The organism is Vibrio pacinii DSM 19139 (genome assembly GCF_000711795.1).
GTDB classification, from domain to species: Bacteria; Pseudomonadota; Gammaproteobacteria; order Enterobacterales; family Vibrionaceae; genus Vibrio; species Vibrio pacinii.
On sequence record NZ_JONH01000013.1, the window covers coordinates 57308 to 114978 of the forward strand.

A 57671-nucleotide genomic window follows, 5' to 3' on the forward strand; every position below is an offset into this window, starting at 1 on the left:
CCGAAAGCATAAGTTACATGTGCTGCATTTGAATTTAAAGAAGCACAATATTTCAATTTCTAATAAATTAAAACCACAACTCAACATTTAATAAAAAGATCAACTTCATCAAGTTTGCAATTACATGGGTGTGTTTTTCCAATTTATTGCTCGCTAGGCTCTGTCTAATCAACTAGCAATGATGAATATGACTCGGTCGACGGTAAATTCTTGTCGGCCTCCCCACCTTGCCGTGAGCCAAGAATGCTTCAAGAGTGTTGTTATCAACAGCCTGATCTAAATAACGTCTAGCGGTACTTTTACTGATAGCAAAACGTTCTGCGATGGTGCTGACACTCAACTCAACATTAGCGTGGTTAAATTGGTCGACAATCTGCTTTAGTGTATAGGCATCGGTACAATTATGCTTACGTGTCGTGTCACCATGTTGAAACAACGCGTCCAACTCGCCTTGAGCCAAACTCTGACCATGGGTGAGTGTATGCTGGATCAAACAATATTTGTCTAAACTGTGTGCTAAGCGCTGATAATCGAGTGGCTTAACTAAATAATCAAACGCGCCATAACGCAACGCTTTTTGCACGGTTTCAACATCATTTGCCGCCGTCACTAGAATGCTTTCTGGGCGGTGAGCCAGTGCGTTTAACTCAGGCAAAAAATTGATCCCCAAGCCATCGGGTAAATAGTTGTCAACAATCACTAAATCAAACGCTGTCTGTGCTAAGAGCCCCCTTGCCTGCGCAAGATGCCCAGCCGTACCGAGAACCTGAAATCGTTTGTCACGAATAATAAATTGACGATGCAATGCGGCAATATTCGGATCATCTTCAATCACTAAAACGTTATACATGACTTTCCTCCGGAAAATAGATTGTAAACAGCGTTTCATCCTGATCACTGTCTAGCTCAGCATAGCCATTCGCCGCTTCAACAATTGACTGAACTAGGTGCATACCAATACCACGTTCATGAAAATCGCCTTTCGTAGTAAAACCGAGCTGACAAAGTGCGTCTAAACTGACATTGATGATCGGTCCATTGTTAGCCACCGCGAGGACTCTTTCAGAGCTTGTCTGGTACATCACGACTCGAATCCTTGCTTGGTCAATGCCCTCTAGCGCTTCTATGCTATTACTAATTAGATTACCTAATAATGAGCTTAAGGCTTGTTCATCAAGTTTTTTCGGTAAGTCACGCCAACCATTTAATTCGCTTAAATCGACCTGAATATTTTTTTCTGCTGCTTTGCCTAAATGCGCCAGCAATAATCCGGAGATAAGCGGCAATGACTGCAACTGAGCGACACTGTCCATATTGGCTTGATTCTCCTGTGCTTGCGTCAAGAGTACCCCGAGTGCTTGTTCAACATTGCCTAATTGCAACAGCCCAGTAACGGTAGAGAGTTTATTTTGATACTCATGTCGAGTAACACGGATAGATTCTAAATAGCTGCTAACCTGGCTAATTTTGTTCGACAATAGCTGTAGCTCTTTTTGCGCTCTGAGGCTAAACACCGCTCCACGTTGCGTGTCGGGAGTCGCGGTCAATGTCACACGAGTTAGCACTAAGTTTCGGCCACTGATGCGCACTAAGCGATCGATAAAGTCTTCGCCTTGTAAAGAGAAGTGGTGTGACTCGCTGAATAAGGTTTGCAGTGGCTGAGGTAAATCTTCTTTGGCTTCGATACCCAATAAGGCATGAGCCGATTCATTTAATAAATACACCTCTTGCTGAGCGTTAACGGCCATTAACCCTTCATGCGCCGCTTGCAACACACCTTGGCTAGTTTGTAACGTTTGGTGAAGTTGCCACGGTTCTAAGTGTTGCATCTTGTCGCGTACATATTCGGAAAAACGCCAAGCCACTAAACCAGACACCAACATGCTCAAAACAGCAAATAAAATCAGCGGGGATAATGTCTCATTATTGAATACGGCGATCGACTGTTTAAGATAACCCACTTTAATCATGCCGATAATGTCGCCTTGATCGTTAATTAAAGGCGAGATGTAACGCAGTGAAGGCCCTAACGAGCCAACACTGTGTGATAAATAGGATTCTCCACTGGTTAGCGCATGCTCAATATCACCACCGACCACAGGTAAACCAATACGACTGGAAACAGGATGTGCAAGACGTATTCCTTGCGCATCACTTACGGTAATAAAGTCAGCATCCGTTGCTTGCTGCAAGCGGGTAATAATCTCACTGACCTCCTGACTGTTGCGACGCTCAACGGCTGATAACAAAGTCGGGATCAGAGCCAATTGCTGAGATTGAACCTGGGCTCGCAACGCAATTTGGTCAGCCAGCACTTGGTTGAGGCGCTCCGTTGTCACCAACCACCAGCCAACCGAACCAAGCATGAGCGCACCACACAAGAGTAAAGTGAGGTGCATGGTAAAAGAACGGGGAAATATTCGCGGTGCCATGATCTTATTCATCCATTTAATTGAGAGTAAGAATACGTGGTTATAAATCGAACTTCAGCGCTAATGAGCACTAAGTTGAGAAAGATCTCGTTGATGACGTTTATTGATTTTATTAATTTAATGCAGCTTATCTCACTTTTATTGCAACGAGGATTTGCGTTGGTTTGAAGAGTAGTGCCCTGCGCTAACATGTTCAGTGAGTTTTTGATTTATAACAGGTTTATCAAAGACATTAGTCACTAAGTTAGTAAAAAACTAAAGGAGAGTTTTATGCTAACTTCAAGCAACATGCGGCTACTCATGCTCGCAATTATTGGGGTAATACTATGGTTTAGCCCCATTCCACAAGGACTGACTGAGCAAGCTTGGCAAATGATGACTGTGTTTGTCATTACCGTACTTAGCCTGATCATTGCACCATTACCACTAGGTGCGATGGCATTGATCGGCCTGACAGCCGCCACTTTACTTGATGTGCTGCCGATTAAAACCGCACTAACAGGATTCGCTCATCCAACCATATGGATGATTGCGGCCGCGTTTTTCATTTCACGCGGTTTTATTAGCACCGGATTTGGTAGTCGTGTTGGATATTGGTTTATTGCTAAGTTGGGCAATAGCTCCCTCGGACTCGCCTACGGTCTTGTTTTGACCGATCTTCTCTTTGCTCCCGCCACACCGAGTACGACAGCTCGCTGTGGTGGGATTATCTCGCCACTGTTCCGCTCAGTTGCCAATGCGTACGACTCGGATCCAGAGAAAGGAACCGAGAATAAAATCGGCGCGTTTTTGGTCCAGTGTATTTTCCAATGTAACGCCATTACTTGTGCCATGTTCCTCACCTCGATGGCAGGCAACCCACTGGCCGCTAACTTTGCGAAAGAGCAAGGGGTTGAAATTACTTGGGCAGGCTGGGCATTGGCGGCCATCGTCCCCGGCATTGTCTGCCTATTCTTAATCCCACTGGTGATGTACTTTGTCTTCCCACCCGAATTGAAAAAAACCCCTGAGATGCGGCTGATTGCACGCCAAAAACTGGCCGAGATGGGCGCGATGACACGCAATGAGTGGATGGTTTGTATTACTTTTATTGGCATGATAAGCCTTTGGGTGCTGGGGCCAACCTTAGGGGTTCATTCGACCGTCACCGCACTACTCGGTTTAGTTTTCCTACTTATCACACGCACGATTACTTGGGATGCGGTATTACAAGAGAAAGAGGCTTGGCATACCATCACCTGGTTTGCGGTATTGGTAATGATGGCAGCGCAGCTTAATAAACTCGGTTTTATCGCTTGGTTTGGTGACATGATTGGTAGCTCGTTATCCGGTTATGGCTGGCTGTCGACTTTGGCTATCTTATTGTTAGTCTATTACTACAGTCACTATTTAATGGCGAGCGCGATGGCGCATATCAGCGCGATGTACTCAGCCTTTCTTGCCATTGCAATTTCAGCCGGTGCACCACCGATGCTAGCGGCGATTGTGCTTGGTATCTTCAGTAACCTTTATATGTCAACCACTCACTACTCTTCGGGCCCCGCGCCGATTTTATTCGGTGCTGGTTTCCTCAACCTGCAAAGTTGGTGGAAGATTGGTTTTGTTTTCTCGCTGATCGTTATTCCGGTATTTTTCTTTATTGGCGGCGCTTGGTGGAAGATATTGGGGATGTGGTAATTGAGATGGCTTAATGCTTAAAAAAAAGCGCCGAGGTGAAGTCGGCGCTTTTTTGTTGTTATTCTAATCGCAGAGTTAGATTACTTCTTACGACTATTCATCATGCTCATCAAGCGTTTACGTTTACGCTCTTGAGACAATGTCATTTTGTTTGATTTACCTTCAAACGGGTTTTCGCTGCTCTGGAACTGGATGCGAATTGGCGTCCCCATAATTTCCAAAGACTTGCGGAAGTAGTTCATCAAGAAGCGCTTGTATGAATCTGGCAGCTCGTTAACCTGGTTACCATGGATAACCACGATCGGTGGGTTATAGCCCCCTGCGTGAGCATACTTCAACTTAACACGACGACCACGAACCAATGGTGGCTGGTGATCTTCGGTTGCCATCTTCATGATACGCGTTAATACCGACGTACCAACACGCGTTGTGGCGGATTTGTAAGCTTCTTGCACAGACTCAAACAAGTGGCCAACACCAGTACCGTGTAGCGCTGAAATAAAGTGGATACGCGCAAAGTCAACAAAACCAAGACGGCGATCAAGCTCTTTCTTCACATGCTCTTTGACGTCCATATCAAGACCATCCCACTTGTTTACCGCAATCACGATAGAACGACCCGCGTTCAACGCAAAACCAAGTAAGCTTAAGTCTTGATCAGAGATGTTTTCGCGTGCATCAATAACCAATAGCACAACGTTAGCGTCTTCTACGGCTTTTAGTGTCTTGACTACAGAGAACTTTTCAACCGTTTCGTTAATACGCTTACGGCGACGAACACCTGCGGTATCAATCAGCACATATTCACGACCATCACGTTCCATTGGAATATAGATCGAGTCACGCGTGGTGCCCGGCATATCGTAAACCACGACACGCTCTTCACCCAAAATACGGTTAGTTAGTGTTGATTTACCGACGTTTGGACGGCCGATAATCGCCAGCTTGATCGGCTGATCTTGCAGACGCTGAAATTCCGCTTCCGCTTCTTCTTCTGTGTAATCGAGCTTCTCTTCTTCTTGGTCTTCAAAACCAGTCAGGTCTTCGATCTCACCTTTTGCTTCTTCAATCATTTTCTCAGCAAATGGATTAAGCGCGCGATCAATAAGAGCACCAACACCACGACCATGTGCTGCCGCGATTTGGTACATCTGCTCGACACCAAGTTGCCAAAAATCCGCTGACGCAGCATCGGCATCAATACCGTCAACTTTGTTGACCACTAGCATCGAAGGCTTTTCAAGCTTACGTAAGTGGTTAGCAATCCCGATATCCGCTGGCGTAAGACCTGCACGGCCATCGACCATAAATAGCACGACATCGGCTTCATCAATCGCGGCAAGCGACTGCTGAGCCATTTTGGTTTCAACACCTTCTTCGGTGCCATCAATACCACCCGTATCGATCACGATAAACTCGTGCTCACCAAGCTTCGCCTGACCATATTTTCGGTCGCGAGTTAAGCCAGGGAAATCCGCAACCAATGCGTCACGCGTACGAGTCAATCGGTTAAACAACGTTGACTTACCAACGTTTGGACGCCCTACAAGAGCAACAACAGGTACCATAATAACCTCTACAATATTTTCTTTATGTAGTTATAGGTAATAACTCAGCACAATCCACTGTCATGAGCACTTTACCTATAACCACATCAAACTTTGGGTATCTAAAACAAACAAACGGCTCCCAACTGTTACCAGCGAGGAGCCGAATGTGAATTGTATCACACGATTAGTCGTTGATCGTTAGTTTCTTTACATCGCCATCACGAGTCACTATCACGTAACCGTCTTCAAGTGCCGTCGGTCCAACCGCAAAGCCACTTGAATCAACATGCTGCATAGAAACAAAATCACCGCTATCGCGATCAATCCAATATAAGTAGCCTTCACTGTCACCGACAACGATATAAGAATCGATAATCACTGGAGCGGTGACCAAGCGATGTTCAAGCTGTTCATTGCTCCACAGTTCAGTACCACTGCGAGCATCAACCGCGACCAGGTGATCTTTTTCAGTCACCAAATATAACCGACTGGCATCACTGGCTAAATCAGAAGCCGATGAATAGTTACGCTTCCAAGCCGGTTTGCCAGAGCGTAAATCAATCGAGGTCAGTTGACCGTTATAACCGATGATGTACAGCGAGCTGCCCAAGATAAGCGGCGATGCATCGACATCAACTAAGCGATCGATTTCTGTCGCGCCTTGCGGTTTACCAATTGGCTGTTGCCAAATCAATTGACCACGTTCCACGATCGCGGCGGCCAAGCGGCCGTTGCCCGTTCCCCAGAACACACCACCAGAGGCTGTCACTGGCGCACTATTGCCACGTAAAGTCAGGTTCGGCACTTCGCTACTGATGGTCCACTTTGACTCACCGGTAACTTGATCAAGCGCCAATAAAATACCTTTATTGGTATGCACAATGACAAAGTTGCTGTCGGTTGCTGGCGCAGCTAATACTTCACCATCAACATCGACACGCCAGTTGAGTTCGCCAGTTTCTTGATCAAAAGCGAACACTCGGCCATTTTCGCTACCGATGAATATTTGCCCGTAACCGGCGGTAATACCCCCCGATAAACGTGCAGAAACATCACCTTCTACGTCAACTTCCCATAGCGTCTTGCCATTGTCAGGATCAAGTGCTTTGACTAAGCCATCACGGCTAGCAACAAAGACTTTGTCGTAAGCGTATTCAGCCGAGAGCTTTGAGTAGTATTGTTCAACACCACCACCAATAGAGGCACTCCATAGACTTGATGGCGTGAACTCGTTATTCACCTGTGGAACCGGTGACATAATGATGATGTCTTCTTCACTTGCACAGCCAGCGAGAGCGCCAACACACAACGCCGTCGCAAGCGCTTTTTTCAGCATATTCTTCATGCAATGCCCTTACTTGGCTAGATCATCCAACTTCAGTTGAAGGGTTTGGCTTGCATCACCAGATTGCTGCGCTTCAGTATAAGCGGCATAAGCGCCTTCAGCGTCGCCTTTACGAAGCAGAATATCGCCCTTAAGCTCAGCCACACGGCTAGCCCAACTTTGATCATCAATGTTCGCAAGTTGCGCAACAGCAGCATCGAACTCGCCTTGTTCAGCTTTCACACGTGCAAGACGGTAATTGATCACCGCAGAGAGCGCAGCATCTTGAGTCGAGCTGATCGCCCACTCTAACTGAGCAATCGCTTCATCCAGATTACCGGCTTCAGCTTGCACTTTAGCCAGCTGCAGTGCCGCTAGAGTCGCGTATTCTGTCTCTTTGTTGCTGTCGATAAAAGTTTGCATATCGGCTTGAGCATCAACACCTTGCTCTGCGAGCGTTTGAACGACTTTAGTGTAGCTTTGAGAGGCTGCTTCTTGAGCCGCTGTCACAGAATCTTGGTAGTAACGCCAGCCAAATAGGCCACCTAAACCGATAACGGCACCAAAGATCACCGCTTTGCCGTTCTCTTTCCACCAATCTTTGATCGCTTCTACTTGTTGTTCTTCAGTATCGTAGAGTTCCACTTCCTGTCCTCTTAAGCCAAAGTGGTGACCTTCATCACCACTGAGATATTTGATAATTAATTAAACGAGCTCTGAGAGCTTAGCAATAACGTCGCTTTGACTGAGCGTGTCTTGACTACCACCGATAAGGTCTTTAAGTACGACAGTGCCATCAGCCACTTCGTTCTCACCCAGCACGAGGGCAACCGCCGCGCCGACTTTATCTGCGCGTTTAAACTGCTTCTTAAAGTTGCCGCCGCCGAAATGGTTCATGACTCGCAGGCCCGGCACTTGTTCACGCAATAATTCAGCCAGTTTCATCCCCGCCATCATGGTGCCTTCGCCCGCGGTGACCATGTAAACATCGACACTGCGACGTACATCGGTAAGCTCTAACGTTTCTAACATCAGAACCAAACGTTCTAAGCCCATCGCAAAGCCTACCGCAGGGGTCGCTTTGCCACCAAGCTGCTCAACTAAGCCATCATAGCGACCGCCGCCACACACGGTGCCTTGAGCCCCTAAGCTTTCCGTAATCCATTCAAAAACGGTACGGTTGTAGTAGTCCAAACCACGCACTAAACGCTCGTTAACTGTGTATTCGATGCCTGCGGCGTCAAGAAGTTCACATAAGCCCGCGAAATGTTGCTTAGAGTCATCGTCCAGATAGTCAGATAAACGCGGAGCATCACCTAAAACAGCTTGAACGTCAGGGTTTTTGGTATCCAAAACGCGCAGTGGATTGGTGTGCATACGGCGCTTACAATCTTCATCAAGAATATCGAGATGCTGTTCTAAAAATTCAATCAACGCCGTACGATAATTAGCACGTGCGTCAAGTGAACCGATAGAGTTCAGCTCTAAGCGAACATGTTGGTCGATGCCAAGCTCACGCCATAAGCGCGCAGTCATCATAATGAGTTCTGCATCAACGTCAGGCCCATTGAGGCCAAACACCTCAACACCACATTGATGGAATTGACGGTAACGCCCCTTTTGCGGACGCTCATGACGGAACATTGGTCCCATGTACCATAGACGCTGTTCTTGGTTGTACAGAAGACCGTTTTCGATCCCTGAACGCACACAGCCTGCCGTACCTTCTGGGCGCAGCGTTAAGCTGTCACCGTTACGGTCTTCGAAAGTGTACATCTCTTTCTCAACCACATCGGTGACTTCACCAATCGCACGACTAAATAGATGAGTCATCTCAACGATTGGCATGCGCACTTCGTTATAACCGTAAGCGCTCACCACATTTTTTACTGTGTTTTCTAGCTTTTGCCACAGTGGTGATTGAGTTGGGAGACAATCGTTCATGCCTCGAATTGCTTGAATTGTTTTTGCCACAATATTTACCGTAATGTTAATTACTTACCGTAATCTGGGTTGAGATTAATCTTGAACTTTAATGTCGATGCGGTTTTGCTCGTCCATCATTGCTGCTTTGGCGCGAATTCTAGCTTCTAGCTGCGTCACAAGATCGTCATTATCAAAACGCTCTTTCTGACGTTTGCCGTCTTCGTAAAACGCACTTTTTTTATTGCTTCCCGCTAAACCGAGGTGAGAGACTTCAGCTTCACCAGGGCCATTAACCACACAGCCAATAATAGATACGTCCATCGGTGTAATGATGTCTTCTAAACGCTCTTCAAGCGCATTAACTGTGCTAATTACATCGAACTCTTGACGAGAACAGCTTGGACACGCGATAAAGTTTATCCCGCGTGAGCGGATGCGCAGTGACTTGAGAATATCAAAGCCAACTTTGATCTCTTCGACAGGATTAGCCGCCAATGAGATACGTAATGTATCGCCAATACCTTCCGCAAGTAGCATACCAAGGCCAACCGCAGATTTAACCGAGCCTGCGCGTGCTCCGCCCGCCTCAGTAATACCAAGGTGCAGAGGTTGATCAATTTTCGTCGCCAGCAGGCGGTATGAGTCAACCGCAAGAAATACATCCGATGCTTTTACGCTAACTTTGAACTGGTCAAAGTTAAGGCGATCGAGAATATCGACATGGCGCATTGCTGACTCAACGAGTGCTGCCGCTGTTGGCTCACCGTATTTCATCTGGATGTCTTTCTCCAGAGAACCACCGTTAACCCCAATCCGAATCGGAATGTTGTTATCACGGGCACAATCGACAACCGATCGAATGCGCTCTTCGTTACCAATATTGCCAGGGTTGATCCGCAGGCAGTCAACGCCATACTCAGCAACTTTTAATGCAATACGGTAGTCAAAGTGGATATCGGCCACTAGCGGAATGTTGACTTGCTGCTTAATTTGCTTAAAGGCTTCTGCCGCGTCCATCGTGGGTACTGAGACACGCACAATGTCTGCGCCGACATTTTCCAACGCTCTAATCTGCGCAACAGTCGCAGCAACGTCTGTTGTTCGGGTGTTTGTCATTGACTGCACCGCTATTGGTGCACCGTCACCAATAGGCACATCGCCCACGTAAATACGAGTCGATGGGCGACGTTTGATAGGAGATTCGTGTTGCATAGTAATGTCTAAGGTAAGTTGAATCTTGCGACTTTGCCCGAAGTATACCCAGAAAGGTCGACAGGTTCACTCGCTAAAATCATTGAAACGTTTTCAGGGGCACCTAAAATCACGCTGTACGGCATTTCGCCTTCCAAACTAAGTGCTTGACCACCCTTCTTCACGCCAGTCGATAATGTTTTTCCACTGGCATCTTTAACTTGAATCCAGCAATCGTCGCTGAATGTCATTTGTAGTCGATTAGATACACTAACCGCTTGCTCGACCGGCGCGACCACAGATGGCTCGACAACCTCTACCGGTTGAGGCTCGATGACAGGTTCAGGCTCAACCGATTCGTTGATGATTTCGGTTTCCTGAGGCAATAGCTCATCGTTTTGCTGATCAGCGTCAAGCAGGCTTGGCTCAGCATCAATTGTCGTTTGTGGCTGTTCGCTCTGCTGTGGTTCTTGTTCAGCAAGCGTGGTGAAATTGAGTTCTTGATCAGCTTGCTGTTCAAGCTGCTGCTCTTGTTCGCTAATGGTGGTGAGATCTGTCATCTCTATATCTTGGTTTTGCCACCACCAGACCGACGATATCCCCAGAATAACCAGAAAGATGCCCCAGGTTAGAGTCATGATACGGCTATCGTGTTTTTCCTGTTTTGTTTGACGAGAAAAGCTTTTCATTTGTTGAGGTTGCGGTTGCGTTTCTTGACAATCGCCAAGCGCCGACAATATCAAGGCTTCATCAAGGTTGACCGCTTTGGCATAAGAACGTAAGTAACCACGAGTAAATGTCGCAACTTGCTCAAAAGAAAAATCATTGTTTTCAATATTTTGGATAATCGAAATGCGTAAACGAAGACGATCAGCAATTTGCTTTTGACTCAAACCGAGCGCTTCACGCTGGTTTTTAAGCAAAGTGCCCGCTTGTACTTGTTCTGCGTCTGCTTGTTTTACGTTCTCGTCGCTGTCTTGAATTGGTTGTTCAGCTGTCATGATTAATATAAATCTCTTCTTGAATAAGCTTGGTTTACCTGACGCTTAATTATGTATTCTTCGTAGTTTGCTCGATAACCAAGGTCTTTAAAAACGAGGAAAATTCCTCATACGATGCAAAAAATCACGCTCCACTTAATAACAGAGAATATTCCCTAAAGCGTTAACCCTTAATTCTAATAGATATCATAGATGAAACAACATAGTGAAAGTGCATAATTTACAGTCAGCTCAAGGTTTTTCACTATTTTGACCAAGAGATCGCTACAAGATGTAAGAAAAAAGCCAGAGCAATGCTCTGGCTTAGACTGAATTGAGATAAAGATTATGAAACTGCTTTAACTTCAATAGTGTCGCCTTTAGAGGCACGTAACACCGCCGTCCGTTTTGTGCGGTCGATCACATCTCCGACTAACTGCCCACATGCCGCATCAATGTCATCACCGCGAGTTTTACGCACTGTGACCGTATGTTCGTATTGCATCAAGGTTTTCTGGAAGCGATCAATACGAGAGTTACTTGGCTTCTTATACGGAGAACCTGGATACGGGTTAAAGGGAATCAAGTTAATCTTGCACGGCGTTCCTTTCATCAACGCCGCCAATTCACGTGCATGGTCCATATCATCATTGACATGGTCAAGTAGAACGTACTCGACGGTTACCTTACCACGGTTAGCGTTTGAAGACGCGATGTAACGACGTACAGAGGCTAAGAAATCTTCGATATCCCAGCGGTCATTGATTGGCATAATTTCACTGCGCAGTTTGTCGTTCGGCGCATGAAGCGAGATAGCCAAAGCTACATCGATTTTGCCAGTCATCTGGTCAAGACCTGAGACCACACCAGAAGTCGATACCGTAACACGACGTTTCGACAAACCAAAGCCTAAGTCATCGAGCATGATTTCAAGCGCTGGAATCAAGTTTTTCATGTTCAGTAGCGGCTCACCCATCCCCATCATGACCACATTGGTAATAGGACGACGACCGGTCTCTTTCTCTAGGCCAATTTCACGCGCGGCGCGCCATACCTGACCAATGATCTCGGATACTTTTAAGTTACGGTTAAAACCTTGTTGCGCTGTCGAGCAGAATTTACATTCAAGGGCACAGCCAACTTGCGATGAAACACACAAGGTCGCACGATCCTCTTCTGGGATATAGACGGTTTCAACGTCTTGATCGCCGACTTTCATCGCCCACTTAATCGTGCCATCTGAAGAGTGCTGAGCTTGCGCTACCGTAGGTGCTTTAATCTCACAGCGATGCAGAAGTTTTTCACGCAACTTTTTGTTAATGTTGGTCATGTTTTCGAAGTTATCCACACCGAAATGGTAGATCCACTTCATGACCTGATCCGCACGGAATGCCTTTTCGCCGAGCTCATCGGCAAAAAACTTACGCATACCTTGACGATCAAAGTCGAGTAGATTGATTTTTTCAGTGGTCATGTGGCCTCTCAAGCGACGGAACATTAATTAAGGGCGCGAATTGTACAGCCTTTGCGCATTCACAACAAGCGTTGTAAAGCCCTGTCTTTTCTAAGGCGTTAATATCGCAATGGTTATTTTTTAAACAAACTTTCTAGCCGCTAAAATAGCGAAAATGATGGTTGATAAGACTAGACTGCAGTGTGCTTTATTTGCTCAACAATAGCCTTAAGACCGTTGCCACGTGATGGGCTTAAATGCGCGATTAGGCCAAGTTTGTCGAAATAATCATCGACATCAAAATCTTGGATCTGTTGACTGGTTTTGCCATTGAATGCCGCCATCACTAAAGCAATTAAGCCACGCACAATGCGAGCATCAGAGTCGGCGCAAAAGAACCACTTGCCATCAATAAGTTGACTAACTAACCAAACCTGACTTTCACACCCAGCGACGATAATTTGCTCTGATTTGAACGATTCAGGCATTTGAGGCAGCTGCTTACCCCACACAATAACCTGACGATAACGGTCTTCCCAACCATGAAAACCTTGCATGATTTGAGTGATCTCTTCAGCGCAGATCTCGTGACCGAATGGCGAGTGAGGAAATGGTAACATCTTGAACTCCAAATCGTTATTAGCGGTATTTCTGAATCAGTTTTTCGACAATGCGCGACACAGCGACAAAACCGAAAGTAGCCGTCACAACCGTTGCTGCGCCAAAACCACTGGCACAATCCATCCGTTTTGGCCCTTCTGCGGTTGATTTCACACCACAGACACTACCATCGGGTTGTGGGTATTTTAACTGCTCCGTTGAGAACACGCAGTCAATGCCAAACTTACGCGCAGGATTGGTCGGGAAGTTGTGGTGACGACGCAGGGTATCTTTAATTTTCTTTGCCAGAGGGTCTTGAATAGTCTTGGTTAAATCCGCGACTTTTATCTGCGTCGGATCAACCTGTCCACCAGCACCACCCGTCGTGATCACTTTGATTTTATTACTACGGCAATAAGCCAATAGCGATGCTTTCGCTTTCACGCTATCAATCGCGTCGAGCACGTAGTCATACTCTTTGCTAAGGTATTCGTGTTGATTATCGGGCGTAATAAAGTCATCAATCAAATTGACCTGACACTCTGGATTGATCAATTTGACTCGCTCTGCCATCACTTCGATTTTGCTTTGACCAACGGTTCCTGACATCGCATGTATCTGACGGTTAATGTTGGTCACGCACACATCGTCCATATCAATCAACGTCAGTTCACCAACCCCAGTACGGGCTAATGCTTCTACTGCCCACGATCCAACGCCACCAATACCAATCACACAAACGTGTGCCCTGCGTAAAATCTCTACCTCACTATTGCCATAGAGACGACGCGTACCGCCAAAACGTTGGTTGTAGTTATCAGAAGCAGGAGTATCAAATTCACGCATATCGGTTTTCCGCTTGGTACAAAAACAAAGAGTGCGATTTATACGCACTCTTAATTAAAAAGTCTAGCTGTGAAGCACTATTGTAACTTCTCGGGTGGCAACGCCCAAGGTGCTTGCGTTGCACTGCCTTCAAGGCCCAATTTCCATACCCGACCAAAGTGTTTGTAGTGACCAGCTTCGGTGCCAGCGCGCGGTCCCATACCATGATAGAGATCGAGGTGATTCTGCTTCACTGCGCCACCGGTATCTAACACGATCAACAAGCGCAACTGGTGCGCGCCACTCCAAGTGCCATCGGGATTCAGTAACGGCACCTCGGCCAAAATCGGAGTCCCCATCGGGAAAATTGTGCGATCGCCAGCGACCGACGCCATCGCTAACAAAGGTATACCAGCCGAGCCCGTCACGGGGGCATCCGCACGTGGCTCAAAGAACACAAACGAGGGGTTTTGTTCTAACAATTCACGCACCGTTTGTTCGTCGTTAGTTAGTACCCAATCTTTAATCGCTTTCATCGACATTTTTTCGCGTGACACTAAGTCTCGCTCGATCAAAACACGGCCAATACTGACGTAGGCTTTGTTGTTCTTACCGCCATAAGCAAAGTACTCTAATGTATCGTCATCTTCAAAATGAACGAATCCACTGCCCTGCACTTCCATCAAAAATGGGTCAATCATGTTGGCAGCAAAGCCGAGCTCTAAGCCCAAACCGTCCAGTGCTCCATCGTAAATTTGCGCACGTGTTGGGCAATCCGCTTCACACTCAGGCTTGGCGTAAACGGGGTATTTAAATGTCTCGTTTGGCTCGTGGCGCAGCTCCATCACAGGCGAGAAATACCCGGTGAAGAGAACATTACCTTGTTTGTCGCCCCCGCCTAACTGCGCGGCTTGAATGCCATAGTTTGCCAACTCGGTCGGTTCACCACTTTGCAATACCCACTCATTAAGTTGCTCATACAGAGGTTGATAGATTCTGGCCATCGAAGGTGAGTTGATTACGACCTGCTCTGCTTGACGATGAAACTCGGTAAAATCGCGGGTTTTATCTGATTCAACAAGTGACGATTTATTCAAAATAGCGTTGAATTCTTGATCACCATATTGCTGCGCGCGATCGGTCGGCTGAGCACAGCCAAACAAAACGCTGGCTGCCGCGAGAGGAAGATATTTTTTAAACACTGATTAGATCCCTGATAAGCGATGTAATGAGGATGACAAACTTAAGCGTATAGCGCAATAACACAGTCGTTAATGGATGTTATCTTGATATTTTCCTGACAAACGAAAAACAGGTCGATAGTGCGGTTCAGAGACCAACTGAATTTCGGTCATTTGCTCGTTAAGAACTTTATAACGGCGAACTTTATCGCCGACATTATATTCAAGGTACGAGCCATTCCAGTCAAAGTGAGTGTCAACCACGCCACCATCGACCGCGACACCTGAAGAGCTAAGCACAAACTTATCGGTGGAATACGCCGCAACGTTCTGCTCGACCCAAATGCCGTAGATTGTCGATTTAGGGTAGGCTTTTGCCAGATAGAGATCATATAACTTGTCTGCTAGAACAACCGCCACAACAGCAAAAACCAACGCCACTATCACTATGGTTCGCTCAATGATTTTCTTGTTACTGCGGCTTATAGCGCTCATTTATCTGATACCAATGAACTTGTGAGAATCTCACCTGCTTATTGAGTAATTGTTAACTAAGATGAGCGATTACGCGAGTTTGATTTTATCTCACCAAATTGTCCCCAGCTAAATCCCCACTACAGCGCGCTATAGATAACGAAAAACACTTGCCGAACAAAGAATAAAATTGCAGTATATTCACATATAAATTCAATTAACGGTCATCAATGTGAAACTCAGAAGTACCGCGCTTGTTAAAGGCTTTAGGCAGTCGGCCCCTTATGTGAACGCTCACCGTGATAAAACCATGGTGATAATGCTAGGTGGAGAAGCGGTTGCTGATGAAAATTTTGCCAATATTATCAGTGATCTAGCATTATTACATAGCTTAGGCGTAAAAATTGTTTTGGTTCATGGCGCACGGCCACAGATAAATCATCTGTTAGATCAGCATCAGTATGCGAGCCCTTATCACAAAGGGGTTCGCGTTACCGATGAAACCTGCCTGAGTTACGTCATGCAAGCCGCAGGACGGTTACAATTAGCCATCACTGCGCAGTTATCGATGAGCCTGAGCAACACACCAATGGCAGGCACTCAACTGAATGTCGTCAGTGGCAACTTTATTATTTCACAGCCTCTTGGTATTGATGACGGCGTTGACTATTGCCACAGTGGAAAAATTAGACGTATTGATACTCAGGGTATCAATCGTATGCTCGATCAAGGCTCAATTGTGCTGCTCGGCCCCATTGCCAGCTCGGTCACTGGTGAATCGTTCAATCTTCTCTCTGAAGAGGTAGCAACTCAAGTCGCGATCAAATTAAAAGCCGATAAACTGATTGGTTTTTGTTCTGAGCAAGGGGTTATTGATCAACATGGCGACGTCTTTGCTGAACTGTTCCCTAAAGAAGCGGAAAAACTGCAAGCGGAACTTGAAAGCGAGAAAACCACCAACTGTGAAAACTCTTCTGGCACGTTACGCTTTTTACGCGCCGCGACCGCCGCCTGTCGTGCGGGAGTGCCACGTAGCCACCTAATCAGTTACAAAGTCGATGGGGCTTTAATTCAAGAGCTTTTCTCGCTTGATGGTATAGGTACACAAGTGGTGAAAGCAAGCTCAGAGCAGGTCAGAGTGGCCGAAATTGATGATATTGGTGGCATTCTTGATTTGATTGAGCCACTTGAACAACAAGGCGTATTGGTGCGCCGCTCTCGTGAACAGCTTGAACAAGAGATCCATCAGTTCACCATCATCGAAAAGGATGGCCTAATCATTGGTTGTGCCGCGCTTTATCCTTATCCCGATGAGAAAATGGCCGAGATGGCGTGTGTCGCCATTCACCCTGAATATCGTGATGGCAACCGCGGCTTGCTGTTGCTCAACCATATGCGCTTACAGTCTAAAGCTCAGGGGATTGAACAAATATTTGTTCTAACTACCCATAGCCTGCACTGGTTCAGAGAGCAGGGTTTTCATGAGATGGAGGTTGAGTCTCTTCCATCGCATAAACAGAACCTTTACAACTATCAACGTAAGTCAAAAATTCTGGCACTTGAGCTTTAGGTCAATTATTTATCTCACAAATGAGAACTGATTGCAGAAATTTTCTTAAATAGTCGCTTTATTTCATAGTTTAAATTGGTTAAAATTCGAGCTCCTCATTAAAGTGAGGAGCTAGGAATTATTTCTCGACTTAACTGTTTCAGTTAAGCTGCAAGGATTGCTTGAGGTTACTAACAACGTCACTAAGAGCAAACTCTCAATGAAAACAATTATCTGTAACTCTGTTCAGAGTTTTTGGGACATGGCAGACAACGAACTACTAGAAAATCTCGACGTACACTGCGTATTCCCTGTTACAGAAGGCTTAAAAGCGTTCATTTTGAACTATCAAGTGAAATACCGCATCCGCAGTATCTCTTTTTCCACCGCGCTTTAATCATTACCACAGACGGCCACGGAAGGTCATCTGCTACTGGTCAAACGTTGAATCAATCCACTCGCTCGCTGAGTGCGAATCTTAATCGCTCGTTTCAACCCTCGCTCATCGGCATACAAGGTCAAATGCTTTTTGGCGCGAGTAATTCCGGTGTAAATCAGCTCTCGGGTTAAAATTGGCGTAAAGTCTGGTGGCAGGATCATCAAGGTATGTTCAAACTCGCTGCCCTGCGATTTATGAATGGTCATGGCATAAGCCGTTTCATGCTCTGGTACACGACTGGGTAAAACCGCTTTGACGCTACCATCAGGCAGTTCAAAAAACACTTTAAGCTTAGACTCCTGATGTGAATCATCACGTACACACAGACCAATATCGCCGTTATACAGCCCTAACCCGTGATCATTACGCGTCACCATGACAGGGCGGCCGTGATACCAAAGCTCATCTTGAGTTTTAATCAGTTTACGTGACGCCAGCGCCCGTTCAATTCGCTGATTTAGCCCTTTAACGCCAAAATCCCCTTCTCGAATCGCACATAACAATCGACATTGGGCAAACAGGTCGAGGGCGGCTTTGGCTCGTTGTGACAAGCTTTCAGGTTGCCCTTGGCGCTGCTGTGGCTGACGAAGTCGCTGCAGATAATGCTGATATTCCGAGACTAACGTCTGGATCATCTGGTTGTAAGTTTGGCTGTCAATTGGATACTTAGCGATGTCAGGAAAATCTCGCTTCCAAACCGCGTCGACTCGGAGCCCGTCCCCCGAGTTAACCGCTTGCGACAGCTGACCTATCCCTGAGCGCGCATCAAAACGGTAACTCTTTTTCAGCATGCACAAACTATCTGCAATCGAAGGGTGGGCATTGGCACTGTGAGTCAGACTCGTAAAACCAGTCAAACGCGCAATCTGCCCTGCATGTGCCTGACTAAAACCTTGCGCATTGAAAGAACAGATATCACCAAGCACCGCCCCCGCTTCAACCGAAGCCAATTGATCTTTATCACCGAGTAAAATCAAGCGCGCCTTCTTCGGCAACGCATCAATCAATTTATACATCATCGGCAAATCAACCATGGAAGCCTCATCAACCACCAAAATATCGACGTGGAGCGGGTTATCATGATTGTGCCGAAACTCGGCACTGTTAGGAATCGCACCAAGCAGACGATGCAACGTACTGGCATCGGTTGGTATCGATTGTTTCAGTTCTGGGCTGACTGGCAGCGCAGACACCGCTTTGCCGATTGATTCCGTTAAGCGTGCCGCGGCTTTTCCAGTCGGAGCGACCAGTTTAATCGTCGGTTGTTGATCATTGGCTTGCGCTTGTTCGATTAAAGCGGCGAGCAATTTAGCCACTGTGGTGGTTTTGCCGGTACCAGGACCACCTGAGATCACCGCAAAACGGCGACTCAGTGCTACCGCAGCCGCGACTTTCTGCCAGTTGATACACGCCGCCAGTGGGACCTGCTCATCAAGTGGGGCTAATTGCTCAATACTTTTGGCCTTGAGAAGCGTTTGGTCTATGGTAGGCCAATCGAGATTATCGTCTGACACGACATCTAAATGATCACAAACCATGCGCTGACGAAGCACCGCTGTGCTAACTCCATCACTGATTGATTTTTCTATATCTTCAAATAGATAGCGGTAGTTTCTTGCAAAAAGATGATCGAGTAACTGGGCCAATTTCTGTTGCTGATCGAGCTTTAGGATCATCGGTGACCCAAAGCTGTTTAAGCGTTCAGCCACCACCACTTCGTAGTGCCAGTAACGATGTAGATACAATCGCTCACCATCGAAAATTAATGGTACAGGTTCACCATTGCGGCCAACTAAATCACTGGCGCTAAGCAGTGCCAACCAATCAATACTGAGTAGTTGTTGCGTTAATTCGCTGGCCTCCTCACCAAACAAACCTAATTTAGCCGCTAAATCTACTGGTTGTCCCTGAGCGTCGAGCAGAGGTAAACAAATATGGCCCTTAGCCAACTCATGGCTCACCACACCAGCAATAAAGGCCAATTCACTGTTTTGAGATTGGCTTTCGATAAAACGCGCAAACTGATAATCAAGCTGTCTAACTTGACCTTTGCTCGCCAGTTGCTTGAGTGTCGAAATAAGAGTATTCATCGCTACAATAACTCCATCTGGCCGGCACTGTTTTGTTTCACATCGATGGCTTGTCCATCAATCAATTTATCCATATCGCTGAGCAACTCTAGACTTGGTTTAGCAGAAAAAATACCGTGTTCGCTGGCGCCGTCCATTCCGCGTAAAAACAGGTAATAGACCCCACCAAAATGAGTATTGTAGTTATAGTTGGCCAAACGACTGCGTAAGAATCGGTGCAGGGCGAGTGCATAAATTTGATATTGCAGATCGTAGCGATGCTCGGCCATCGCCGCCTTGAGTGCATCGCCGTGGTAAAAGCTGACCTCATCGCCAAGATGGTTGGATTTCCAATCGAGGACATAGTATTTGCCTTGATGTTCAAACACTAAATCGATAAACCCCTTCAACATCCCTTGCACCGTATAAAAGCCGAGATCGCCGGCTTTCGCCGACAAAGGATCATGCCGCTGAATAACTCGGTTTAAGGCAGCAGCAGAAAGCACTTCAATCGGCAGCATAAATTCCATTTCGACCAAGCGCTGGCTTGGACTTTTCTGATTGAGTCGCAGCTGCTTTCCGTCGAGCGGGGTATCAAGCACGGTATCAATCAACTGTTGTAAAATAGCCAGCCAACTTAGGTCTAATTGTTCACTTTCAAGCAAGCGCGTGATGATGGCTGTATTCTCTTCACTGGTGGCTGACTCAGTAAACTCGACTTCTTCAAACAAGCTATGCAGAAAAGTACCTGGCCGAGCACCGCGCGGAAACGTAAAAATTGAAGCTTGCGGCTCATTTTCTTGTTGCTCGTCATGCTCTTGCGAAGAGTCAATATCAAGGTGCATTAAGTCGGTAAAATCATCACCGTGGTGAGCGCCTTGTTTAACCAGTCCAGAGTAACTGGTGATCCGCCAGTTGCGATCAATGGTTTGGCTTAACTCACTGGCGCTTAGCACTTGTTGTTCGCCTGCCTCAGTAATAAGCGGCGCATCGTAGGATTCAGGCAGAGCGGTCAGTTGCACGCACTCAAGCCGCTTCACTTGTTGTTCGATGGCAAGAGTGAGATCGTCAATACCACCAGACTGTCCATCTTGTAACAGATAGCCCATCGCGCTGTGATGAACTCCGGTGGGCTCTTTGGTTGAGCGACCATTTCGTAGCGGCGCCGCACCAATAAAACAGCCATACACGGCGCGGGTGAGTGCCACGTAGATAAGACGTAAATCTTCCGCCAAGCGCTCTTTGTCGGCCGCCGCGAGCGCAGCATCTTGTCCGGTTATATCGAGAATGGTTCGGTCTTGCTCTGCATCATAGTACTTCGCCTCGCTCGCTTGACGGTAACTCAACACAAATGGCAGAAAGACTAAATCATACTCAAGCCCTTTAGATTTATGAATAGTGACGATTTGCACCAGATTGCGCTCAGACTCCAAACGTTGGATTTCGTCATCGCTGCCACCAAGGCCATTTTCAGCGTCGCTGATCGCCTGAGCCAACCAGCGCAATAAGCCATGGTCACTATCAAGTTCAATACTGGCTTGCTGTAATAACTCACCAATATGCATTAAGTCGGTCAATTGGCGCTCACCACCCAGATCGGCCAACAAGCGCTCGGCAATGTGACGTTTACTTATCACGCTGCGTAGCATTGGCAGCACGCCACGCTCAGACCACAGCTTACGATACTCTTTAAACTCATTGATGGCCGCTTCCCACTCATTTTCATCGTTGTTGAGCTTATCGAGTGTGCCCGCATCTAACGCAAAGATCTCTGAGGCCAAACAGGCACGCAGGGCGCGATCATTTTCAGGTGTCAGCACCGCTTGCAGCAAGCGTTGCACGTCTTGCGCGACCGATGAGGTAAAAACACTATCACGATTAGAGAGATAGACGCTGGCAATACCTTGCTTAGCTAATGCGTCTTTGACCAGTCGGCCTTCGCTACCAGTACGGACCAAAACTGCGATATCACCTGCTTGGATAATTTGCTGGCCCTTGTCATTGACGAAGTGTGCTTGCTGGTGCTGCGCGGCAGTCAATATGGTTTGAATTTGATCCGCAGTGGCCTGCGCCATCGCGTTAAGGTACTCCCCTTTCGCTAGCGGTTTCTCTTGCGTTTCCTGCAGCCAATAGGTCAGCGCGGGTTGCGTTTGGCCTGCCATAGTCCAAATACGTTGTTCAGCCTTCGGGCTATGTGCTACGGGTAGAAATGGAATATCTTGGTCATAAATAAAAGGGCTTTGCGGCAATTCGAACACTTGGTTGACTGCCGCTACCATCGCCGCGCTGGAGCGCCAATTGGTGTCTAAGGTGAAATGCGAATTGACCTGAGTTCGCGCCTTAATGTAAGTAAAAATATCGGCACCGCGAAAACCATAGATCGCTTGCTTAGGATCGCCAATCATAAACAAGCCGTATTGAGGATTGTTTAAGTAAATACGACTAAAAATGCTGTACTGCAGTGGATCGGTATCTTGGAATTCGTCGATCATCGCGACCGGATATAACGTCCGAATCCGCTCTGCCAGTTGTTCACTATCATCATTGTCTATAGCGGCAGAGAGCTGAGTCAACAAATCATCAAATGACAACCACTGCTTTTGCTGTTTCGCGTTGGCTAGCATGGTTCGACAGTGTTCAATCGCGTGCGCCAACAAGGGCGCTTTAAGGCTAATCGGATCAGTAATAAACTCATCAATCACGCTAAACACCGCATGGGTTGGCGGCGTTCCTTGTGGCGTTTTTTCAATTAACGCTGTCTGAGCAAATTTTTCTAACTGATCTGGATAAGCATAATCGAGGGTTTCACTCGCCGCCCAAGCGTTGACCGTTTCAAGCCAAACTGGTAAAGACTTTTTACTGTAACTGCGTTTATTCACATCAGAGTCACTGATAAGTGCAGGTAAATCATCTTGGTGCTCACGCCATAACGCTTTAAGCTGGTCAATCTGTTGAAGGTTTTGTTGGTGCAACTCACTTAACGACCCACTCATGGCTGGGACTGATAAACTGACTGGCGATCCCGTCAAATAGCGTGATATATCACCGAGTAGCGTGGCGGGAGCACTCCACAATCGACGCACTTCTGCCGCTAAATGAACCGGCAACGGGTAGAAATTACGTCGCCAGTAATCGGCCACTACTTGGGCTTTTAAGTGACTCTCGTCAGTGACAAATTCGTTGTTAAAACGACTACCTGATTCGAACGCATTTTGTGTCAGCATACGTTGGCAAAAACCATGAATGGTGTAGACCGCCGCTTCATCCATCTGGCGTTCCGCTTGGAGTAAGATCTCGGCCGCTTGTTTGTGATCGACCACCTCTGCCAACAGCGGCTTAATGACAGGATCATGGCTTTGACCACGGGCAAATGCCAAGCGCGCATCATGAATCCGAGCTCGAATTCGATCGCGCAGTTCTGCGGTAGCCGCCTCAGTAAAAGTAACCACCAAAATCTGGTCGACCGTTAATGGCACCTGATGCTTGGTTTGTTGGCTGCCATGACCCAATAACAGTCTCAGGTACAATCCGGCAATGGTGAACGTTTTGCCTGTCCCGGCCGATGCTTCAATTAATCGCGCACCGTGCAAAGGAAAAGTCATCGCGTTAAGTGCGGTAACCGTAGACGTTGATGTCATAAAAAATTTGCCCTTTTACTGAAAAACTTAAATCCAAATGTGATCCAGAGTTTAAAACGCTTGTTACTCAGATAAATCGATAAAAAAGTTAGAACTTTCTGCGATCTTTCTCACGGCGCGCCGCTCGTCAAGCCGATAGTATGCGCGCCATGCGTTGAGCAACTGTGGCGAACTATCGCTAATCGCACTTGCAATAGACCAACCCAATTATGGTCCCTCTGACCTCTGGCCGTACAGCGAACGCCCTACACAATAATGATTTACTGGCGGCCAACTACCTTTGCTTATTCTCTGTGTCTATCAAGCAACCCAACCTTTACTGTTTTTCATCGTCACTTGCGACCATCGCTAAACGTGGCGCTTGGATAACTAAGTTGCTCAGCGTGCGGACTTCAGCGGCCAGTTGTTGATTCCAATTTGGCCAGATCCGCGCGATATACGCATTAGTTCCCTCGCCCGCAGCCATGAAGCTATCGTTAAAGGTATCGGCCATTTTCTTCGATGATTTCTCTTCATCATCGACCCAACGACCGCGATTAAACCCAGCCTCAATATTCGCTAATGCCGTTTTGGGGAAATAAGGCAGTGGTTGTGTCATGCCCTGATAAAACAGGCCAACGAGCTCACTGAGTAAAGATTTCGCCGTGGCACTGTCATCCATAGCAGGATAAATCATATGGACAATGCCTTCTTTACGGTCATAACCAATCATATGAGTGCGTTTACTTACGCCCATCGCCGACATGGCTAGATGATCAATCCACGCTGCCAGATAATCTTGAGCGCGCAGCTTGCCCGTGCGAAAACGCACCAATCCCGAGCGGTAATATTGGGTTAGCCATCCACTAAGATGGATCGGCTTTTGTTCACCGAGCAGATCAAAGCTCAGTTTGATTTCCAGATCCTCTTCGCTCGCCGAGCAGACAAACGTTAATCTCTCGACCAACTCTTGAGCCTGAGTACGGTTAGTTGCAAACTCAATATCACCAAACGCACCAACCGGCAGTTTGCCTTGAGCACGTTGATACTGGACGAAGCGTTCAATAACCGCTTGCGCGTCTTGTTCACCGCTCAGTTGATGCTTGAGTAACTCATTCAATAACGCATCACGCATCTGATAGCTTTCTAGCCCATCAAGAACGAACGGCTCATCATCTTGCATCACAGGCAATGGCGGCTCAAAGACCACTTTAAGGCGACGGTTGAAATAATACTGCACTGGCAAGCGCCAAAAACGTTGCAGTTCGACCAGATCCAATTCGAGTGGATAACTGGCATCAAGTAAGTAGTCAGCTAACTGACGATTAAAGTCGCCACTCCTCTCACCTTGTCGATTGGCCGCCGGTAACCACTCTTTGGCGTAGCTCGGCCGATTGCCGCTAAACGCTAGCTCACTAAAGGGCACCATAGGGTGAGTGCTAAGCAACAGCTTGGTTAATCTCTGGCCAGACTCATCCACCGAGTGGTCTTTGTCCTCTTCGAGACAATAGTTTTGATGGCAATACTCCATCAACTCAGAAACCAGAACTGACGGCACGCGTTCGGTATTGTCTTGAATCGAACGACCAACATAACTGATGTACAGCGTCTGTTGCGCAGAGAGTAACGCTTCTAAAAATAGATAACGGTCATCATCACGACGCGAGCGATCACCGGGTTTAGTGCGACCATTCATCAAGTCAAAGCCCTCTGCTGGCATAGAGCGAGGATAAATCCCGTCGTTCATCCCAAGCAGACAGACAGTGCGAAACGGAATCGAACGCATCGGCATCAAGGTACAGAAGTTCACTTGTCCGGCTAAAAAGCGCTGACTAACGCGAGTACCGGACAGCTTATCTTGTAAATATTGCGTCATGATCGCAGCAGCCAGCGGCTGTTCAAACGTGGCATCGGTCAGTTGTTCTTTGAGGTTGGCTAACGTATCTCGAATCGATTTGAGTACCGCTTCACCTTCAAGCTCGACGGTAAAAAAATCATCCAGCAGTGCGGTTAATACTTCACGCCAACTCTCGATCAATTGAGTTTGCGCTAAACTCTGGCGATAGTCGCTCACCGTCTGAATAAAGTGCGCCAGTTTACCCGCCAGTTCAGCGCTAAAGCCTTGCACCTGATTGTATGGCGCTAACTTGCCACTATTGGCACTAAACAACCCCGCCGATTCCGACATCGCATAACCAAGCAGCATGCGTTCAATCCCGAATTGCCAGGTATTTTGACCATTTTCTGGTAGATCAAACTCACGACTGGTTTCTGCGTTGAGCCCCCAGCGAATGCCCGACTCTTCCACCCACTGTTTGGCCACAATAAACTCCTCTTCGCTCAACTCAAAGCGCGCCAAAATGGCGGGCGTTTCGAGCAATTCAAGCAATTCGGTGGCCAAGCAACGCGTGTTAGGCAAATTCACCAACTGGATAAAGGCATTGAGGATCGGGCTTTCTTGGTCAGCGGTACGGTCTGAAATTGAGTAAGGGATGAAACGTTCCCCAGGAGCATTGCCAAACACTGCCTGAATGGCTGGGCTGTAGGCATTGATATCTGCAACCATGACGATAATATCGCGCGGTTTTAGGCTCGCATCAGCATCAAACATCGCCAGTAATTGATCGTGCAACACTTCGACTTCACGCATCGGGCTGTGGCAGGCATGCAGTGTCAATGAGTGATCATCTCGCTGAACAGTCTTTTTATGCTGACTGCTTTCAAGCTGTTGATCGTCTTGATGTTCTTCGAGATTTAGAATATCAGCCTGCAATTGATGCAGCAGCGAGTCACGCTCAACATCGACAAAGGCTTCAATTTCATGAGACTCAAGTTGCGACAGCAGATACATATTATCGCGCCCCAACTTACCCATCGAGGCCAGTAAACTGTTTCCCACAGCATCAGTATGAAGCTCATCGACCAAATTATCTTCCAGTGTGCCTTTGAGCTGCTCGCTCTCGCCGTGCGCTTGTGAATGATCTTGATGCCATACCACATGCTGACGATGTTTGGCGGCCAAACGGGCAAGAAACTTACGATCGCGCACATCCCCCCAGTAGTAACGACATGGGTTAGTAAACATCAGGTGAACATCAATGTGCTCACCAATGGCTTTTAGCGCATCCATATAACGTGGTGGCAATGAGGTAATACCGAACACAAACAATCGCTTAGGTAGATGTCTAAAGCCGCTTTGATCACCTGTCGACGCGACATTCTCTAGTGCATCGATAAAGTGTTGGTAGAGGTTGGCCCTGTGATAAGGCGACTGACCAAGTGCCAGAGTATGATCATACAGTGCCTGCCATAGGATCGGCTGCCATGGGTGTTCGCTTTCGAGTTCAGCGACACTTTGTCCCGCTTCCCAACTGGCAATCCATTCAGGGCGATAGACTAAATAACCGTCAAATATATCAGCGATTTTTTCTGCGAGTTGATACAGTTTTGAACTGTCGTCGTCATGCTCAAGATAACGCTTCAGAGGAGCAAATTCGTCATGATCGAGTAAGCTTGGCAAAATGAGCATTAGCTTCCAAGTCATCGACTCTTTATTAAACGCACTGCGCTGAGGCACATCAGGCAGCACCTCGGTAAACATGTTCCAAATAAAGGTCGCCGGCAGAGGAAATTCGATGTTTGCTGCCACGCCAAACGCTTGGGCCAACTCCATCTTCAGCCACTGAGACATCCCCGGGCTTTGCACTAAGATCTGCTCCGCTTCAAACGGGTTTTCTAGTGGGTTGAGCCGAACCAGCTCAACAAGCAATGATTTTAATACATCGACTTGATTGGAATGGTAGACAGTAAACAAAATGCACTCACGCTATCGTTGCCACAATTAGCCTGAGACTAGCACAACCTGAGCGGTTAGCAGAGCAATATAAGCGCATGATTTGGCTCGAATCAAAATACCCGCTCAAGGGTTGAGCGGGTATGGCTAAGCGTTTATCAATTAGGCGTTAGTGGCCCAATTATTGCGCGATAAGATCTTGGTAGGCGATGGTTTTGCCTTGCGGTTTTTCGTTAGCCAATTTGGCTTTCGGCGCACCCGGCTGTGACAACCAGTATTCGCGATCTTTCTTCGGATTGAGTTTAGGGCCACACTCACCTTGCGCACCACTACGCTCTAAACGTTGCATTACACGATCTTGAGCTTGGGCCAACCCATCCAGAGCTTGCTGCGGGGTTTTCTCACCACTGGCTGCTTCCGAAACGTATTGCCACCATAGTTGGGCAAGTTTTGGATAATCTGGCACATTGGTACCAGTTGGCGTCCACTGTTTACGCGCATCACTGCGGTAGAACTCGACCAAGCCACCCAACTTAGGCGCAACATCTGTCATCGCTTGAGAGTTGATATCTGACTCACGAATTGGCGTTAAGCCGACCAAGGTTTTCTTCAAACTGACCGATTTTGAGACCACGAACTGAGCGTAAAGCCAAGCAGCCTGACGACGATCAAGTGGCGTACTGTTGAGGAAAGTCCATGAACCGGCATCTTGGTAACCCAGTTTCATCCCATCTTCCCAGTAAGGGCCGCGTGGTGAAGGTGCCATACGCCATTTTGGTGTGCCATCTTCGTTAACAACTGGCAGGCCAGGTTTGGTCATGTCAGCAGTAAAAGCGGTGTACCAGAAGATTTGCTGAGCAATAGAACCTTGCGCCGGGACTGGGCCCGCTTCACCAAACGTCATACCTTGAGCTTCTGGTGGCGCGTATTGCTTTAACCAATCAACGTATTTGGTTGTGGCGTAGACAGCCGCAGGTCCGTTGGTAGCACCACCACGGGCAACATCCGAACCGACTGGCTTACATCCTTCAATACGAATGCCCCACTCATCAACCGGCAAACCGTTTGGAATGCCTTTATCGCCTGCACCCGCCATCGAGAACCAAGAGTCGGTGAAACGCCAGCCCAATGATGGATCTTTTTTACCGTAGTCCATGTGACCATAAACTGGCTCGCCATCAATCGTTTTTACTTTGTTAGTAAAAAATTCAGCGATATCTTCATAAGCTGACCAGTTCAACGGAACACCAAGCTCATAGCCATACTCTTTTTTGAACTTCGCTTTCAGATCGGCGCGCTCAAACCAGTCGGCGCGGAACCAGTAAAGGTTGGCAAATTGCTGATCGGGTAACTGATAAATCTTACCGTCTGGACCAGTGGTAAAGTCCAAACCGATAAAATCAGGCAGATCCAAATAAGGGTTGGTGACACTTTTGCCTTCGCCTTTAATGAAATCTGAAATAGGCACAACTTTACCGTAACGAACATGAGTACCAATCAAATCAGAATCATTGATGTAACCATCATAAATATTACGACCGGTTTGCATCTGAGTTTGCAATTTCTCCACCACGTCACCTTCTTGAATTAGGTCATGGTTGACCTTAATCCCAGTAATGTCATAGAAGGCTTTGGCCAGTACTTTTGCTTCGTACTCGTGAGTGGTGATGGTTTCTGACGCGACATTGATTTCCATGCCTTGAAATGGCTTAGCCGCATCGATAAACCACTGCATCTCTTGCGCTTGCTCTTGCGCTGACAAGGTCGATGGCGTGAACTCTTCACTCATCCATTTCTTCGCCGCGGCCATATCAGCCAGCGCCGCCGGTGAAAGTGCAGCCAGTGCAAAGCTCAACGCTAAGCTACGTGCAAGGTAAGACTTTTTGATATCCTTTTTCATTCTTGTCTAACTCCAGTTGTGAGTATTCTGTTTCTTACGTTATTGATTACACTCATTGCCTAGCGACTATGGCAACCTGTCGAACTCGGCCTGAGTAGATGTCATTCAGTTGTTGTTATCCCCATTTCAAAACCGTACCTAGCCAAATTACCGAGAGGGTAAATGGCACCCAAATAGTCAGTTCAGAGAGCCCAACAAAGCCTAAGTGGATATAAGCCGAGCTCAACAAACCGATAAATAGCCGATCGCCACGTGTGGTGGTGATCGGTAAAAAACCTTTACGCTCAATACACGGTGTGCGTATTTCTCGAATTGTCATTGTTAATAAAATCAACGCAATGCCGAGAAAAAACAGCGCTGAAGGGGTAGTCCATGCCATCCAAGCCATGATTATTTCTCCTTAAACTCGACCTAACGCGAAACCTTTCGCGACGTGATTTCTGACAAACCAGATAACTAAAATGCCCGGTAAAATGGTCAACACACCTGCGGCCGCTAACACGCCCCAATCAATACCTGACGCACTTACGGTCCGAGTCATAACGGCCGAAATGGGCTTGGCATCCACCGAGGTCAGCGTACGCGCCAGCAGCAGCTCGACCCAACTGAACATGAAGCAGAAAAAAGCCGAGACCCCAATCCCCGAACGGATCATCGGCAAAAAGATTTTGATGAAAAACTTAGGAAAGCTGTAACCATCAATGTAAGCCGTTTCATCGATTTCACGCGGAACACTCGACATAAAGCCTTCGAGAATCCATACCGCGAGTGGCACGTTGAACAGACAGTGTGCTAAGGCCACCGCGATATGAGTATCGAACAGGCCCACTGATGAGTAGAGCTGGAAAAAGGGCAGCAAGAAGACCGCCGGCGGCGCCATACGGTTAGTGAGCAGCCAAAAGAACAAGTGCTTATCGCCAACAAACTTAAAACGAGAGAAAGCGTAAGCCGCTGGCAGGGCGACACTCAAGGTGATCACCATGTTCATTGCGACATAGATGATGGAGTTAACGTAGCCCATATACCAACTTGAGTCTGAAAAGATGGTTTGGTAATTCTTAAAGGTCCATTGCTCAGGGAAAAAGCTTAAGCTACCTAAGATCTCTTGGTTCTCTTTAAACGACATATTGAGCAGCCAATAAATTGGCAACATCAAGCAGACAATGTAGAACGCAAGCCCCACTATCTGCGTATAACGTGTGTATTTTGATTTAGTCATCGCCATGGTTATGTCCTTACTTATTTTCACCGTGGGTCATTGCGGTGTAGAACACCCAACTCACTAAGAGGATGATCAAGAAATAGATGATCGAGAACGCCGCAGCCGGACCGATATCAAACTGCCCCACCGCCATTTGGGTTAAGGTTTGGCTGAGAAACGTCGTCGAGTTGCCTGGTCCACCACCGGTAAGAACGAACGGTTCGGTGTAGATCATAAAGCTGTCCATAAAGCGGATAAGAATACCGATCAAAAGCACGCTTTTGAGTTTGGGCAATTGGATATAACGAATGATTGACCAAGTTGAAGCACGATCGATATTCGCCGCTTGATAGTACGCATCTGGAATCGCACGTAAGCCCGAGTAACACAGCAACGCAATCAGCGATGTCCAGTGCCACACATCCATGAGGATCACGGTTAGCCACGCATCAAGTGGATTACCCGCGTAGTTGTAATCAACCCCCATGCCATTGAGCGCCCAACCAAACAGACCGATATCAGCACGGCCGAAAATCTGCCAGATGGTTCCGACCACGTTGAGGGGAATAAGCAATGGAATCGCCAGCACAATCAAACAAAATGCTGACCACTTGCCTTTGGTCGGCATCGTCAATGCGACGATGATGCCGAGCGGTACTTCAATCAATAAAATGGTGAAGGTGAAACCGAACTGACGCAGTAACGCTCCGTGTAACCGCTCATCATTTAAGATCTCTCGATACCATTCCGTGCCCACAAAATAGGCGGTATTGGAGTCAAAGATGTCTTGCAGCGAGTAGTTCACCACCGTCATCAGCGGCACAATGGCACTGAACGCCACCAGCGCAAAAACCGGCAGGACTAAAAACCAAGCGCGATTATTAGCAACTTTATCCATTACTCTTCTCCCACATTGACAAGGAATTCATCGACATAAAGCATGGTCCATTGCTCTGGGAAGCTGATGTAAGCTTGATGTTGTGGCACAACTTGGTCCTCCTGAAGACGTGCTTTAATCGGTTTATTGCCCAGTTGCAGCGTGACGATTTTATAAGTGCCTAAATCCTCGACATGCAGCACATCACACAAAAGCGCTGACTCATTGCCCTTCTCCCACACATGGACAAACTCCGGGCGAATACCGATTTTAATATTGCGGCTTTGCGCGTTGGCAATCGCATGGCGGTATGACTCAGAGAGCGGGACTTCGACACCTTCAAATTCAACGCCATGATCTGTGGGCGTCACTTCAAGCAGGTTCATTCCCGGGCTACCAATGAAGTAGCCGACAAAGGTGTGATTTGGCCTTTCGAACAGTTCACGTGGGGTGCCAAACTGAACAATCTGGCCGTTGTACATCACCGCAATTTCATCAGCGAAAGTGGAAGCCTCAAGCTGATCGTGAGTGACGTAAACCATGGTGATATTGAACTGCTGGTGGATCTGTTTAAGCTTGCGGCGCAACTTCCATTTCAGTTGCGGGTCGATAACCGTCAGCGGCTCATCGAACAAAATCGCCGAGACATCGTCACGTACAAGTCCGCGTCCCATCGAGACTTTCTGTTTCTCATCGGCATTCAAGTGTTGTGCCTTTTTCGACAGCACGTTGGTCAGTTCCAAGATTTCAGCGATCTCAGTCACCTTGGAATGGATCTTCGCCTTGTGCACTTTCATGTTACGCAATGGAAAGGCCAGATTGTCATACACCGTCATGGTGTCGTAGATCACTGGAAACTGGAAAACCTGAGCAATGTTACGATCTTGAGGACGGAGCTCATTGACGCGCATATCGTCAAACAGAACCTCCCCTTGAGATGGACTCATCAGGCCTGAAATAATATTCAGCAGGGTCGACTTACCACAACCAGAAGGGCCAAGCAGTGCATACGCGCCGCCCTGCTTCCAGACATGATTCATCTCTTTGATGGCATAAGCCGATGATGAGGTTGGTTTTTTATCATAGGTATGCGCGAGCGAGTTGAGTGTAATTTGAACCATGAGCGCTACCCTCTTACATCACGAGTCGGGGCATGGATAAGCTGGTGATCCATACCGAAGACATAAAATTTGTGGATTGGAATATAGATTTTGATGGTTTCATCAACGTTGTAGCTGTGTACGCCAGGCAGATGAAGCACCATCTCAAGATGGGCATTACGCACATGCAGGAAGGTCTCTGAACCACTGATTTCCGCCACTTCAACTTGCACGGTTAACTCAACATCATCATCGTTCTTTGGCAATAGGCTAAGGTGGCTCGGACGAATGCCAAATTGGTACTCACCTTTGCTCAACTTGCTTAAAGACTGATTGAGTGGAAAATGGGCACTTTGATCAAACGTCACTTCATTACTGTTGATATTGCCTGAGATAAGGTTAATCGGCGGCTCACTGAATAACGTCGCGGATTCAACATTATCGGGATGATGATAAACCGCGGCGGTTGGCCCAGATTGAATCACTCGACCTTGGTGTAAAATGGTCGTGGTACCGCCAAGCGCCAACGCTTCATTTGGTTCCGTAGTGGCATAAATTGCGATGGTGTGGCGAGTTTTGAATAGCTCGCGCATTTCTTGGCGTAGCTCTTCACGCAATTTGTAGTCAAGGTTAACCAATGGCTCATCAAACAAGATGATCTCGGCATCTTTGACCAATGCTCGCGCCATGGCAGTACGCTGCTGCTGACCACCAGAAAGCTCTAAAGGGTGCTTTTTAAGGTGTTCAGTGATGCGTAGCATTTCTGCGGTAGCATGCACGCGTTCTTGGATCTCTTTGTTCGCCATCCCTGCCAGACGCAGTGGCGAAGCGATGTTTTCAAATACCGTTAGATTGGGATAGTTAATAAACTGCTGGTACACCATAGAGATGTTGCGATCCCGTACTGAAACGCCCGTTACATCCAAACCGTTAACGAGAATTTTCCCTGACGTAGGGCGATCAAGCCCAGCAATCAGCCTCATCAATGAAGTCTTTCCCGCCAATGTGCGTCCTAGCAACACATTAAACGAGCCGGGCTCAAAGGTGAGATTGACGTCAGAGATATGCATCTCACCGTCAATATATTTGCTTACCTGCTCAAGTGTTAATGACACTAAAAACTCCTTACCATTCGAACTATTATATTTTTTCGATATTGTTCGATAGAGCGAGAGTCGTGCCAAGTTTGTATTTTGTTAACAAATAATTTACAGAACAGTTTCCCAAGCCTGATTCAGCAAGGCAATGCTGACTAAATACTCAGAAAACCTAGGTTATCTCAGCAAATCAACATGTGAGACCAAGCTAACATTTGTTAACAAAATGTGTTCAAAAGATGTTCAAGGTGTTCAGCAGAGTGTTATGTTAATTGAGCGTTTGTGATCATTAACGTTCATTCGCGCAATTAGAATAATAACTTAATTTTATAAATTTTTATCGCTGCTGCTGACCAAAACTATGAATAATAAACACCTATCAATGATCGAAAATTCTTGGCAACGCTGCCGAGAAGCAGGGCTTGTGCATCACAGTCAGCCCATTATCGAAGTCGAAACAGGCCAAGCGTTTCATCACACGCTTGAAGAGCACGCCGGGCTGCTGACCACCACCCAACAAAAAGTGTTGCCCTTTTACGACAGTCTTTTGGCTAACAGTAACTGCTTGATCACTTTGGCCAACACTCAAGGTCAAGTATTGAACAGTTGGGGGGAACAGCGCTTTTTCTCTCAAAGACAACCCGACGTTTTTCAAAATGGGGTTCACTGGCAAGAGAGCCTGATAGGCACCAATGCGATTGGGACTGCCTTAGAGACAGGGTCAATTGTTCAGGTGTTTCATGATGAACACTTCTTAACCTCGAACCGTTTTATGACTGGCTCTGCGGCTCCCCTGTTTGATGCCGAACGAAAGCTAGCTGGCGTACTGTCTATTTCAAGCGACGCCTATATGCCGACATCGCATACCTTAGGCATGGTCAAGTTGATGTCGCAAGCGATAGAGAATCAACTGATAGTGTCTCGCTTTCAGGCTAACCACTACCTACTTTGGTTTAACACTTCGCCAGAGAACATTGACAGTCAGTGGTCATCAATATTGGTGTTTAATGAACACGGCGTTATTGTCTCGGCCAACCGCCGTGCAGAAGTCGTGCTAGGCCAAGAGCTTGCCCTGCAACGTATTGAGCAGGTGTTTGATGTCAAGTTGGATCAGCTGTTATCACATCCGCCATTTAACCCCACGGCACTAACAACCCATTCACGTTTCAATTTCTATGCGTTAATTACCCCACCGAGCACTGCTAAAGGTCGGCAAATCGACTATCGCCAATCCACGGCGAAACCAGCCAATCCAAATAGCAAAGCCCCGCTTGATTTAGAGCGCTTAAATATGGGAGATGAACGACTAGCGAAAGCGATTAATCAGGCCAGCCGAATTCTTAATAGTGATATTCCGATTCTGATTCATGGTGAAACTGGAGTGGGAAAAGAGGTATTCGTTAATGCACTGCATCTGTCTAGCCAACGTAAACACGCCCCTATGATCGCGGTGAACTGCGCCGCCATTCCTGCCGAACTGGTCGAGTCTGAGTTATTTGGTTATGAAAAAGGCGCATTTACTGGAGCAAGCAACAAAGGTTATATCGGTCTAATCCGTAAAGCTGACAAAGGGACCCTATTTCTTGATGAGTTAGGCGATATGCCGCTTAACGTTCAGGCGCGTTTACTACGAGTATTGCAAGAGCGCAAAGTCACCCCGCTCGGATCAACCACCTCATACCCTGTCGACTTTAAACTCGTTTCAGCCACCAACCGCAATTTAAAACAAGATGTAGAACGTGGGACCTTTCGCCAAGATCTTTACTATCGTGTCACTGGCCTTAATCTTTCGCTCCCTGCTCTGCGTGATCGAACCGATAAAGAAGCCCTTGTGAGCTACCTGCTGACCAAGTATGCACTCGGCGAGCAAGCGCCAAAAATGAGCCTTGATGTTCTGGCGATGTTTAATACTCACCCCTGGCCGGGTAATATCCGCCAAATGGTGAGTGTGATTCAGATTGCGATAGCGATGGCGGGAGATGAAACGATTCAAATTGAGCATTTGCCTGATGATTTTTTGCATGATCTTGAACAGCATCAACCTACGTTGACGAAAACCTCAAGTCACTCTATTACTCTGGTGTCGCAACAGTCAGCGAAAAGCGTCGGTGGTTTATCACCGAGCGTTCCTGATGAGGATTGGTTGGATGTGTATGAGCAAAGCGGTCGCAATGTTTCAGCGACCGCGAAAGTGCTCAATATTAGTCGCAATACCTTGTATAAACGACTCCGAGAACAGGGGTTACGTTAGTGAGAAAGCACCCCTAACCCACGGCTGAATGGTCGGTAGTAAGCAAGGTAACGCAGCGCGACATAGCTAACCACTAGGCTGGCAATGATAAGCTCAAAACCTGCCAACCACTCAACTTGGATGATGTACTCGCTTGCCATACCAATGCTCTCCATCCAGGCCACTAACTTATACAGTGCCGTTGCACCGATCACCATTGGAAAGGTGAACGCCGCATAGCCGGGACTAAATGGCAATCTTAACAGTTTAAAAAACGCCAAATAGATAATCGCGGTCATCAACACGGCAATGCCGAACAATAAGCCAATAATCACTGGCGATGGCTCAGCCACTACCGTCAAATACCCAGCTAACGATAGGCTTGCTGGCGCGGCCATGATCGCCATGGTCGGTTTTGCCGCATCAGGAATTTGCTCAGTAAACATAAAGCGGTAGATCATCATCGGTAGCATGAGCGCGTAAGCGGTCATACCGAACATTAAGGCAGCATCAGCGACCAGACTGAGCCACGGATTGCCCGAAAACGACACATCCGCCACGATAATCCCCACCGGTGGTACAAACCAACTTGGCACCATGTGGTGTAGTTGAAAGTCTTTAACTCTGTGGTACGCAAAGCTGACTAAGAACAGCAGATGCAAAACCACCGCGAACAGCCACAGACTATCGCCAATCATCGGCCAAAACTGCCCAAGCGAGTTCGACACCACCATGGTCGCCATGGCAAAGGTCGGCACCACACTGCCCACCACCGGATGAGCTAAATCTTCACGTAGTAGATGGCGATGGAACAGAAATTTCACCGCCAGTATTGAGAGCAATACACTTGCAATCGCGGCTGCGCTCCACTGCGCGTAGCCATTAAACTGTGCGGCATTTTCCCAACACCATCCAAGACTGGCAATCCCTAGCGCTAAGCCGGCCATCGGAGTCGGCGCTCCCATCACTTTTGCTTTTGCTGTTCTAATCATAACTGCCTCACAATGTCTCAACTTCATCTGCAGTTTACGCTTGCTATTTGTTCAAGAATATCCAATTATTTAAAACACTCGTTCAGTTAATCTAAACAATAAATCATGGCGTCTAATATCTCGTTGAAACAGCTGAAAGTCTTTATTGCCATCACTCAGCATGACACCTTAACCGCAGCGTCAGAAGCGCTGTTTCTTTCTAAAGCAGCGGTGAGTATGGCGCTATCTGAGCTCGAAAAGCAGATCGGTCATTCACTGTTTGATCGGGTCAACAATCGGCTTATTCTCAATCAAGAGGGGCAGAAGTTACTGCCTTTGGCCGATGAACTCATTGAGCGGGCGCAAGATATTGAACAGTTGTTCGATAATGACCAAACGCTTTCCGGACTGCTGCGCATTGGTGCCAGTGATACCATTGGCAATCAAGTCGCGCCCTATCTATTGAGTGATTTTCGCCGTGAGACACAACACACCGCGCAAAGTTTGTTGATCTCTAACTCGGCGCTGATTTGCGAAAAACTGGTCGACTATCAGCTCGATCTGGCGCTTATCGAAGGCAAAACCCTCCATCCACAGCTTATTTCAACTCCGTTTAACCAAGATGAAATGTGTGTCGTATGCTCGCCTAACTCTGCGCTATTACAGCAAGCTTTTTCGATGGAGAATTTAGAACGTAGCGAATGGATCTTGCGTGAACCGGGGTCCGGCTCACGGGAATTCTTTTTACGTGTGATCGCGCCACGCATTGAGCAGTGGCACGAAGCCTTTCAGCTCAACACCACCGAAGCATTAATCAACAGTGTCTCTGCGGGGCTTGGGTTAGGTTGCCTATCTAAACTCGCCGCACAACCCGCGCTCAATGATGGCCGCATCGTTGAGCTTACGTTACCGCTTGATATGAAGCGCCGCTACTGGCTTTTAGTTCACAAAGAAAAGTACCAAAGCCCGCTACTGAAGCGCTTCATCGACTATTGTCAGCAATGGCGTAAAGACTAGCCACTTAAGTCGCAGAATTATCTCCTCGCCTAGACTTTAGTGGTTAAAAACTGTATAAAAAGACAGTAAATCCATTCAATAATTTGAGTTAGAGGACCAACCATGGCTGTAATCGTCAAGTACGTGGTAGAACGCAACGGAGAAGAGAAAATGACTTTTACCTCTAAAGCGGAAGCTGACGCATATGACAAAATGCTCGATATGGCAGATGAGCTTTTTGTGCTACTAGGTAAAAGTGAATTGCTAGAAGAAGAAGGCAAGCAAGAAGACTTGGCGATGTTCCTAGCACAAAACAAAGAAGAGGTGCTATACGCACTGGGGGCTAAGCGCAAGCCTGCACCGAAGAAGTCGAAAAAAGTTGCAGCGGTCGAAGACGCTGAACAAGCGCAAGATGACGCAGCTTAATCTAGCACCAGTTCAACACGAAACCTCAGCAACATGCTGAGGTTTTTTTTACGGAAATAAATATTGTTATATTTACCCTTATATCTCATCACCTGACTGCTAGAATAGTTCATCATTCCCCCTAATTAGGCTTAGCGCATGAAATATCATGTTGAAGTTTGTATCGATAACTTAGAATCTCTGCACAATGCCATTGCTGGCGGTGCGACTCGGATTGAACTTTGCTCTTCACTGGCACTCGGCGGCTTAACGCCTAGTTTTGGTTTAATGAAAAAGGCGCGCCAGATTTCAGATCTTGCCATTTATGCCATGATTCGCCCTCGTCAAGGTGACTTCCTCTATTGCCAAGATGATATTGATTCGATGTTGCTCGATATTGAAGCCGCCGCCGAAGCCGAGTTACAAGGCGTCGTTTTGGGCGCTTTAACCGCTGCCGGTGATGTCGATCTAGTCGCGATGCAGCAGTTAACCGAGCGTGCCAAACTGTACGGATTAGGCGTAACATTTCACCGCGCCATTGACCAGTGCCGTGATTGGGTAAGTGGATTAGAACAGGTCATTTCGCTAGGTTGTGAACGTGTATTGAGTTCAGGACAAGCGGCCAATGTTACTCAAGGAAGTGGAACATTAGCCCAAATGGTCACCCAAGCCGATGGACGTATTTCGATAATGGCGGGAGCAGGCTTAAATGACGAAAACGTCGTTGCAATCATCACTCAGACTGGCGTGCGTGAGGTTCATCTCTCAGGTAAAACCACTCGTGCCAGTTTAATGCACGGCGTAAGCCAACAAGCAAAAATGGGCAGTGACGCGATTGATGACTTAGTGATTCCCGTCACCAATCCAGATGCGATTGAGCAGGTGGTAAAAAAGATTAACCAGTGCTGGGATTAAGCGATTTAACGCAGCGCATCATCAATACTTTGTTCGCCCAAGTGGCGAACATCTTTACCTTTCACAAAGTAGATGATGTATTCGCAAATATTTTGACAGCGATCGCCAACACGCTCTATCGCACGCGCAGACCACATCACTTGTAAAATATTGGGGATATTTTTCGGGTCTTCCATCATATAGGTCATTAACTGGCGAATGACAGCCTCGTATTCCGCATCAATTTTGTCATCCAGCTTATGCACTTCTGCAGCGGCATCAACATCCATGCGAGCAAACGCATCTAACACTTTATGCAGCATATCAATCGCTTGTCGACACAGAGGTTGTAACGACACTTGGAACTGACGCTCCTGCGGCGATGGGCTTTCGATCGCCACATAAGCAATCTTGGTCGCGACGTCGCCAATACGCTCTAAGTCGGTAATGGTTTTGATTATCGCCATAATCAGGCGTAAATCTTTCGCCGTCGGCTGCCTTTTGGCGATAATACGCGTACAGGCTTCATCAATCGACACTTCCATTGCGTTGACTTTATGATCATCACGCACCACCTTTCTTGCCAACTCAATGTCATCATGGTGCAGCGCTTGCATTGCAAACGACAATTGCTGCTCGACCAATCCACCCATGGTAAGTACGTGGGTACGGATCGACTCTAGCTCGACATTAAACTGGCCTGAAATATGGCGTCCAAAATTCATAGATGAAGTGACTCTCTTTTTCTGAACAATAGGAAAAAATTAGCGCAATGATTTGTTCTAACTAGTTGGAATTGTAACAAGGCAACAAGAAATTTCAGCCCTATGAGCATAGTTCGTCTATGTGATGAGGGGCAACTTCCACCGTTAACGACGCTACAGTTTCAAAGATGACGAAGAAATTTAACCGTATCTACCTGTAATATAGTCTTCGGTCTGCTTTTTCAATGGCGATGTAAAAATAGAATCGGTATCTGAGTACTCGATCAACTTCCCCATATGGATAAAGGCGGTGTGGTCACTCACCCTCGCGGCTTGTTGCATATTATGCGTTACGATCACCACGGTATACTTGGTTTTCAGTTCATTGATCAACTCTTCAATCGTAAGCGTCGAAATCGGATCAAGTGCTGAAGTTGGTTCATCAAGAAGTAATACCTCAGGTTCGATGGCTATCGCACGCGCAATCACCAATCGTTGCTGCTGGCCCCCCGACAAACCAAAGGCATTTTCATGCAGACGATGTTTAACCTCATCCCACAGTGCTGCGGCGCGCAATGAACGCTCAACCGCATCGTCTAATGCGCGGCTGTTGTTAATGCCTTGCAAGCGCAAACCATAAACCACGTTTTCATAAATCGATTTAGGAAATGGGTTAGGCCGCTGAAACACCATCCCAACTCGGCGACGCAGTGTCGCCACATCAACCTTAGGGTGGTAAACGTTTTTAGCGTGCAATTTAACCTTTCCTGCAACCCGACATCCTTCAACTAAATCATTCATTCGGTTGATACAGCGCAGCAAGGTTGATTTGCCACACCCAGATGGGCCGATAAACGCCGTCACCTGTCCTTTGGGGATACGCATTGAAATGTCGTGTAGCGCTTGGGTATTTTGATAGAACAAGTTGAGCCCCTCGATAGCAATCGCGGTTTGCTCATCACTGAGGTTGTTGACATCTAATGGCGCTGGATAGCCCAAGGTTTGGTTGACAGAAAACATGCTTAATCTTGTCCTAGTGTTCGATATTTTTCGCGCAAATTGTTACGGATACTGATCGCAGTTAAGTTAAGCCCAACAATGACAGTAACAAGTAAAAACGAGGTGGCATAAACCAAAGGTCTGGCACTTTCAATATTGGTGGTTTGAAAACCAACATCATAAATATGAAAGCCTAAATGCATAAACTTACGCTCAAGATGCAAGAACGGAAATTGACTGTCAATCGGTAAGCTTGAAGTCAGTTTGACCGCCCCCACTAACATCAAAGGCGCGACCTCTCCCGCCGCACGAGCAATCGCTAAGATCAATCCGGTGATCATCGCAGGGCTTGCCATCGGCAAAACAATCCGCCACATGGTTTCAAATTGCGTGGCGCCAAGTGCCAATGAGCCATGACGAACCGAGTTAGGGATGCGCGTTAATCCCTCTTCGGTGGCAACAATCACCACGGGTAATGTCAATACGGCGAGCGTCAAGGCTGACCATAACAGGCCTGGTGTACCGAAGGTTGGCGCGGGCAGTTGCTCTTGATAAAACAGCGTATCAATCGAGCCGCCCAAGGTATAAACAAAAAAACCTAAGCCAAACACGCCGTAAACAATCGAAGGTACCCCGGCTAGGTTTATCACCGCGACACGAATCAGCCGAGTAAAGGCGTTATTACCCGCATACTCGTGCAAATAGATCGCAGCAATAACACCAAGTGGCATCACAATCACCGACATAATCAGTACCAACAATACCGTACCAAACATCGCCGGAAACACACCACCTTCAGAATTAGACTCACGGGGGTTTTCAGACAAAAATTTCCACGCCTGTTGCCCCCAGCGCAGTAGCTTCTCTGCGCTGCTCATTTGATTGGGATACCATAAATCCAGAATTTGACTAAGTGGAATCGTAACCCGTTGCCCTGTCATCTCTTCGACCTGCAACCCTTGCCGCGTCAGTTGCTCACGAAGGCTGTCCAGTTTGGCTTCTGCGTTAATCAAAGCTTGGCGATATTGCTTACTTTGCTTTTGATATAAATCGCTAAAGGCATCATCTAGAGTGCCATTTAAGCTGTGCTTTCGATGCTCTAATCGCAACCGCTGCGCTTGGGCATTAATGGTACGAATATCGCCTTCAATCAAGTCTTCAATTTGTTGGCGAATCTGTTTGGCAAAGGCTAAACCTTGCGCTAAGTTTTGCTCCACCTCACGACTAATTTGGCCATTTTCCTTTACGTAACCAGTCGGTCGACCAAAAAAGTCACCATCTCGGGTACGCTCAATCACGGCCCAACCCTGCGGGCGCGTCGGTGGATTAAGGTTCACTTCCAACAACGACACAAAATCGGCAGAGTAGAGCTCACGATTGGCCACTTTGATGCTCACTCGCTCAACTAAACCTCTTGCAACGATCTCTTCAGGCAGCTCAACATCCATTTCACGCAAGTGGCTGATAGGGATAGATTGTTGCTCATAAATTTGACCAATTAACACCTCACCTTGATCGGTTTGCCATTGATACAGTGGCGCAGGCCAAAAGTAAGAGAGCCCTTTCCAACCGATAAGCAGCAACAGGCCAAGTACAGAAAGCAAGCTGATACTGACCGCACCGCCTGTTAACCATATCCATGGGGAGCCTGATTTAAACCACTTAAACACGTTGCCAATTTCCTACTGTAGAGAGCATTAGAGTGAGCGATACTTTTCGCGTAGACGCTGACGTACCCACTCGGCTAACGAGTTAACCGCAAAAGTAAACATCAGCAGCAGCAGTGCCGCTAAGAACAAAATTCGATAATGTGAGCTGCCGACTTCTGATTCGGGCATCTCCACCGCAATGGTCGCCGAAAGGGTACGCATCCCTTCGAGAATATTCCAGTCCAGAATCGGGGTATTACCAGTCGCCATTAACACGATCATGGTCTCTCCAACCGCACGGCCGAGCCCCATCATGATCGCAGAGAAAATGCCCGGGCTTGCGGTAAGCAGTACCACATACAATAAGGTTTGCCATTGCGTCGCGCCAAGCGCAAGTGATCCATCAGAAAGGTGTTTGGGCACCGAGAAAATTGCATCTTCCGCAATGGTGAAAATGGTAGGGATCACGGCAAACCCCATCGCAAAACCAACCACAAGGGCATTACGCTGGTCAAAATCGATGCCGTGCTCGGCCAGATAAACCCGCACATCTCCTGCAAAGAATAACGCTTCGATATTACCGCTTTGCGACAAGATTGCCACACTCACCAAAGCGATACCGGGAATTAAGATAACGGCATGCCAACCATTGGCAAAACGCCCCGTCCATCGGCTAGGCAGCAGATGCCACATCAAACCAATCAGCACAATAGAGAACGGCATAAATAGCATCAAAGCAACAATCGCTGCTAAATGACTTTCAACGATCGGCGCAAACCACAATCCGGCTAAAAAACCAATAATAACCGTGGGTAAGGCTTCCATCAGCTCAATCGATGGCTTAACCACTCGACGCATACGAGCCGTCATAAAATAAGCGGTGTATATGGCACCAAATACCGCTACAGGAACGGCAAATAACATCGCGAAAGCCGCGGCTTTTAGGGTACCAAAAGCAATGGGAATAAGACTAAACTTGGCTTCAAACTCATCGCTGGCTGAGGTGGTTTGCCACACATAACGCGGCTCTGGGTAGCTTTCGTACCACACTTTTTGCCACAGCGAAGACAATGACACTTCCGGATAAGGGTTATCGACAACCGCAACATTCACTAGGCCATCATCAAACGCGAGTAAATAGGACTCATTGCTCGACATGGCTGCCAATGAAGGCGCTTTGTCGTAAGCACGCTCGAATAGTGCCAATTTCTCACTGGTGGTGTAGTGACTTTGCACCGTGCCATTAATGTAGAAGCTGTAAAAGCCTTTACGGTAGGTGTCAGGTAATAAAAATTGCAATTGTGATGCAAGCTTAAACTGACGAATTGGAGTTAATTGGCGCTGATCTTGATTGAGCACATCAAACCATTGCGACACCAAGCCATCTTGATGAGTCACTAGCAGTGAATAGGCACCTGACAGCAGATCGATATGCCAAACGCTGTGCTCTGTGCGCCCTTGGCTTAAATCGACCACCTCTCGCACATCAAATCGCTGCGCACTTTTAGTGGCAATAATCAGTTCTGAACCCGAACGCAAATACAGTGTTTGTCCATCGGGAGTAAGAAGCAACTGGTCAAGCTGGGGAAAACGCTGGGCAAAGGTATAACTTTTGACGCTGTCGGCTTGCTGCCAACGCACGGTTATCGAACCATCTTGATACCAGCCCACTAGGGTTAAATTCTTTTGCTGGGCAAACGCAAACTGCTTGAGCTGGCTATTGGGTTTATCTAAGCCAAATGATGGCGAAAACGCCAACACTTTCGGTGCAAAATCACGCTGATCTTTATTCAGTGCCGTGGCCAGTTGCGGTTTAAATAAATGGATGGCTCCCTCAGGTGAGGCAAAACCATACCAACCTTGCGCGGCCACCGATTGAGCGAATAGACGATTGGGCTCAGTGAGCGTTTGTGACAGCACTGGCGTATCGCGATCATCATTGAGTGACCAAAAATCGATCTGGCCTTGTTTTGAAATTAAATACGCATGCTGACCATAATCATCGATTCCCGCCGCAATCACTTGCTGGGTAGACACCGTTTTGCTCAGCGCATTCGGTGTAATTTTGGCATCACTAAACAGCGGTAAAACCATCATCGCCAAATAAACAAAAATCAGTACCAACGCCGCTAAAACGCCAACCCCACCAGCAGATACAGCGAGACGCACCAATCTATCTTTGATTAGCCGTTTTCGATCTCGCTCTCGTAAGGAGAATTGTGCTCTGGTCATCTGATTTACTTACCTATTTTCGTCCTAGGGTATAATATTTCTATTAGGTGACAATTATATTACAGATCGCAATAAACAACTGAAAACAATGCAATAAAAAAATGCAATAAAAGTGTCATGTAAAGACCTTAAGTTGCTAATCCATGGAGAGGCTTCGGCAGACTTCATATCTTCAAACCAGGGATTGGAGTAAGGGATGAGTACCGAAAAACTGTATATCGAAAAAGAGCTCAGTTGGCTTTCATTTAATGAACGAGTGCTGCAAGAGGTGGCAGATAAGAGTGTGCCTTTAATTGAGCGCATCCGCTTTCTCGGTATATTTTCCAATAACTTAGACGAATTTTATAAAGTCCGTTTTGCCGACGTTAAACGACGCATTCTGATCAACCAAGAGCGTGGTGGTAACGATAACTCCAAGCACCTATTAACCAAAATGCAAACCAAAGCGCTCAAACTCAATGAACGTTTTGATGAGTTGTACAACGAACTCATCCGTGAAATGGCGCGACGACGCATCTTTTTGGTCAATGAAACTCAGTTAAGCGACGCGCAGCAAAAGTGGGTAAAAAAGTATTTTCACCGCGAAGTGTTACCGCACTTGACTCCCTTGTTGATGCGTGACGATATTGATGTACTGGAATTTCTGAAAGACGAATACGCCTATATTGCCGTTGAACTTAAACAACCACAACATAATCAATATGCGCTGCTCGAGATACCAACCGACCACCTACCGCGTTTCATCATGATGCCTGAGCAGAAAGGCAAGCGCCGCAAAACCATTATCTTGCTCGATAATATTATTCGTTATTGCTTAGATGATATTTTTAGTGGCTTTTTTGATTACCAACAGCTCAATGGTTACGCGATGAAAATGACGCGAGATGCGGAATACGATTTAGGTCACGAAGTGGATCATAGCTTGTTAGAGCAAATGTCAGAGGGCGTTAGCCAGCGCTTAACCGCAATGCCAGTACGTTTTGTTTATCAGCGTGACATGCCGCAAGAAATGCTCGATTTCCTGTGCGGAAAATTGCAGATATCCAACTACGACAGTCTCATCCCCGGGACGCGCTATCATAATTTTAAAGACTTTATTACCTTTCCTAATCTTGGCCGAGAATATCTAGAAAACAAACCCTTACCGCCAATGAAATGTGCCGACTTTGACGGCTTCGCCAACAAGTTCGATGCCATTCGGACGCAAGATATTTTACTCTACTATCCGTACCACACTTTTGAACACATTAGCGAATTGGTTCGTCAGGCGTCGTTTGATCCTAAAGTCATTAGTATCAAAATCAATATCTACCGCGTGGCCAAAGACTCGCGTTTGATGAACTCACTGATTGATGCCGTACACAACGGTAAAAGCGTGACCGTTGTGGTCGAATTGCAAGCTCGTTTTGATGAAGAGATTAACATTGAGTGGTCACGCATTCTGACCGAAGCTGGAGTGGAAGTGGTATTTGGCGCGCCGGGGTTAAAAATACACGCCAAACTGCTGCTGATTAGTCGACGTGAAAACGATGAGATCATCGACTACGCACACATAGGCACAGGCAATTTCCATGAAAAAACAGCTCGTATCTATACCGATTTTTCCTTGCTCACCGCCGATGTTGATTTAACTCGCGAAGTGCGAAACGTGTTTGGTTACATCGAAAACCCGTATCGTCCGGTGCGCTTCAATCACTTAGTTGTCTCACCAAGAAACTCGCGTAAGGAACTCTATCGCTTGATAGACAATGAGATCGCTAATGCACAAGCGGGAAAAAAGGCCGGCTTAACCATTAAGGTCAATAATTTAGTCGATAAAGGTCTGGTCAATAAACTCTACAGCGCGAGTAACGCCGGAGTGGCGATCAAAATGATTATCCGCGGCATGTGTTCGCTGGTCCCTGGTATTGATGGCGTTAGTGACAATATCAAAATCATCAGCATTGTTGATCGTTTTCTTGAACACCCGCGCGTCATCATTGCGCACAACGACGGCGATCCTGCGGTCTACATCTCTTCGGCTGACTGGATGACACGCAATCTTGATCATCGAATTGAAGTGGCGACTCCAATACGTGATCCTCGCCTTAAACAGCGCATTATTGATATCGTCAATCTCCATTTTACCGATACTGTAAAAGCGAGATGGATCGATAAAGAGATGAGCAATAGCTACGTACCTCGTGGTAATCGGAAGAAAGTTCGCTCACAAATTGCGATTTACGACTATCTTAAAAATATAGAAAAACAAACTAAGAATCAGAAACGTAAAGAGCAATTGAGAGAAGATGAACCACACACCAGACATCCGTGATGTCGCCGCCATCGACTTAGGCTCAAACAGCTTCCATATGGTTGTTGCGCGAGTTGTCGATCAAGATTTACAGCTCATCAGTCGCCATAAACAGCGGGTTCGCTTGGCGGCGGGTCTCGATGGACAAAAAAATCTCGATAATGCCTCGATTGAACGTGGGCTAGAATGCCTAGCAATGTTTGCCGAACGCCTGCAAGGTTTTGAAGAACAAAACGTCCGTATTGCCGCCACTCACACTTTGCGTCAAGCCAATAACGCTCATATCTTTCTTCAGCGTGCGCGTGAGGTTTTGCCGTTCCCAATCGAAATTATTCCCGGCGTTGAAGAAGCGCGCCTGATCTATCTCGGCGTTGCCCACACTCAACCCGAGTCTGATTCAAAGTTGGTCATCGACATTGGCGGCGGCAGCAGCGAAATCATTATTGGTCGCGGCTTTGAACCCGAGCTCATTAACAGCAAACAGATGGGGTGCGTCAGTTACAACCGCGAATTTTTTGCCAATGGTAAATTGTCGAAAAAGAATTTTAATCGCGCGACACTCGCCGCCGAACAAAAGCTCGAATCGATTGCTCATCGCTATAAAAAAATGGGTTGGGAAATCGCCTTTGGTTCATCCGGCACAATCAAAGCCATTTGCGAAGTCCTGGTTGGCCTTGGCTATGATGATGAACTGATCACCACCAAACGGTTAGAAAAACTGATCAGCAAGCTGTGTGAATGGGCCACCATCGACGACATTGAACTGACGGGGTTAACGGCAGAAAGAAAACCTGTTTTTGCCGCTGGCGTTGCCATTTTACACGCGATCATGACCAGTCTTAACATTGACCAACTTCACTTCTCTGAAGGCGCATTGCGTGAAGGGCTGTTGTTTGAAATGGAAGATAGCTTCAAGCGATCTGATATTCGCATGCGTACCACCGAAAACCTCGCCAGCAAACACCTTGTCGATTTAGATCATGCCGCCAAAATTAAAGGCCACGCACGTGAACTGTTTCAACAAATTCATAAAGATGTCGGGATCAAAAAAAGCTCTCAACTGTTTGAATTACTCGAGTGGAGTGCGTTGTTACACGAAGTCGGATTGAGCATTAGCTTGCAAGCCTTTCATCGCCACTCGGCGTATATTTTACGCCATACCTATATGCCGGGTTTCAACCGCGAACAACAACGCCTGCTTGCGGTGCTGGTGCGCTTTCAACGTAAAGCGTTAAAGCTGAATGAACTCGAGCCTTTTACCCTTTATGACCAAGCCGATGTCATCAGCTTGATTCGTATTTTGCGCCTTGCGATTATCCTCAATGGACAGCGCAGCGACGAGTTGATTGAGACGCCCAATTTAACCATTGATGGCGATGAGTGGACTCTGAATTCGAATGACAAAGATTGGTTGGAAAACAACAAATTACTTCACGCCGACTTGCAAAATGAACAAGCCTACTGGCGTAATGCCAACTGGCAGTTAAACATCTAAACCTTAATCTGGGTCAGTTAAATCTTAGAGCGTTAAACCTTAGTCGCTATGGGCGGTAATACCGACTTTAGCCAATTCTTGTCGGGCTATTTGCGCCGAGATCGCCACATAACCATCTTTGGCCACCAAGGCTTGCCCCTGAAGAGAATAGATAAAGCGAATAAACTCACGTTCGATCGGTCTTAACGGTTTCGACGGATGTTTATTAACGTAAACATAGAGATAGCGTGATAGTGGGTACTCACCAGATAAAATATTTTCCTGACTCGCTTCAATGTACTCACTGCCCCGTTGTGCAATCGGCAACAACTTAACATCAGACACTTGATAACCGACCCCAGAGTAACCAATGGTATTAACGGCAGAGCCCACCGATTGAACCACAGACGCCGATCCTGGCTGTTCATTAACGCTATTTTTAAAATCACCGCCACACAGTGCGTGCTTTTTAAAATAGCCATAAGTTCCAGACACCGAATTACGCCCAAACAATTGAATACCACGCTTAGCCCATTGGTAATCTAAGCCAAGGTCTGCCCAGCGGTTGATTTGCTGTGTCGACCCACAACGCAAAGTGGCAGAGAAAATACTGTCGAGTTGGACAAAATTGAGCCCTTCAATTGGGTTGTCTCGATGAACAAAAATGCCAATCGCGTCGATCGCCACTCTTAATGCCGTCGGCTTGTAACCATGCTCGCGTTCAAACGCTTCAATTTCGCGGTTTCGCATTGGTCGACTCATCGGCCCAAATTGCGCTGTACGTTCGGTTAATGCCGGCGGCGCCGTCGAGGAACCCGACGCTTGCACCTGGCCATTAACACTTGGGTATAACTGCTTGAACTCTTCAACCCATAGCGTTGTCATACCGGCCAATGTATCTGAACCAACACTGGTTAACGTGCCCGAAATACCCGGCACTTTTTGATAATCAGGTAACAGCGTCTGACTTGCCAAGCATGCGTTAGATACGAGTAACAATAACGTCAACAGTGGCTTAATCACTTAACCACCAACCTAGACGGTAGAATAAACGAGAACTTACTACCAACACCGACTTCGCTGTGTATTTCTAAACGCGAATCATGATGTGAAAGAGCGTGCTTAACAATCGCCAACCCTAAGCCACTGCCTCCCGTATCACGCGAGCGTGCTTTATCGACTCGATAAAAACGCTCAGTCAGACGATGTAGATGCTGAGGCTCAATACCATCACCACTGTCTTCCACTTCAAGATGCGCTCCTTGAGAACTCTGGTACCAACGAACATGAATATCCGCACCTGGTGGGGTGTACTTGACCGCATTGTAGACCAAGTTAGAAATCGCACTGCGCAGTTGATCATCATCACCTAATACACGCAGCTTACTATCGACATCAAAACTGAGTTTATGTTCGGCCTCACCACTTAGACTAACGGCTTCTTTTTCTAGTACCTCAAGCATCGCGGGCACATTCACCACTTCATCCAGTTCATGCATCGGCGCCGCTTCAATTTTTGATAACGTCAGCAACTGATTAACCAAGCTGTTCATTCGATTGAGCTGCTCTGTCATCACCCCATGAGCTTTGGTCCACATTGGGCCCACCACCATATCTGGGTCTTCGGTCATTTCCAGATAACCTTGCAGTACCGTCATTGGCGTGCGCAGTTCATGCGAGACATTAGCAAAAAAGTTGCGACGCATGCCCTCAAGCTGCTTCAACTGACTGACATCCCGGACCACCATCAAGTGTTCACCTTCGGTGTAAGGCACAATACGTAGCTCAAGCATACGTTCAACGTTAAGCGGCGAACGCATCTCTAACGGCTCAGAGAAGTCTTGTTTATTGAGGTATTTGATAAAATCTGGGGTACGAATCAAATTCGAAATTGGCTGACCGGAGTCGTCGGGCCATTTAAAACCGAGTAGATGTTGAGCAAGTTTGTTGCACCACACAATGTTGCCTTCACTGCGAAACACCACCACGGCATCTGGCAGGGATTCAGCACCATTACGGAAACGGCGAATCAGGTTGGTCAATTCTTTACGTTTTTTACGCTGACGCTGCTGCAAACGGTAGATACCATTGAATAGTGACTCCCAATGGCCACTGCCCGATGGCGGTGTTAAACGTTTTTCATCCCACAACCATGCCGATAAGCGCATTTGGTTGTGTAAGTGCCACACAAGCTGCAAAGCCGTCGCCGCCAAAAGCAACCACGGCATAAAACCAAATATCCACCCTACGACGATCCATGGGGTGTAAAAAAAAACCAGCTCCCACGCTAGCTTTTTCCAAGTTAACCGTTCTACCACTTACCTCTCCGTTTGCGCACTCGCAATCCTACTATGCTTTGGTCGAGAAACGATAGCCAGCGCCACGCACGGTCTGGATCAGTTTGTCATGACCAGCGGCTTCAAGCGCTTTACGTAAACGACGAATATGAACATCGACGGTGCGATCTTCAACATACACGTTTGTGCCCCATACATTGTTTAACAGCTGCTCACGACTGTAGACACGTTCTTGATGAGTCATGAAAAAGTGCAGCATCTTAAATTCTGTTGGACCCATATCTAATGGTAGATCGTTAGCCGTCACTCGGTGTGAAACAGGGTCGAGCTTGAGACCTTGCACATCAATCACATCTTCAAGAGCCGTCGGAGTCACGCGGCGAATGACCGCTTTTAAACGTGCCACTAACTCTTTAGGTGAAAATGGCTTGGTAATATAGTCATCAGCGCCCACTTCAAGCCCGCGAACTTTATCTTCTTCTTCACCGCGTGCAGTCAGCATCACCACAGGAATATTTCGTGTCAGCTCTTCGCGTTTCATATGTTTGATAAAGTTGATGCCACTGCCACCTGGTAACATCCAGTCTAGTAATACTAGATCTGGGAAGGGTTCAGCCAGTTTCGTTACCGCGCTATCGTAATCTTCTGCTTCAACGGCTTGATAGCCTTTTTGTTCGAGAACAAAGCAGAGCATTTCACGAATTGGCGCTTCGTCTTCAACAACCAGAATCCTTCTAGACATAATCCAGTAACCTTGTATAAGTTGAGTGATTTCGGGCTAGCTGCCCTTGTGCAACGTTAAGCATTATCACTAGCAATTATGACACTTTTGTGACCTTTGAAAACAAATTTTCATATAACTTTCATCCCACTATTGTGTGTTTGCAGTAAGACAAGCGTCGCAAAAGTCTTTATGATTGGCAGCTCAACAAAAGGTATAGAGAAAGAGTATGTGGTTTAAAAACTGTCTGGTTTATCGTTTTAACCGTGATATTGAGTTCAATGCGGACCAACTAGAGAAGCAATTGGCTGAGTTTCGTTTCACACCTTGTGGCAGCCAAGACAAGCAAAAATTTGGCTGGGTAACGGCGATGGGAAAACATGGCGACATGATGACTCACGTATCAGAAGACCGCATTCTGATCTGCGCCAAAAGAGAAGAGAAAATGATTCCGGCTTCGGTAATCAAGGACTCTTTGAATGACAAAGTCGAGGCGATGGAATTACAAGAAGGCCGTGCGCTGAAAAAGAAAGAGAAAGATAATCTTAAAGAAGACATCTTGATTGATCTGTTACCGCGTGCCTTTAGCCGCAGCAACCATACTTATGTGCTGATTTTGCCAAAAGAAGGCTTCATTCTCGTCGATGCCAGCAGCTACAAAAAAGCCGAAGATGTGCTAGCCCTGCTGCGTAAAACCATGGGTAGCCTACCGGTTGTGCCAGCCATTCCAGAAACCGCCATTGAAACTACGTTGACCGAATGGGTCAAAACGGGCGCGACGCCTGCCGGCATTGAAATGCTTGATGAAGCTGAGCTTAAATCGGTACTCGAAGAAGGCGGCGTGATTCGCTGTAAGAAACAAGAGTTGACGGCTGATGAGATTCGCAGCCACATCGACGCAGATAAAGTGGTCACTAAACTCGCCCTATGGTGGCAAGAACGCATCGAGTTCATTTTGGCTGAAGATGGCAGCATCAAGCGCCTCAAGTTCTCTGATGAACTTAAAGATCAAAATGAAGACATTCCGCGTGAAGATCAAGCCGCGCGTTTTGACGCTGACTTCTCGTTGATGTGTGGTGAGCTGAGCGCGTTTCTACCTAACCTATACGAGTGCCTTGGTGGATTGCCTCACCCAAATGCCTAATCAAAACGGCATGGCGTAAGACTTAAGCAACCGATACTGTCGTCACCACGATGATGACGACAGTATCGGTTGGTACCGCTGAATCTGCTATCACCTCGGCCCATCTTGTCTTAAACATTTCCTTGTTTCAAATTTCGACTCTGCTAACAAAGCACCGAATAGACACACAGTTTGTTTGGATATTCCCCTAGTCACAAGTCACATTTTGACGTAAAATTTGCGCCCCTTTACTTCCACGAGGTGGAAGTAACCTGACTTGAGATCAGACTAGAGAAAAACAATGACTACTGAGAAAGCATTCGTACCTGAGCTACTGTCACCGGCAGGTAGCCTAAAAAACATGCGTTACGCCTTTGCCTACGGGGCAGATGCCGTCTACGCTGGCCAGCCGCGTTACAGCCTTCGTGTACGTAACAACGAGTTCAACCACGAAAACCTAAACATTGGTATCAACGAAGCGCATGCCCTGGGCAAAAAGCTTTACGTGGTCTGTAATATTCAACCGCACAACTCAAAGCTAAAGACCTTCATCCGTGACCTTAAACCGGTGGTTGAGATGGGTCCTGACGCCCTGATCATGTCTGACCCTGGTCTTATCATGATGGTTCGTGAAGCCTTCCCTGAAATGCCAATCCACTTGTCTGTTCAAGCTAACGCCGTCAACTGGGCGACGGTCAAGTTCTGGGCGGCCAATGGTGTTGAGCGTGTGATTGTATCTCGTGAGCTTTCTCTGGAAGAAATCGAAGAAATTCGCGAACACTGCCCAGAAACTGAACTCGAAGTCTTCGTTCATGGCGCACTGTGCATGGCTTACTCTGGCCGCTGTCTATTGTCTGGTTACATCAACAAGCGCGATCCTAACCAAGGCACCTGTACCAACGCATGCCGTTGGGAATACAAGGTAGAACAAGGTAAAGAGAACGACACTGGCGATATCGTCGAAAAGTTTGATCCAGCCGAAGCGCAACCTGTCGAAGTACAAGACGAGCGTCCTGAAACCACTATCGGTCGTGGTAAACCAACCGATGAAGTGGTGCTACTCTCTGAAGCACATCGCCCTGACGAAAAAATGGCCGCTTACGAAGATGAGCACGGCACTTACATCATGAACTCAAAAGACCTGCGTGCGATTCAACACGTTGAGCGCTTAACGAAGATGGGCGTCCATTCACTTAAGATTGAAGGCCGTACTAAGTCGTTCTACTACTGTGCTCGTACTGCGCAAGTTTATCGTAAAGCGATTGATGATGCGGTTGCAGGCAAGCCTTTCGATGAGAGCCTAATGAGCACACTAGAAAGCTTAGCTCACCGCGGTTACACCGAGGGCTTCCTTCGTCGTCACACACACGATACCTACCAAAACTACGACTACGGCTATTCTGTCTCAGACGCTCAGCAATTTGTCGGTGAATTTACCGGTAAACGCCGTGGTGACCTTGCAGAAGTCGAAGTGAAGAACAAATTCCTAGTCGGTGATAGCCTTGAGCTAATGACCCCTAAAGGTAATGTTGTGTTCACTCTTGAAGCAATGGAAAACCGTAAGTCACAGTCAATTGAAGACGCAAAAGGCAACGGCCACTTCGTGTTTATTCCTGTTCCACAAGATATGGACCTAGAATTCGGCTTGTTGATGCGTAACCTTAATGTCGGTCAGGATACCCGTAACCCAACAGGTAAATAAGCATGGCACTGCTGATCACTGATAAATGCATTAACTGTGATATGTGTGACCCTGAGTGCCCTAATGGGGCAATCTCTATGGGGGAGTCTATCTTTGAGATTGACCCAGACCTTTGTACCGAGTGTAAAGGCCATTACGACAAGCCGACTTGCCAGTCAGTTTGCCCTATCACTAAATGCATTATCACTGACCCAAAGCATATTGAAACTGACGATGAGCTGCTCGAGAAGTTCGTCATCATTCAAGGGTTAGCCTAAAGACAAACGCCGCGTTCAGCGGCGTTTTTTATTATCCTAGATATCGTTTTTACAGACCTACTTATAACTTAATTCGGTCGCTTTACCTTTGAATATTCGATACACCGCAAAGGTGTAGAGCAAGATCATTGGCATCACTATCATCACCCCATAGCCGACAATAATCAGTGTCGCAGGTGATGAGGCCGATTGCTGGGCCGTCATCAACCCAGGCACAACTTGAGGGAAAAAGCTGTACGCTAGCCCTAAAAAGCTCAGGGCAAAAATTATCGTGACACCAAAAAATGGCCAACGGACGCCTAAATCATTAACCATAGGTACTTGGCGAAGGTAGCGGTCAACGACAAAAATAGTGGCTAAGACGATGATGGGGATCGGCGCTAACAACAGAATTTCAGGGAAGCTAAACCAGCGCATTGCCACTTGTTGATTGACGATAGGATTGACGATACTAACGACCAGAATACCCAATGCGGCCACCCAGCCAGCCCGTCGAGACCAACGCGCAGCGCGCACTTGCAGCTCACCTTCCGTTTTAAGCACTAGCCAAGCGCCCCCAATATAAACGTAAGCCGCCGCAACACACAGACTGCTCAAGAGAGCAAAACCATACGCTTGGCCCGAGTCTTCAAATCCCATAATATAGCGACCGACCATGTAACCTTGCGTCAAAGACGCAATCAATGATCCAGTTCTAAAACACCAATCCCAGCGTGGTTTGTGATCCGAGACGGCTTTCGCGCGAAAATCAAACGCGACACCACGCATGATCAGTGCGATCAACATTAACGCCGTCGGAAGGTAGAGTTCGGTCAATATCAAACTGTGCGCGCTAGGGAACGCGATCAATAAGATGCCGACGGCCAATACTAACCAGGTTTCGTTGGCATCCCAAAATGGACCAATGGAGGCGATCATACGATCACGCTGCTGCTCATTGTTACTTGGCAGTAGCATCCCCACGCCTAAATCATAGCCATCTAACACTGCGTACATAAACACCGAAAAGCCGAGTAGCAATAAGTAGATTTCTGGTAAATGATTGCTCATGAATAAACCTCTTGCTGTTGGGATGGCACCTGATGTGCGGCAATATCTTTACGCGCCAAATAGAATAAGGTGTGAATGTAAGCCACCAGCAGCAGCGCATAAATCGCGAGGTACATAAACAGTGAGATCATCACACTGCTACTCGGGACGCTTGTTACCGCTTCAGAGGTTCTCAACACACCACTGACTAACCAAGGTTGACGACCGACTTCAGTGACATACCAACCAGCCAATGTGGCAGCCCAACCTGAGAATGTCATGGCGACAACGGTATAGAGATAAGGCTTAGGTAAAGGCTTACCGCGCATCAAACGCAGCGCCCCGTACCAGCTGACCAGTAGCATCAACACGCCTACTCCGACCATAATTCGAAAACCGAAGAACAGCGGTTTAACCGGGGGATGATCAGGAGCAAACTGGTTAAGTCCGACGATTTCACCATTGAGGTCATGCGTTAGAATTAAACTGGCTAAATTAGGAATACCAACGGCAAGGTCGTTGGTGCGAGTCTCTTCATTTGGCCAAGCAAACAAAAGCAGTGGCGCACCTTGCTCGGTTTCCCACACCCCTTCCATCGCTGCGATCTTCGCGGGTTGATGTTCTAAGGTATTCAAACCATGTAGATCGCCAATGAAAATTTGCAGTGGGATAAAACCTGCGGCTGCAAATAGCGCAACCTTCAGACCTAACTTCGCCGCACGATGGCCCGGTTGCTTCGTCACTTGATAAGCCGAGATGCCAGCAACCAAAAAGCTTGCGGTTAACGCAGACGCCAACAAGGTATGAGTAAATCGGTAAGGCAGCGATGGATTTAAGATAACGTCTTTCCAGCTGGTAACATGAACAATACCATCAATGACCTCATAACCACTTGGCGTATGCATCCAGCTATTCAGCACTAAAATCCAAAATGCCGACATTGTGGTACCAACCGCAACCAGAACGGTCGCCAACGTATGGAACCAATCAGGCACGCGACCGCGACCAAACAACATCACACCAAGGAAGGTCGCCTCCATAAAGAAGGCCGTCATGACTTCATACCCTAAGAGTGGGCCTGCAACATTACCGACACGCTCCATAAATCCAGGCCAATTAGTGCCAAATTGGAAACTCATGGTGATCCCTGAGACCACACCGAGCGCAAACGTCAGCGCAAAAATCTTGACCCAAAAGTAATAGACATCCAGCCAAACTGGCGCTTGACTACGGTTATAACGCCATTTAAAGAAAACCAGCATCCACGCCAAAGCAATGGTGATAGTCGGAAAGAGTATGTGAAAGCTAATATTGGTCGCGAATTGAATCCGCGACAACATGAGGGTGTCTAACATCTTATGTCCTCAAAACACTCGTCTCGCTCTAATGAGCTCGTTGCTGATGTAATTTAATTACGTAGAAAAGGACGAATTGGATTCATCTGAGCTTAATTTGATGAATTCAGTGCATTAAAAATTGATTTATATCAATTTATGAGAAGGAAAGGTGTAAAAGAATCGTCTCAAAATACAATGATATGTATCCAAAGTTTACTAAGTTACGCTATTTGGTGGATAAGATGGCAAACTTGATGTCAATTCGGCCTACCCTTAGATAAGCATCGGAAATTATGAAATTAAATTACACAACATTAACATTCATTGCCCATTAAGCCGTTATAGATGGCGAGTTTGCAGTAGCGTTAAACACTGCTCTGGCATCACCTTTACTCGCTTTTTTTTCGCTTTCGCGACTGTTACCTTGGCTAAATTAGGTTTAGGTTGCGGCTTCCAGCTCGCAAGCTCCGCGCCACAGCCATCACCTTGTGGAGGCTCAGCTTGAGATTGGCAAACCACACTCCCGGGCGGGCATTTAAGACGAACATGCATATGGTAATGGTGCCCCCACCAGGGGCGAACTTTACGCAGCCAAGCCCGTTCATTGCTCTGTTCGCTACGACACAAGGTCTGTTTTATTACCGGATGGACAAAGATCCGCGCGACCTGTTCATCGCTTGCCGCCATTTTAATGAGCTCAAAATGGCGAGACTCCCAGCGCGGCTTAACCAGTTGGTAACGGTCAATATCCACCACACTTAATGGGGTTGGGTTAGCAAGTTGCTGGGTTGATAATCGCGCCTCGGTAAGACGTAACCAAACGTCAATGTCCAAGCCCGTTTGATGGCTTGAATGCCCAGTGGAAAAACGACCGCCTTGCGGTAGTGAGAGATCACCGATCAAAATAACGCTATTGAGTTCACGCTTTGCCTGCTGCGCCAAAGATTGAACAAAGCGAATCGCATTAGGGTGGCCGTAATAACGCGTTCGCTCGCTGCGCAGTACTTGATACCCCTCACCTTGAAGTGGTAGTGGGTTTCCTCCGGCAAGACAACCATTGGCGTAACTGCCAATGGCCTGAGGTGACTGATTAGAGGGGGCTT

Annotated in this window: 45 protein-coding genes (1 of these 45 cut by a window edge); 12 read left to right on the forward strand and 33 right to left on the reverse strand. The window is 47.1% G+C overall.

What is annotated here, in order from left to right; translation table 11 throughout:
- Positions 1 to 172 precede the first annotated feature (172 nt).
- On the reverse strand, positions 173 to 850 hold the full coding sequence (locus BS19_RS09460) for a response regulator (protein WP_038174905.1): 678 nt from the start codon (positions 848 to 850) through the stop codon (positions 173 to 175).
- On the reverse strand, positions 843 to 2432 hold the full coding sequence (locus BS19_RS09465) for a GHKL domain-containing protein (RefSeq protein ID WP_038174906.1): 1590 nt from the start codon (positions 2430 to 2432) through the stop codon (positions 843 to 845). Before BS19_RS09465 ends, BS19_RS09460 begins: the two co-directional genes overlap by 8 nt.
- A gap of 270 nt (positions 2433 to 2702) precedes the next feature.
- Here BS19_RS09465 and BS19_RS09470 point away from each other — a divergent pair, with 270 nt between their 5' ends.
- Positions 2703 to 4109, forward strand: a complete 1407-nt coding sequence (locus BS19_RS09470) for an anion permease (protein ID WP_038174908.1) — start codon at positions 2703 to 2705, stop codon at positions 4107 to 4109.
- Between the two features lie 80 nt (positions 4110 to 4189).
- Here the strand turns inward: BS19_RS09470 and der are convergent, their stop codons facing one another.
- The 11 genes from der to BS19_RS09525 all read right to left on the reverse strand — a co-directional run bounded on the left by der (position 4190) and on the right by BS19_RS09525 (position 15634).
- The gene (gene der, locus BS19_RS09475; RefSeq protein ID WP_038174909.1) at positions 4190 to 5677 is read right to left on the reverse strand and encodes a ribosome biogenesis GTPase Der; all 1488 of its coding nucleotides are present in this window, start codon (positions 5675 to 5677) and stop codon (positions 4190 to 4192) included.
- A 166-nt stretch (positions 5678 to 5843) separates the two neighbouring features.
- The gene (gene bamB, locus BS19_RS09480) at positions 5844 to 7004 is read right to left on the reverse strand and encodes an outer membrane protein assembly factor BamB (RefSeq protein WP_038174911.1); all 1161 of its coding nucleotides are present in this window, start codon (positions 7002 to 7004) and stop codon (positions 5844 to 5846) included.
- 9 nt (positions 7005 to 7013) lie between these two features.
- Positions 7014 to 7628, reverse strand: coding sequence for a YfgM family protein (locus BS19_RS09485; RefSeq protein WP_038174912.1), 615 nt, complete (start codon positions 7626 to 7628; stop codon positions 7014 to 7016).
- Positions 7629 to 7688: 60 nt separating this feature from the next.
- Positions 7689 to 8957 carry a histidine--tRNA ligase gene (gene hisS / locus BS19_RS09490; protein WP_038174914.1) on the reverse strand — a complete coding sequence of 423 codons (1269 nt, stop codon included), beginning with the start codon at positions 8955 to 8957 and terminating at the stop codon, positions 7689 to 7691.
- 45 nt (positions 8958 to 9002) lie between these two features.
- Positions 9003 to 10121: a flavodoxin-dependent (E)-4-hydroxy-3-methylbut-2-enyl-diphosphate synthase gene (ispG, locus tag BS19_RS09495; protein ID WP_038174916.1), complete on the reverse strand. Its 1119-nt coding sequence runs from the start codon at positions 10119 to 10121 to the stop codon at positions 9003 to 9005.
- Positions 10122 to 10129: 8 nt separating this feature from the next.
- A complete protein-coding gene (gene rodZ, locus BS19_RS09500; protein WP_038174918.1) occupies positions 10130 to 11101 on the reverse strand; it encodes a cytoskeleton protein RodZ in 972 nt (323 codons plus the stop codon).
- Between the two features lie 325 nt (positions 11102 to 11426).
- Positions 11427 to 12554, reverse strand: coding sequence for a dual-specificity RNA methyltransferase RlmN (rlmN, locus tag BS19_RS09505; protein ID WP_038174919.1), 1128 nt, complete (start codon positions 12552 to 12554; stop codon positions 11427 to 11429).
- A gap of 170 nt (positions 12555 to 12724) precedes the next feature.
- Positions 12725 to 13153: a cysteine desulfurase sulfur acceptor subunit CsdE gene (gene csdE, locus BS19_RS09510; protein ID WP_038174920.1), complete on the reverse strand. Its 429-nt coding sequence runs from the start codon at positions 13151 to 13153 to the stop codon at positions 12725 to 12727.
- A gap of 19 nt (positions 13154 to 13172) precedes the next feature.
- On the reverse strand, positions 13173 to 13979 hold the full coding sequence (gene tcdA, locus BS19_RS09515) for a tRNA cyclic N6-threonylcarbamoyladenosine(37) synthase TcdA (protein WP_038174921.1): 807 nt from the start codon (positions 13977 to 13979) through the stop codon (positions 13173 to 13175).
- 77 nt (positions 13980 to 14056) lie between these two features.
- Positions 14057 to 15160, reverse strand: coding sequence for a murein transglycosylase A (gene mltA, locus BS19_RS09520; RefSeq protein ID WP_038174922.1), 1104 nt, complete (start codon positions 15158 to 15160; stop codon positions 14057 to 14059).
- A 69-nt stretch (positions 15161 to 15229) separates the two neighbouring features.
- Complete coding sequence (locus BS19_RS09525) at positions 15230 to 15634, reverse strand: DUF2850 domain-containing protein (RefSeq protein ID WP_038174923.1); 405 nt, start codon at positions 15632 to 15634, stop codon at positions 15230 to 15232.
- Between the two features lie 211 nt (positions 15635 to 15845).
- On the opposite strand from BS19_RS09525, the gene argA reads away from it, so the two are divergent.
- On the forward strand, positions 15846 to 17183 hold the full coding sequence (gene argA, locus BS19_RS09530; protein WP_038174924.1) for an amino-acid N-acetyltransferase: 1338 nt from the start codon (positions 15846 to 15848) through the stop codon (positions 17181 to 17183).
- A 199-nt stretch (positions 17184 to 17382) separates the two neighbouring features.
- A complete protein-coding gene (locus BS19_RS20415) occupies positions 17383 to 17559 on the forward strand; it encodes a hypothetical protein (protein WP_169739012.1) in 177 nt (58 codons plus the stop codon).
- 26 nt (positions 17560 to 17585) lie between these two features.
- On the opposite strand, the gene recD is transcribed toward BS19_RS20415, so the two are convergent.
- The 9 genes from recD to BS19_RS09575 all read right to left on the reverse strand — a co-directional run bounded on the left by recD (position 17586) and on the right by BS19_RS09575 (position 33273).
- On the reverse strand, positions 17586 to 19691 hold the full coding sequence (gene recD, locus BS19_RS09535) for an exodeoxyribonuclease V subunit alpha (protein WP_038174925.1): 2106 nt from the start codon (positions 19689 to 19691) through the stop codon (positions 17586 to 17588).
- 2 nt (positions 19692 to 19693) lie between these two features.
- Positions 19694 to 23308: an exodeoxyribonuclease V subunit beta gene (gene recB / locus BS19_RS09540; protein ID WP_038174928.1), complete on the reverse strand. Its 3615-nt coding sequence runs from the start codon at positions 23306 to 23308 to the stop codon at positions 19694 to 19696.
- A gap of 316 nt (positions 23309 to 23624) precedes the next feature.
- Complete coding sequence (recC, locus tag BS19_RS09545; RefSeq protein ID WP_038174930.1) at positions 23625 to 27101, reverse strand: exodeoxyribonuclease V subunit gamma; 3477 nt, start codon at positions 27099 to 27101, stop codon at positions 23625 to 23627.
- Positions 27102 to 27261: 160 nt separating this feature from the next.
- Positions 27262 to 28980 carry an ABC transporter substrate-binding protein gene (locus BS19_RS09550; RefSeq protein ID WP_038174931.1) on the reverse strand — a complete coding sequence of 573 codons (1719 nt, stop codon included), beginning with the start codon at positions 28978 to 28980 and terminating at the stop codon, positions 27262 to 27264.
- A 115-nt stretch (positions 28981 to 29095) separates the two neighbouring features.
- Positions 29096 to 29368, reverse strand: a complete 273-nt coding sequence (locus BS19_RS09555) for a DUF2160 domain-containing protein (RefSeq protein WP_038174932.1) — start codon at positions 29366 to 29368, stop codon at positions 29096 to 29098.
- A gap of 12 nt (positions 29369 to 29380) precedes the next feature.
- Complete coding sequence (locus tag BS19_RS09560; protein WP_038175049.1) at positions 29381 to 30199, reverse strand: carbohydrate ABC transporter permease; 819 nt, start codon at positions 30197 to 30199, stop codon at positions 29381 to 29383.
- Positions 30200 to 30215: 16 nt separating this feature from the next.
- The gene (locus BS19_RS09565; protein ID WP_038174934.1) at positions 30216 to 31079 is read right to left on the reverse strand and encodes a carbohydrate ABC transporter permease; all 864 of its coding nucleotides are present in this window, start codon (positions 31077 to 31079) and stop codon (positions 30216 to 30218) included.
- Positions 31079 to 32179 (reverse strand): ABC transporter ATP-binding protein, encoded by a 1101-nt coding sequence (locus tag BS19_RS09570; RefSeq protein ID WP_038174935.1) that lies wholly within the window; start codon positions 32177 to 32179, stop codon positions 31079 to 31081. The genes BS19_RS09565 and BS19_RS09570 overlap by 1 nt, the downstream gene beginning before the upstream one ends.
- Before the next feature lie 5 nt (positions 32180 to 32184).
- On the reverse strand, positions 32185 to 33273 hold the full coding sequence (locus BS19_RS09575; protein ID WP_038174936.1) for an ABC transporter ATP-binding protein: 1089 nt from the start codon (positions 33271 to 33273) through the stop codon (positions 32185 to 32187).
- Positions 33274 to 33616: 343 nt separating this feature from the next.
- Here BS19_RS09575 and BS19_RS09580 point away from each other — a divergent pair, with 343 nt between their 5' ends.
- A complete protein-coding gene (locus BS19_RS09580) occupies positions 33617 to 35506 on the forward strand; it encodes a sigma-54-dependent Fis family transcriptional regulator (RefSeq protein ID WP_038174937.1) in 1890 nt (629 codons plus the stop codon).
- On the opposite strand, the gene BS19_RS09585 is transcribed toward BS19_RS09580, so the two are convergent.
- Positions 35503 to 36477, reverse strand: a complete 975-nt coding sequence (locus tag BS19_RS09585; protein ID WP_038174939.1) for a TDT family transporter — start codon at positions 36475 to 36477, stop codon at positions 35503 to 35505. The two genes, BS19_RS09580 and BS19_RS09585, sit on opposite strands and share 4 nt — an antisense overlap.
- Before the next feature lie 105 nt (positions 36478 to 36582).
- Between BS19_RS09585 and BS19_RS09590 the strand changes: the two genes are divergently transcribed.
- The 3 genes from BS19_RS09590 (at position 36583) to BS19_RS09600 (ending at position 38772) form a co-directional block, all read left to right on the forward strand.
- Entirely contained in the window at positions 36583 to 37473 is an 891-nt protein-coding gene (locus tag BS19_RS09590; protein WP_038174941.1) for a LysR substrate-binding domain-containing protein, read from the forward strand.
- Between the two features lie 102 nt (positions 37474 to 37575).
- Positions 37576 to 37878 (forward strand): YebG family protein, encoded by a 303-nt coding sequence (locus tag BS19_RS09595; protein ID WP_038174942.1) that lies wholly within the window; start codon positions 37576 to 37578, stop codon positions 37876 to 37878.
- 138 nt (positions 37879 to 38016) lie between these two features.
- Complete coding sequence (locus BS19_RS09600) at positions 38017 to 38772, forward strand: copper homeostasis protein CutC (protein WP_038174943.1); 756 nt, start codon at positions 38017 to 38019, stop codon at positions 38770 to 38772.
- Positions 38773 to 38777: 5 nt separating this feature from the next.
- Here the strand turns inward: BS19_RS09600 and phoU are convergent, their stop codons facing one another.
- From phoU to BS19_RS09620, 4 genes are all read right to left on the reverse strand, one after another.
- Positions 38778 to 39476 (reverse strand): phosphate signaling complex protein PhoU, encoded by a 699-nt coding sequence (gene phoU, locus BS19_RS09605; RefSeq protein ID WP_038174944.1) that lies wholly within the window; start codon positions 39474 to 39476, stop codon positions 38778 to 38780.
- 180 nt (positions 39477 to 39656) lie between these two features.
- Positions 39657 to 40475: a phosphate ABC transporter ATP-binding protein PstB gene (gene pstB, locus BS19_RS09610; RefSeq protein ID WP_038174945.1), complete on the reverse strand. Its 819-nt coding sequence runs from the start codon at positions 40473 to 40475 to the stop codon at positions 39657 to 39659.
- Between the two features lie 2 nt (positions 40476 to 40477).
- Entirely contained in the window at positions 40478 to 42124 is a 1647-nt protein-coding gene (gene pstA, locus BS19_RS09615; RefSeq protein WP_038174947.1) for a phosphate ABC transporter permease PstA, read from the reverse strand.
- 27 nt (positions 42125 to 42151) lie between these two features.
- Positions 42152 to 44335 (reverse strand): ABC transporter permease subunit, encoded by a 2184-nt coding sequence (locus tag BS19_RS09620; protein ID WP_038174949.1) that lies wholly within the window; start codon positions 44333 to 44335, stop codon positions 42152 to 42154.
- 196 nt (positions 44336 to 44531) lie between these two features.
- Between BS19_RS09620 and ppk1 the strand changes: the two genes are divergently transcribed.
- Both ppk1 and ppx read left to right on the forward strand, forming a co-directional pair.
- Positions 44532 to 46649: a polyphosphate kinase 1 gene (gene ppk1, locus BS19_RS09625; protein WP_038174950.1), complete on the forward strand. Its 2118-nt coding sequence runs from the start codon at positions 44532 to 44534 to the stop codon at positions 46647 to 46649.
- Positions 46624 to 48123: an exopolyphosphatase gene (gene ppx, locus BS19_RS09630; RefSeq protein WP_038174951.1), complete on the forward strand. Its 1500-nt coding sequence runs from the start codon at positions 46624 to 46626 to the stop codon at positions 48121 to 48123. The genes ppk1 and ppx overlap by 26 nt, the downstream gene beginning before the upstream one ends.
- A 39-nt stretch (positions 48124 to 48162) precedes the next feature.
- Here the strand turns inward: ppx and BS19_RS09635 are convergent, their stop codons facing one another.
- Genes BS19_RS09635 through phoB form a run of 3 tightly spaced genes read right to left on the reverse strand, consistent with a single transcriptional unit; the run spans position 48163 to position 51141 of the window.
- Positions 48163 to 49113: a PstS family phosphate ABC transporter substrate-binding protein gene (locus BS19_RS09635; RefSeq protein ID WP_425425010.1), complete on the reverse strand. Its 951-nt coding sequence runs from the start codon at positions 49111 to 49113 to the stop codon at positions 48163 to 48165.
- A gap of 8 nt (positions 49114 to 49121) precedes the next feature.
- Positions 49122 to 50420: a phosphate regulon sensor histidine kinase PhoR gene (gene phoR / locus BS19_RS09640; RefSeq protein ID WP_038174952.1), complete on the reverse strand. Its 1299-nt coding sequence runs from the start codon at positions 50418 to 50420 to the stop codon at positions 49122 to 49124.
- A gap of 31 nt (positions 50421 to 50451) precedes the next feature.
- Positions 50452 to 51141: a phosphate regulon transcriptional regulator PhoB gene (phoB, locus tag BS19_RS09645; protein ID WP_038174953.1), complete on the reverse strand. Its 690-nt coding sequence runs from the start codon at positions 51139 to 51141 to the stop codon at positions 50452 to 50454.
- Between the two features lie 208 nt (positions 51142 to 51349).
- On the opposite strand from phoB, the gene rdgC reads away from it, so the two are divergent.
- From rdgC to BS19_RS09660, 3 genes are all read left to right on the forward strand, one after another.
- Positions 51350 to 52264, forward strand: coding sequence for a recombination-associated protein RdgC (gene rdgC, locus BS19_RS09650; RefSeq protein ID WP_038174954.1), 915 nt, complete (start codon positions 51350 to 51352; stop codon positions 52262 to 52264).
- A gap of 280 nt (positions 52265 to 52544) precedes the next feature.
- Positions 52545 to 53945: a prephenate-dependent tRNA uridine(34) hydroxylase TrhP gene (gene trhP / locus BS19_RS09655; RefSeq protein WP_038174955.1), complete on the forward strand. Its 1401-nt coding sequence runs from the start codon at positions 52545 to 52547 to the stop codon at positions 53943 to 53945.
- A 2-nt stretch (positions 53946 to 53947) separates the two neighbouring features.
- Entirely contained in the window at positions 53948 to 54202 is a 255-nt protein-coding gene (locus BS19_RS09660) for a YfhL family 4Fe-4S dicluster ferredoxin (protein WP_038174956.1), read from the forward strand.
- A gap of 57 nt (positions 54203 to 54259) precedes the next feature.
- Here the strand turns inward: BS19_RS09660 and BS19_RS09665 are convergent, their stop codons facing one another.
- The 3 genes from BS19_RS09665 to mepA form a co-directional block, all read right to left on the reverse strand.
- Complete coding sequence (locus BS19_RS09665) at positions 54260 to 55252, reverse strand: cytochrome d ubiquinol oxidase subunit II (protein ID WP_038174957.1); 993 nt, start codon at positions 55250 to 55252, stop codon at positions 54260 to 54262.
- Positions 55249 to 56586 (reverse strand): cytochrome ubiquinol oxidase subunit I, encoded by a 1338-nt coding sequence (locus BS19_RS09670; protein WP_038174958.1) that lies wholly within the window; start codon positions 56584 to 56586, stop codon positions 55249 to 55251. Before BS19_RS09670 ends, BS19_RS09665 begins: the two co-directional genes overlap by 4 nt.
- A gap of 321 nt (positions 56587 to 56907) precedes the next feature.
- Positions 56908 to 57671, reverse strand: partial view of a penicillin-insensitive murein endopeptidase gene (gene mepA, locus BS19_RS09675; RefSeq protein WP_084185956.1) — the 3' portion only. The gene runs 91 nt beyond the window's last position; 764 of the gene's 855 nt are visible here — the last part of the coding sequence; the start codon falls outside the window, past its right edge; the stop codon is at positions 56908 to 56910.

Bases quoted from the DNA above. Each gene is read 5' to 3' on its own strand.
- BS19_RS09465 (WP_038174906.1), bottom strand. From the start codon at position 2,432: ATGGCACCGCGAATATTTCCCCGTTCTTTTACCATGCACCTCACTTTA.
- BS19_RS09585 (WP_038174939.1), bottom strand. From the start codon at position 36,477: ATGATTAGAACAGCAAAAGCAAAAGTGATGGGAGCGCCGACTCCGATG.
- BS19_RS09580 (WP_038174937.1), top strand. From the start codon at position 33,617: ATGAATAATAAACACCTATCAATGATCGAAAATTCTTGGCAACGCTGC.
- trhP (WP_038174955.1), top strand. From the start codon at position 52,545: ATGACTACTGAGAAAGCATTCGTACCTGAGCTACTGTCACCGGCAGGT.
- ppx (WP_038174951.1), top strand. From the start codon at position 46,624: ATGAACCACACACCAGACATCCGTGATGTCGCCGCCATCGACTTAGGC.
- tcdA (WP_038174921.1), bottom strand. From the start codon at position 13,979: ATGCGTGAATTTGATACTCCTGCTTCTGATAACTACAACCAACGTTTT.
- recD (WP_038174925.1), bottom strand. From the start codon at position 19,691: ATGAATACTCTTATTTCGACACTCAAGCAACTGGCGAGCAAAGGTCAA.
- BS19_RS09600 (WP_038174943.1), top strand. From the start codon at position 38,017: ATGAAATATCATGTTGAAGTTTGTATCGATAACTTAGAATCTCTGCAC.
- BS19_RS09570 (WP_038174935.1), bottom strand. From the start codon at position 32,179: ATGGTTCAAATTACACTCAACTCGCTCGCGCATACCTATGATAAAAAA.
- BS19_RS20415 (WP_169739012.1), top strand. From the start codon at position 17,383: ATGAAAACAATTATCTGTAACTCTGTTCAGAGTTTTTGGGACATGGCA.
- BS19_RS09670 (WP_038174958.1), bottom strand. From the start codon at position 56,586: ATGTTAGACACCCTCATGTTGTCGCGGATTCAATTCGCGACCAATATT.
- rlmN (WP_038174919.1), bottom strand. From the start codon at position 12,554: ATGACCACTGAAAAAATCAATCTACTCGACTTTGATCGTCAAGGTATG.
- pstB (WP_038174945.1), bottom strand. From the start codon at position 40,475: ATGTTTTCTGTCAACCAAACCTTGGGCTATCCAGCGCCATTAGATGTC.
- BS19_RS09470 (WP_038174908.1), top strand. From the start codon at position 2,703: ATGCTAACTTCAAGCAACATGCGGCTACTCATGCTCGCAATTATTGGG.
- BS19_RS09560 (WP_038175049.1), bottom strand. From the start codon at position 30,199: ATGACTAAATCAAAATACACACGTTATACGCAGATAGTGGGGCTTGCG.
- BS19_RS09565 (WP_038174934.1), bottom strand. From the start codon at position 31,079: ATGGATAAAGTTGCTAATAATCGCGCTTGGTTTTTAGTCCTGCCGGTT.
- ispG (WP_038174916.1), bottom strand. From the start codon at position 10,121: ATGCAACACGAATCTCCTATCAAACGTCGCCCATCGACTCGTATTTAC.
- BS19_RS09555 (WP_038174932.1), bottom strand. From the start codon at position 29,368: ATGGCTTGGATGGCATGGACTACCCCTTCAGCGCTGTTTTTTCTCGGC.
- rdgC (WP_038174954.1), top strand. From the start codon at position 51,350: ATGTGGTTTAAAAACTGTCTGGTTTATCGTTTTAACCGTGATATTGAG.
- der (WP_038174909.1), bottom strand. From the start codon at position 5,677: ATGGTACCTGTTGTTGCTCTTGTAGGGCGTCCAAACGTTGGTAAGTCA.
- BS19_RS09550 (WP_038174931.1), bottom strand. From the start codon at position 28,980: ATGAAAAAGGATATCAAAAAGTCTTACCTTGCACGTAGCTTAGCGTTG.
- BS19_RS09595 (WP_038174942.1), top strand. From the start codon at position 37,576: ATGGCTGTAATCGTCAAGTACGTGGTAGAACGCAACGGAGAAGAGAAA.
- rodZ (WP_038174918.1), bottom strand. From the start codon at position 11,101: ATGACAGCTGAACAACCAATTCAAGACAGCGACGAGAACGTAAAACAA.
- phoU (WP_038174944.1), bottom strand. From the start codon at position 39,476: ATGAATTTTGGACGCCATATTTCAGGCCAGTTTAATGTCGAGCTAGAG.
- bamB (WP_038174911.1), bottom strand. From the start codon at position 7,004: ATGAAGAATATGCTGAAAAAAGCGCTTGCGACGGCGTTGTGTGTTGGC.
- recB (WP_038174928.1), bottom strand. From the start codon at position 23,308: ATGACATCAACGTCTACGGTTACCGCACTTAACGCGATGACTTTTCCT.
- BS19_RS09525 (WP_038174923.1), bottom strand. From the start codon at position 15,634: ATGAGCGCTATAAGCCGCAGTAACAAGAAAATCATTGAGCGAACCATA.
- BS19_RS09620 (WP_038174949.1), bottom strand. From the start codon at position 44,335: ATGACCAGAGCACAATTCTCCTTACGAGAGCGAGATCGAAAACGGCTA.
- csdE (WP_038174920.1), bottom strand. From the start codon at position 13,153: ATGTTACCATTTCCTCACTCGCCATTCGGTCACGAGATCTGCGCTGAA.
- phoB (WP_038174953.1), bottom strand. From the start codon at position 51,141: ATGTCTAGAAGGATTCTGGTTGTTGAAGACGAAGCGCCAATTCGTGAA.
- ppk1 (WP_038174950.1), top strand. From the start codon at position 44,532: ATGAGTACCGAAAAACTGTATATCGAAAAAGAGCTCAGTTGGCTTTCA.
- BS19_RS09660 (WP_038174956.1), top strand. From the start codon at position 53,948: ATGGCACTGCTGATCACTGATAAATGCATTAACTGTGATATGTGTGAC.
- BS19_RS09590 (WP_038174941.1), top strand. From the start codon at position 36,583: ATGGCGTCTAATATCTCGTTGAAACAGCTGAAAGTCTTTATTGCCATC.
- BS19_RS09665 (WP_038174957.1), bottom strand. From the start codon at position 55,252: ATGAGCAATCATTTACCAGAAATCTACTTATTGCTACTCGGCTTTTCG.
- BS19_RS09460 (WP_038174905.1), bottom strand. From the start codon at position 850: ATGTATAACGTTTTAGTGATTGAAGATGATCCGAATATTGCCGCATTG.